This is a genomic window from Stenotrophomonas sp. AN71, assembly GCF_050435725.1.
Taxonomy (GTDB): Bacteria; Pseudomonadota; Gammaproteobacteria; order Xanthomonadales; family Xanthomonadaceae; genus Stenotrophomonas.
The window spans coordinates 1-56928 of sequence record NZ_JBNDKU010000004.1 but is presented as its reverse complement, the minus strand read 5'-3'; the positions used below and the strand labels follow the sequence as shown (position 1 = coordinate 56928).

Below are 56928 nucleotides of genomic sequence, written 5' to 3'. Positions count from 1 at the left end.
CACAGGGCTTCGGCAACGTCTGGCAGGCGGTGATCGGCGATTTCGCGCAACGCCATCCGCTACGCGATGTGCGCATCTCGATCAACGATGCCGGCGCCACTCCCGCGGTGGTCAGCCTGCGCCTGGACCAGGCGGTGGAAACCCTGCGTGCCGGAGATGCACGATGAGCCGCGTGCAGCGCAACAGCTACTACGAAGCCGATGCGCGCGAGCGCATTGCCGGCCTGGTTGATGCAGGCTCCTTCCATGAATTCGTTGGGCCCGCGCGGCGGATGATGAGCCCGCACCTGGCCCAGCTGGACCAGCCGGCGGCGTTCGACGATGGCATTGTCGTCGGCGAAGCCACGCTGCGCGGCAGGCCGGTGCTGCTGGCCGCGCAGCAAGGGCACTTCATGGGCGGCGGCGTGGGCGAGGTACACGGCGCCAAGCTGACCGGCCTGCTGCGCCGTGCGCTGGCGACCCGCACCGACGGCGTGCTGCTGCTGCTCGACACCGGTGGCGTGCGCCTGCACGAGGCCAATGCCGGCCTGATCGCGATTTCCGAGATCATGCGCGCCACGCTGGATGCGCGCGCGGCCGGCGTACCCGTGCTGGCCCTGATCGGTAGCGGTAATGGCGCCTTTGGCGGCATGGGCATCGTCGCCCGCTGCTGCACCAGCGTGATCATGTCCGAGGAGGGCCGGCTGTCACTGTCGGGACCGGAAGTGATCGAAACCGTACGCGGCGTGGAAGAGTTCGATTCCCGCGACCGCGCGATGGTCTGGCGCGTGACTGGCGGCAAGCACCGCTACCTGATCGACCAGGCGCAGGTGTTGGTTGCAGACGCCATCGAAGCCTTCGCGCAAGCCGCGTTCGAGGCGTTGCACGCGGAAGCCACCCACATCGATACCGCGCTGGCCGCGCTGCAGGCCCAGCAGGCTGCATTGACCGCACGCGTGCAGGCCTGGGGCGACTGCCACGACAGCCTCGACATCTGGGCACGCCAGGGCATCGCCGATCCCGAACGGCTGCCGCTGCTGGACACCGACGATTTCCTCACCGTCACCGCCGATCGGAGCATGCCATGACGCGGCCGTTGAATGACCTGCTCGACGCCCTGTTTCCACGCGGCCATACCGTTGCGGTGAACGATTCGGTGCTGACCGGCAGCGCGAGCACCGATGCAGGCGAAGTGACCGTGATCGGTACCACCGACAAGCTGGAAGTGGGCGTGGACCATGCGCTGGTGCTGGCCGACGCGGTGCTGGCCAGCACCGCCACGCATCCACAGCGGCCGATCGTGATGCTGGTCGATACCGCCGGCCAGCGACTGGCACGCCGCGACGAACTGCTCGGCATCAACGGCTGCTTCGCCCACCTGGCGCAGACACTGGATCTGGCGCGCCGCCGCGGCGCTGTGCTGGTCACACTGGTCTACGGTGAATCGGTCAGTGGCGGTTTCCTGTCGTTCGGGCTGATGGCCGACCACATCCATGCCCTGCCTGATGCACAGGTGCGGGTCATGGACCTGCGCGCGATGGCGCGGGTGATCAAGCAGCCGCTGGAGAAACTGCAGGCGCTCAGCCAGACCTCGCCGGTGTTCGCGCCGGGGGTGGAGAACTACGTGGCGATGGGTGCGGTGGAGTCGCTGTGGGAGGGCGACCTCGCCCAGCATCTGCTGCAGGCCCTGCGTACGCCTGCCGAGGGCGACGCGCGCGCGGCGCTGGGTGCACAGCGTGGCGGACGGACGCTGGCTGCGGATGTTTCAGACGCAGTGGCCCGCGGCGATGCCTGACCGCCCTGCCCGCCATACGCTGGCCTGGCTGTCGGCCACTGCCGCCTGGCGTGCCGATCTGCCCGCGCAGGAACCGCGCTTGGCGGCGTGGTTCGCGCAGGGCCTGCCGGCGATGGTGGCGCGGCGTGCCGTGGATGATCCCGACCCACGCCTGCGCCTGGGCGTGCCGCTGCCGCCGAGCGAGGGCAGGCTGCGCGTGGCCCTGCGCGTGGCTGCACACGAAGTGCGCCTGCTGCAGCCACCGCCCGCGATGGATGAGGTCCTTGCCAGGGGCGTGCCCGACGACTGGCGGGGTGCTCTGCAGGCGATGCAGCGGCTTGCACCGGCACGCGTGTTCGGCGCGTTCGCCTGGCAACATCTGAGCGGATTGCCGTATGTGCATCCGCGCTCGGACATCGATCTGCTGTGGCAGATCAGCAACACCGCACAGGCCGACACGCTGGTCCAACACCTCCAGAACTGGGAAGGCACGCAGGCGCGCCGCGTCGATGGCGAGCTGTGCCTGGCCGATGGTGGCGCGGTGAACTGGCGCGAATATGCCGGAGGCAGCCGTCAGGTGCTGGTCAAGCGCACTGAAGGTGCTGCACTGGAACTGCGCGACACCCTGTTCAACGCTGTCGGAGTGGGTGCATGAAGGCCATCGCGCAGCGCGTCGCCGCACCCGTCCCTGCCGTGGACAGCGCGCGACTGGGCCGCCTGGCCATCGCCAGCCTGCACGCCGAACTGGCCTGCGCACCCAAGCCGGGGCTGGTCACCCCCTTCGACAGCGGCAGCCACCACGACATGGATGCCGGCACGTTCCTGCGCAGCCTGTTCGCACTGCGCCACTACTTCACCGCCGTCGCCCGCATCGGCGCCCTGGATGCACGGTTCGATGCGTTGCGCCAATGCGGCATCGCCGCCGAAGCGGCGATGCTGCGTGCCACCGGCGGCATCAACACCCATCGCGGCGCGATCTTCAGCCTCGGCCTGCTGGTGGCGGCGGCGGCACGCTGCCGGCAACTGCACGGACATGCGGGTTCTGCTGCACAGGTCTGCCTGGCCGTGCAGCACTGGGCGACCGACTTCGCCAGCGCGCCACTGGATGCCGGCAGCCCTGGCCAGCGCGCGCGCGCGCGACACGGTGTGCCCGGGGTACGCGAACAGGCAGCCGCCGGTTATCCCGTGCTGCGCGGACTGGCCCTGCCGACCCTGCGTCACGCGCTGGCCAGTGGGCTGCCGCGCGAGGCCGCGATGTGCCAGACCCTGATGCACCTGATCGCACAGGTGGACGATCTCAATCTGCTGCACCGTGGCGGCACCGACGGCCTGCACTGGGCACAGCAGCAGGCGCGTGGTTTCCTTGCCGGCGGCGGTGCCTTCGCACCCGACTGGCAGGCGCGGCTGCGTGATGTCGGCAAGCACTTCGTCACGCGCCGCCTGAGCCCCGGTGGCAGCGCCGATCTGCTGGCCTGCAGTATGTTCCTGCTGCAACAGGAGGCTGCATGAGCCTGGCCCTGCTCTGCCCGGGGCAAGGCGCGCAGCATGCGGCAATGTTTGATCGCGTGCGCGACGTGGCCGCAGCGTGCACGGTGCTGGACGCTGCGGGCGCGCTGCTGGGCCTCGATGTGTTCGCCGCCGCAGCTGCCGACGACCGCTTCGACAACGCGCAGGCGCAGCCGCTGCTGTGCGCGGCCAGCCTCGCACAGTGGCAGTGCCTGCGCGATGCATTACCCGCCCCCACGGTGATTGCCGGCTACAGCATCGGCGAGCTGGCCGCACAGGCCATCGCCGGCAGCGTCGATCCGATCACCTGCCTGGCGCTGGCCGCACAGCGTGCACAGCTGATGGATGCCGCCAGTCCCGCCCATTGCGGACTGCAGGCCGTACTCGGGCTGGATCGCCCTGCTCTGCAAGCGCTGTGCGATTCGAACGGCGCCTTCATCGCCATCGCCAATGGCCACGACCATTTCATTGTCGGTGGTCCGCAGTCGTCACTGGATGTACTGGCGGCGAAGGCCCGGGCATACGGCGCGGACATCCGCCCGTTGCCCGTGCATGTGCCCGCGCATACGCCGCTGCTGGCCGGCGCGGTGCTGCCTTTTGCCACCGTCCTCGAAGCGACACCACTTCAGGCGCCGCGACTGCCCGTGCTGGCCGGCATCGACGCACGTCCGGTGCGTGATCGCGCGGCGGTTGTACATACGTTGTCGGCACAGCTGGCACAGACCATCGAATGGTCGCAGGTGATGCGCCAGGCCTTCGAGCGCGGCGCGCGGGTATTCCTGCAGCTGGGTCCGGGCAACGCATTGGCGCGCATGGTCGCGCCCGACTATCCGTGCTGCGAGGTGCGCGCGGTGGAGGAATTCCAGAGCCTTGAAGGCGCAGCGGCCTGGGTCCGCAATGCGCTGGAGCGGCTGCGGTAACGGGTTCGAGCAGTACGTATCACGCAACACGCAGTACGTCGCCTTACCCCGGGATGGCGGGTCACCATCCGCGCTGTACGTGAGTCACGTGTCTGGGAGGGCGCATGAGTCCACAAATCGCAACGATCATCGGTCTGGTGATCATGTTCATCGTCGCCACGGCACTGCCGATCAACATGGGGGCAGTCGCCTTCGCGCTGGCCTTCATCGTCGGTGGGCTGTGGGTCGACATGGGAGGAAAGGACGTCCTCGCTGGCTTTCCGGGGGATCTGTTCCTGACCCTGGTCGGCATCACTTACCTGTTCGCCATCGCGCAGAAGAACGGCACCATCGACCTGCTGGTGCATTGGGCGGTGAAAGCGGTGCGTGGACATATCGTGGCCATTCCGTGGGTGATGTTCGTCATCACGGCGGTGCTGACCGCGTTCGGCGCGCTCGGCCCGGCCGCGGTGGCGATCATCGGCCCGGTCGCACTGCGCTTTGCCAAGCAGTACAACATCAACCCGCTGATGATGGGCCTGCTGGTCATCCATGGCGCACAGGCCGGTGGTTTTTCGCCGATCAGCGTCTACGGCAGCATCACCAATGGCGTGGTGCAGAAGGCCGGACTGGAAGTGACCGAGATGGCGGTGTTCCTCACCAGCCTCGGCTTCAACCTCATGATGGCGATCATCTGCTTCGTCGCCTTCGGTGGCATCGCGCTGATGCGTCGTGGTTCGATCAGCGTAGCCGGCACGGTCGGCACTGCCGATCTGGCAATGGCCGGCGGCCCGCAGGCATCATCGCGGCAGTTCGCGATTGAAGGCCATGGCGCACTGGTCGCGGCCGGCGGCGGCACGCTCAGCAACGACCCGGCCGCGCTGGATGCCGTAGGTCTGACCCGCGAGCGGCTGTTCACCCTGGTCGGCCTGCTCGGCCTCGGCGTAGCCGCGCTGATCTACAACCTCAACGTCGGCCTGGTATCGATCACCGTGGCAGTGGCGCTGGCGCTGCTGTCGCCACAGAGCCAGAAGGGCGCAGTGGACGGCATCAGCTGGTCGACCGTGCTGCTGATCTGCGGCGTGGTCACCTACATCGGTGTGCTGGAGCAGGCCGGCGCAGTGGACTTCATCGGCAATGGCGTGTCCGACATCGGCATCCCGTTGCTGGGTGCACTGCTGGTCTGCTACGTAGGTGGCATCGTCTCGGCCTTTGCGTCTTCGGCAGCGGTGCTGGGCGCGACGATTCCACTGGCGGTGCCGTTCCTGATGCGGGGCCACCTGAGTGCGGCCGGCGTGATCTGCGCGCTGGCGGTGTCGTCCACCATCGTCGATGTCAGCCCGTTCTCGACCAACGGCGCGCTGGTGGTGGCATCGGCGGCAAAGGAAGAACGCGAGACCCTGTTCCGCCGTTTCCTGGTCTACAGCGGACTGGTGGTGGCGCTGGGGCCGCTGCTGGCCTGGCTGGTGTTCGTGGTGCCGGGCTGGATGTAATCGCCATCCGGGCGTGCCGGCCAGCGGCCGGCACTACCTGGCGTTACACTTCGCGTATGGCCATCGCCCCTGCTCCACGGTCCCCGAAGAAGCGCGCCCCTCTGTACGAAGAGGTGGCAGAGCACATTCGCGAACGCATCTACGATTACCGCCTGCCGCCAGGCGAGTGGATCGACGAGCCGGTGCTGTGCGAGGAACTGCGCATCAGCCGCACGCCATTGCGCGAGGCGCTGAAGCTGCTGGCCGCCGAGGGTCTGGTGCAGATCGATGCTGGCCGTGGCGCACGGGTCACACGGCTCACCCTGGAAGACCTGAACCAGCTGTTCCCGGTGATGGCGATGCTGGAAGGACGCTGCGCCCACGAGGCGGTCACCCACATCGACGACGCCGGGGTGCAGCAGCTGGAAGACCTGCACGCCGCGATGGAGACTGCTGCGGCCGAGGGCAACATCGCCGAGTACTACCGCAACAACTACCTCATCCACGAAACCGTGCAGCTCTACGCCGGCAATCCGTGGCTGATCCGCATCACCCACGATCTGCACCGCATCCTGAAGATGCACCGTGGCCGCCAGCTGCTGACCCCCGGCCGCACTGCGCAGTCGCTGGCCGAGCACCGTGAGCTGATGGAGTGTTTCCGCAGTCGCGATGCCGCCGCCGCCGGGCGCACCATGGAACGCCACCTGCTCAGCCAGGGCCAGGCGCTGGCCGCCTACGTGGCGGCGGGCGGGCTGTTGAACGTGCCGGCGCCTCTACCGACCCACGGCGGCGGCTGATCCCACCGTTGCGGTAGCGCCGGGCCATGCTCGGCGGGGTATCGGCACCCGACATTGCGCGCCCGCCGGGCATGGCCGGCGCTACCTGCGGTTGCCCGCGCCATCGGCCGTGGCCAGCGCCAGGCACGTGATCGCGCCCACCAGCGGCAGCCCCCAGACCAGCAGCAGCTGCACCACCCGGCCGCCTGCGGGCAGACCGTCGCGCCGGGCGATGACCACCGTGGCCACCAGGTTCAGGCCCAGCACCAGCAGGAGCAGCAGGACGGTCACAATCAGCATGCAGCGACTCCGGGCCCGGACGGGGGGATTATGGCCTGCCGCCCCCCCATTGGCCCTGCCTGTCATGAAGATGGGACAATGTAGGGCGCACCGGCCTGCCCTCGGGCCGCCGGCGCCCCCCGCACCACACGGAAGAAGAAGAACAAGAACATGCTGAAAGTCATTTTTGATACCGACCCGGGCGTCGACGACGCCCTGGCGCTGCTGTACCTGCACAAGCACCCGCAGATCGACCTGATCGGCGTCACCACCACCTTCGGCAATGCCTCGGTGGAGTCGACCACGCACAACGCGCTGTACCTGAAGCAGACCTGGGGCTTTGCCGCACCGGTCGCGCGCGGCGCCGCTGGCCCGCTGCAGCCGGAAGCTACTCCGGAAGCGTGGCCGGTGCACATCCACGGCCACAACGGCCTGGGCAACCACCCGGTGCCGGCCCAGCTGGATGTGGCCGCTGATACGCGTACGGCCGCGCAGCTGATCATCGACCTGGTCCGCGCCCATCCGGGCGAAGTGACCCTGGTCGCGGTCGGCCGCATGACCAACCTGGCACTGGCCCTGCAGCAGGCCCCGGACATCGCCGGCCTGGTGCGCGGCGTGGTGATCATGGGCGGTGCCTTCCACGTCAACGGCAACATCACCCCGGCGGCCGAAGCCAACATCTGGGGCGATGCAGAAGCAGCCGACGTGGTGTTCACCACGAACTGGCCAGTCACCGCGATCGGCCTGGACGTGACCACCCGCGTGGAAATGAACCGTGACGGGCTGGACACGCTCGCCGCGATCGGTGGCGCCGATGCCGAGCTGGTGCGTGCGCTGTCGCAGGACTACGTGGACTTCTACCTGCAGGCCGGGCACAAGGGCATGGTCGTGCACGACTGCTGCGCCTGCATCGCGCTGACCCGTCCTGAGCTGTTCCAGTTCGAGCGCGCCAGCGTGCGCGTGGCCACCGACGGCGTCGCCCGCGGCATGACCATTCCCAAGCCGGAAGGCATGGGTTTCGGCCCCAGCGTGTGGGATGGCCATGTGCTGCAGTCGGTCGCCATCGGCGTGGATGCGGCCGCTGTACTGGCTGACATCGAGCAGACCCTGAAGGTCTGACCGGCTACGACCCGCCCTGCCCGTCAGGGCGGGTCGACCCTGCGGGTGCGGATGTCCTGGGCCGCGTTTCCGGCAGGGTCCACAGCACCGGCAACACCAGTACCGCCACCAGCGCGATCATCGCGCCCGGCGCGGCCGCCCAGCCGCTGCGTTCCACCCACCATTGCGCCAGCCACGGTGTGGCCCCGCCGAACACCGCCGTCGCCATGGTCACGCCCAGTGCCAGTCCGCTGACCCGGCCTTCGCCAGGGAACTGCTCGGCCGTTGCCGGGGCCGCCACCGCACTTACACCGCCAGCCACACAGGCCAGCAGCACCGCGGCCAGCGCGATGCCCAGCGCCGACGCCTGCGCCATCCATGCGAACAATGACAGTGGCAGCAGCGCCGCCAGCATGGTCAGGCCCAGCAGCATCGGCCGCCGCCCGATACGGTCGGACAACGCACCGCACAGCGGGGTGATCGCAATCACCGCCACCGCCGCAATCGTCGACAACCACAGCGCATCGCCTTCATCGTGGCCCTGTGCATGCAGGAATGCCGGCACATAGGTGATGCCCACGTAGTAGGTGATCGATCCCAGTGCGGAGATCGCGAACGTCCGCGCCACCGCCAGCCGATGGTGGCGCAGCACGTGGCGTACCGGCGCGGCTGGAATGCTGCCTTCGCGGCGCTGGCGCTCGAACTCCGGCGACTCATGCATGCCCGAGCGCGCGACCAGGATCAGCAGCGCCAATGCCGCACCGACGAAGAACGGTATGCGCCAACCCCAGCTGTCCAGCTGCGGGGTAGGCAGCAGCGCGACGGTGAGCGCGGAAATGGCCACCGCCAGCAGCGCACCCACTTCGCTGGCCGCCGAGGCCAGCGAGGTCACCAGCCCGCGTCGCCGCTCCGGCGCACTTTCCAGCAGATAGGCCACCACGCCGGTGTACTCACCACCCACCGAAAACGCCATCACGCAGCGCAGTACCAGCAGCAGTACGCCAGCCGCGGTGCCTGCGGTAGCAGCGGTCGGCAGCAGCGCGGTGGCCAGCATCGCCGCCGCCATCAATGCCATCGAAGCCAGCAGCATCCAGCGCCGGCCGAGGCGATCGCCGAGATGGCCGAAACACAGCGCGCCCAGCGGGCGCATCAGGTAGGACACTGCGAATCCGGCCAGGGTCACCAGCAGCGCCTGCTCGCCACCGCCGAAAAACACCCGCGACAGCACCGTGGCAAAGTACAGATACAGGGTGAAGTCGTACCACTCCACCACCGTGGACAGGCCGGCCACCCACATCGAGCGCCGTCGCGCTGCGGTCATTGCGTGTTCGCCTTCAACAGCCTCGTTCCCGGTCGTGCAGGTCCGAGGCAGGGTGTCATGGCCGGGGTGAAACGCAGGTCAGGACCGTGCCTACATGGCGCGGAACGCGCCCAGATAGCGGCGACTGACCGGCAGCACTTCGTCGCGCCCGCGCAGATGCAGCTGGGCCGTCTCGTTGTCGCCGCGCACCAGCAGTTTCACCGCGTGCCGGTTGACCACCGCCGAACGATGCACCTGCACGAAGCTGTCCGGATCGAGTTGCTGCAGCAGATCCTTCAGTGGCAGCGCGATCACCGCCTCGCAGGGGTCGCCATCCTCCCCACGCCAGCCGACCTGCGTGTACTTGCTGTCGGCGCGCAGGAAATCCACCGCACTGCACGGAATCACTCGCAGCACATTGCCGACCTGCGCATGCAGCCAGCGCAGCGGCGTCGGCGCCGGCAGCGACAGGCGCTCGGCCAACTGCTGCAGCTGACTCTGCAGGTCCTGCAACGCAGGCGGCTGTTGCAGGCGCTGCTGCAGCCGTTGCACCGTATCGTGCAGGCGCTGTGCGTCCACCGGCTTGACCAGGTAGTCCAGCGCGCCCTGCGCGAACGCCTGTACCGCATAGGCGTCGTAGGCGGTGACGAACACCACCTGCGCCCGCCGTGCGATGCGTGCCGCAACGTCGATGCCGGACAGGCCCGGCATGTGGATGTCGAGGAAACAGACCTGCGGCTGCAGGGACTCGAACGCCTGCAGGGCTTCGCGGCCATTGCGGGCCTGTGCCACCACCTGCAGCTGCGGCCACGCCTTGGCCAGCTGCGCCGCGAGTGCCTGCCGCAGCAGCGGTTCGTCGTCGGCGATCAGTGCAGTGGCGATCATGCCGTCAGCTCCCTGGCCGGCAGCCGCAGGCGCGCAACTGCGCCACGCTGCGGGCCGGCCTGCAGCTGCAACGAGGCCGCATCGCCGTACAACAGCTGCAGGCGTTGCCGCAGTGCCTGCAGACCGGTTCCCAATCCTGCTGCCACCCCGCACAAGCCCCGGCCGTCGTCGATCACGCTGACCTCGCAGCAGGCGTCGTCGCAGCGGACCCGCACCACTACCTCGCCACCGTCTTCGCACGGGTCGATGCCATGCCGGATCGCGTTTTCCACCAGGGTCAGCACTGACAGGCCCGGACATCCCAGCGTGCGCGCCTGGTCTGCCACGTCCAGCCGGAACCGCAGGCGATCCGGCATCCGCAGATGCATCAGCTCCAGATAGGCGCTTACCAGCGCGATTTCATCCTCCATCCGCACCAGCGGCTGCTGCAGGCGCGGCACGCTGCCGCGCAGGTAGGCCACCAGATGGCGCATCACCACCGATGCCTGCGCAGAGCCGCTGTCCACCAGCGCCTGCAGGTTGGCCAGGGTGTTGAACAGGAAGTGCGGTGCCACCTGGCGTTGCAGCAGCTGCACGCGCGCTTCAAGCGCCTGTCGTTCCAATTCGCTGCGCTCCAGCGCGAACGTCAGTGCCTGCTGGCGTGCCAGCGCATCCTTGTGCCGTACCAGTGCAGCAAGTGCCACCCACGGCGCCACCAGCAGACCGACCACGTTGAGGGTCAGGAACCCTGTCCAGCGGTCGGCGTCCTGCCAGAACGGCGGTGCGCCGGCGTCCGTGCCTGCCACATAGATCGCCAGCGTTGCCAACGGAATCACTGCCGCGACCGCAACGATCTGCAGCACCCAGCGTGACAACCAGGGCGGCATCGACCGCGGCCAACGCTCCAGCACGGTGAATGCCAGCATCGCTGCCATGCCCAGCGCCAACGCGCGCGGCAGCACTGCCCACCATGGATGCCAGTCGATCACCAGCAACGCGCCAAGCACCAGCGAAACACCCGCACACCACGTGGTTCGGCGCAACAGCGAAACCGGCGGTGGGGGCAGCACATCGGGCATGGGCCGCAGCATAGCGCCTTGCCTGCCGCTCACGTCAGCCGGCCGCGAGCGGTGGCCACCACATCAGCACCGCCGCCGCGAGACTGCCGGCCAGGGTGGCCAATGCCGCGACCAGCAGGACCGCACAGGCCAGCCAGTGGCGCAGCGTCCCGGTGTGCCGCTGCGCGCGCAGGTACAGTTCCAGTACCGCCAGCGGCAGCAGTGTCTGCGCGAAGGCCAGCAGGGTCAGCGCTGGCCCGGTGAAGGTATCCGGATCGAAGCCTGCCGGCCCCTGGTTGAGCAACAGCCACAGCATCAGGCCGATGCGGAAGAACCAGACCCCGCCCACCGCAAGGAACAGGCGCAGTGCCCATGTGCGATGTTCGGCCATGCGCCGCTGCCGTGCGCTCCACCATGCCGCGGCGGCGAACCACAGGATCAACACCGCATTGAGCGACGTGCCGAGGTGCTGCGCGGTATCACCGGCGGCCCCGCCGCGTATCCACACCATCGCCAGCCCGCCCAATGCCAGCAGCACTGCAGCGCACATATAGAGCCGACCGTTCCAGCGGTGCACGGCCGGCGCCCAGCGCCGCAGCCCGGGCCACAGCTGCAGCCAGCCGCCCAGCACGATGCCCGCCGCCAGCGCCAGGTGCAGCGCGAGCACCGCATTGAAGGTGGTCGCACCGGCCACGTAGCCATGCGGCATCACCTCGTTCCAGCGCTGTGGTTGGCCGGCCAGCGTGCTCCTTGCGTAGAAGCCCACGATGTATGCGGCGAACAGCAGTTGGCCCAGCGCCGCGCAGCCCAGCCACGCAAGGGCGGCGATACGCAGCAGGCGCTGGCGGCGCGGCAGGAACATCCGGTCGCCGCGCGCTGCGCGACCCTCGGCGATGGCAACAGCAGGCAGGGACATGGCGGGGCCTCCAGGGGGAACGTGCCCCATTCTTGGCCACCGCATACGGCGACGGATCGACGATCAGGACCAGCGACGGTCGGGGCCGACCAGTGACGGCCAGGGCCGACTGCACGGCGGGACGCTAGCGGGGTCGCCCCCGTTGCTCACGGTAGGCCGCGTAGGCATCCAGAACCTTCTGCAGCCGCGCCTTCTGCTTCGTGCCCATCGGTACCCGCTGCACGCGTTTCAGCAGGGTCTTCCACATGTAGCCGGAACGGAAGAAATACGGCCGCACCTCAAGGAACGTCAGCACCACGTCCACGGTATTCGGATCGTGCTCGGCCAGGTGCCGCAGCGCGTTGGCATACCCGCCTGGAAACGCCAGCGGTTCATAGCGCTGGTGAAACTCGGCGCAGGTCGCTGCATGCCGCGCCAGCGCCTCCGGCCCGCTCCAGCGCTGGTCGGCACTGCCATGTACGGCACGCTGCAGACGATTGATCTCATCGGCATTGGTGCGGATCAGACGTTCCATCGGTGCGCGGGAGTGGGCCATGGTTCCTTCCATGTCTGTCAGGGGTCGGATCCCTCGCCTGCGGGGGAAGGATCTGACCCCACCTCGCATTACGGGGCGCGGCGCAGCGTGATCAACGTGATCTCCGACGGCACGCCGATACGCGCCGGGAAACCCGCCCACAGACCGGCACCATTGCTCACGTACAGGGTCATGCCATCGACGTCGTAGCGACCGGAGACGTAGCCACCGTTGGCGCGCTTCACCAGCTGGTCCATGCCGATGATCTGCCCGCCATGGGTATGCCCGGACAGCTGCAGCTTCACCCCGCGCGCGGCGGCCTCGCGCGCGTTGCGCGGGCGATGGTCGAGCAGGATCACCGGTGCGGACGGATCGGCACCAGCCAGCGCAGCACCGAGATCCGGCAGCGGCAAACCATAACGCGCAGCGACCGGATCGGTGACCCCGGCGATGGTCAGCGCCGCACCGCCGCGCCGAACCTGCAGATGGCTGTTCTCCAGCACCTGCATGTGCAGTGCGCGGAATGCCTGCATCCAGTCCTGGTACTGCGCGTAGTACTCGTGGTTGCCGGTGATGGCGATGACACCGTCCGGTGCGTGCAGGTCGGCCAGCGGGCGTGCATCGTCACGTCGGGCGGCGACGCTGCCGTCGATCAGGTCACCGGTGATCACGATCAGGTCCGGCTTCAGCGCATTGCTCTCGGCCACCACCCTGCGCACCCAGTCGCCGGTCAGCAGGCGGCTGGCGTGGATATCGGTCAGCTGCAGCACGCGGTAGCCATCGAACGCCGCCGGCAAGCCAGCGATTCCTACCTCGATCTGCCGCGACTGAGGCACCGCCATGCCCTGGCTGATGCCATAGCCACTGACCAGCAGGGCCAACAGGGCCGCCACCGGTCGCAGCGTCGGTGTACGCAATGCTGATACCAGATGCGGCCAGCGCAGCACGCGCGACAGCAGCAGGCCGGCGTCGAGCACCAGCAGGACCAGAGCCAGCAGCAGTACCGCGGTGGAGCCGGTGGCCAGCGTAGCGATGGCCAGCTTCGGGATCTCCGGCGAGGCCATCGTGCCCCAGAAGGTGGCAACGATGCGCAGCTGCACTGCGATCCCGACCAGCAACACCGAAAGCACGACCTTCAGCCCGGTGGGCATGCGCAGCGGCCAGAACAAGCGCCAGGCCACATACAGGCCCATCAACAAACCGATCGTACTCAGCACTGCAACCATCCGGGAGAGAAAGCGGGCCCGCCATGGTGAGGGTTGCGGACCAGGTTGTGTAGAGCCGAGCCCAAGCTCGGCTGATCTGAATGTAGAGCCGAGCCATGCTCGGCTGCTCAAGAACCAGCCGAGCAAGCTCGACGCTACGGATGCCCCAGGGGTTCCACGCGAAGGCGTGCGATGCGGCGCTTCTCCATCGCCAGCACGGTGATGCGCACGCCAGCCACCTCCACCGCATCACCGATGTCGGGCAGGCGACCCAGCTGATCGAGCACCAACCCGGAGATGGTCATGTAGTCGGCGCTGCGCGGCAGCGACACGCCGGCCAGGCGCTGCAGGTCATCCAGGGTCAACGCACCGTCGGCCTCCCAGCGGCCTTCGCCCTGCGCGATCACGCCATAGCGCTCGTCCTGGGTATCGACCAGGTCACCGGCGATCGCCGCCAGCAGATCGTTGGCGGTTACCAGACCTTCCACGCTGCCGTATTCGTCCACCGCCACCGCCAACGGCACCGGGTGCTGGCGGATCAGCTCCAGCGCCTGCAACGCGCTGGCACTGGACAGCACGTACTGCGGTTCACGCAGGTTGCCTTCCAGCTGCAACGGCTTGCCCTGCAGCAGATCGGCCAGCAGGTCGCGGCTCTGCACCACGCCACGCAGGCTGTCCAGGTCGCCATCGCCCACCAGAAGGCGGGTATGCGGCGATGCCACCAGGCGCGCCACCACATCATCCCGTCCGCGTGCGAGGTCGATCCACTGCACGTCAGCGCGTACGGTCATCACGCTCGACACCGGCCGATCGGCCAGGCCCAGCACGCTGCGGATCATCTCGTGCTCGGCCGGCTGCAGGCGCTCTTCGGCATCCACGTGCTCGTCCATGCCTTCGTCGTCGTGGCCATTGGCCGGGCGCGCACCCAGCATGCGCAGCACGGCGTCGGCCGTACGTTGGCGGAACGGCTGCCGGCGCTCGTTGCGCTCGCGGTTGAAGCGCACCCACTGGTTGAACGCTTCCACCAGGATCGAGAACGCGATGGCCGCGTACAGGTAGCCCTTCGGGATCTTGTAGCCCAGGCCCTCGGCCACCAGGCTGAAACCGATCATCAGCAGGAAGCCCAGGCACAGCACCACCACGGTGGGATGCTTGTTGACGAAGCGGGTCAGCGGCTTGCTGGCCACCAGCATCAGCGCCATCGCGATGGTCACGGCGGCATACATCACGCCAAGGTTATCGACCATGCCGACCGCGGTGATCACCGAGTCCAGCGAGAACACCGCATCGAGCACCACGATCTGCGCCACCACCATCGCGAAGCTGGCGTAGACCTTCTTGCCGTCCTCATGGTGTTCGCGGCCCTCCAGCCGCTCATGCAGTTCCATCGTGCCCTTGAACAGCAGGAACAGACCGCCACCCAGCAGGATCAGATCACGCCCGGAGAAGCTGTGGTCGAACAGCGTGACCAGTGGCTCGGTCAGTTTCATGATCCACGCCAGCGCCGCCAGCAGCACCAGCCGCATCAACAGGGCCAGGGCCAGGCCGATCACACGTGCGCGGTCGCGCTGGTGCGGCGGCAGTTTGTCGGCAAGGATCGCGATGAACACCAGGTTGTCGATGCCGAGAACGATCTCCAGCACGACCAGGGTTGCAAGGCCCATCCAGATCGAGGGGTCAGCCAACCATTCCATTTCAGGTCCGTTTCGTCAGTAGGTAAGGGAAAAGGGCATCCACTCAGTCCCCCTCGTGCAGGTGCGTGGGGTCGTGCCCGAGCAGGTCGCCGGGCGTGCACTGCAGCTCCCGGCAGATCGCATCCAGGGTGGAAAAGCGGATGGCGCGCGCCTTGCCGGTCTTCAGGATCGACAGGTTGGCCAGGGTGATGTCGATGCGCCCGGCCAGCTCGGACAGGGTCATGCCCCGTTCCTGCAGCATGCGGTCCAGGGTGATGACGATCGCCATCAATACATGCCCATCAGATCAGCCCATCCAGGTCATCGCGCATCGCCGCACCCACGGCAAACACGCGCGCCAGCACGAACAGCATCAGCACGGCAACCAGCCCGGTGATCGACATGCCACCGCCGACCTCCATCCAGGTGAAGTCCGGGCCCATCCAGGCCGCGTAGGCGCCGATCAGGATCGACAGCAGTTCCATCGCCAGCATCAGCCAGGCCATGCGTTGCAGGCGCTGTGCATTGGCGTGGGTGAACGGCCGCTCGCGCGCAGCCGACGCCAGCAGCCGCAGCAGATGGCGCAGGAACAGCAGGCACAGCACCAGCAGCGCGACGATCGCGGCCAGGCCCAGGCAGAAATGCAGGAACAGGTCGTTGCCATGCGCAGCGGCTGCATCGGCGTCGTGGACGCTGTCGAGCAGCCAGCGGCGGTCGTGGGCGACCAGCGGTACCGCCAGCAGTGCGGCCAGGATGCCCAGCCAGCACATCGCCCGGACGGCATGCACGGCGGCCTGGGCCAGGGTGAACAAGCCTCGCGCGGGTCTGGCGCGGGCGGGACGAGCGGTCAAGCGGCCTCCGGCATTGGGGTGGCCTCGCCGCCCCGGGGTGGATTTATCGATAAACGATATACCACATCCGGCGTGAAAGGCTGAATCGCGTGCCTTCGCTGCCCGGCAGTGAGGGGCACGCTACCGGCCGGGTGCGCCCTGCTCCAGCATCCCCTCACCCGGGGTCACCGAGGCCATCGCCTGCACGCCGGCCTCCAGCGCCTGCCGCGTGACCAGCCGGAAGCGCACCTGCAGCTTGCCCTGGCCAGGCGCGGCCCAGCCGTACTGGATCGCCACCTGGTCGGCCGACAGCGGTCCGCGCCCCGGCAGCGAGCGCGCCTGCAACGGCGTGGGCGCGGCCTGTACCAGACGTGCAAAGCCTTTCTGCACCACCGCCGTGTCCGCCTTCTCCGCATACACCGAGCAGGTGCCATCGTCGGCCCAACTGACCGCATAGCGGCCACTGGCCAGCGGCACCATCCAGGCCACGCCGGATTGACCTTGCAGCAGCGTCGCGGCCTCGGCGGGCGGCAACGGCGACAGTCCATTGGATTCCATCAGCGACTGCAGCCGCGCCGGCGCACCGATGTGGCGCATGCAGGCGGTATCGAACAGTTCGCTGAAAGGGTCCTGCGCGGGAGCACTCACCGTGGGTGCACGGGCGGGCTGTGCCGTCGCCAGGGCAGGCAGCAGGGCCAGGAACAGCCAGAACGCACGGCGCATCGGAACTCCATCGGACGGAAAGCAACGGGGAGGATGGCAAAGCGCATGCGCACCGCGCAACGGGCGCACGCTTGACAGACGGACAGGGCGGGAGGAGTATCAGTTAACGAATTAGTTAATCATCTCGTCATGGACCGCATCTTCGAAGCCCTTGCCTCCACCGCCCGCCGGCAGATCCTGGCCTACCTCAGTGCCGGCGAGCTGAGTGCGGGCGAGCTGGCCGAGCGCTTCGACTTCAGCAAGCCGGCGCTGTCCAGCCACCTGCGCATCCTTGAGGACGCCGGCCTGATCGAGCGCGAGAAGCGCGGCCAGTTCGTTTACTTCCGCCAGGTGCCCGACCGCCTGGCCAACACGTTGTTCTCCTGGGCCGCCGAAGTCTGCCCGGTCGGTGGCCCCCTCAAGCGCGAAGCGCGCGCCCGCCGCAAGTCCCCTGCCCGCTGAGCGTCCCTGCCGAGGAGCATGACGATGCCTGGTTCGACCCGCGACCGCCGTTCGTTCCCAGGGGTGCAGCTCCCCGCACAGGAGGGGGGCAGTCCGACCGAAGTCACCCTGATCGCGCAGCTCGGCATCGGTGCCGGGGATGCGCTGGTCACCGATGCGGGCCAGCGCCAGCGCCACCACCCGGCCTTCATCGATGCGTTGGACGAGCCTTCGGCACGGCTGGGCGGCATGCATCTGCAGCACGGCGATGCCTCCTCGCTGTACAGCTTCACTGTCGGCGCCGGCGGCCACCCGTTCCATCGCCATGCCGGGCCGCGCATGTTCACCGCCATCGCCGGCAGCGCGGGCGCCGAGCTGCGCTTTGCCAGCGCATCCGACGCGCTGCTGGCAGGCGATCCCGGTGCCTTCGCACGCGCCCTGCGCCGCGTCCGCATTCCCCCGGACTGCCTGTTCACCGTGCGCTTCGGCGGCGGCACCTGGCACCAGTTCGCATCCAACCATCCGGCCCATCCCGCGCTGTTCGCGCTGTCGTGCCACAGCAATGAGCTTGCCGGCGCGTTGAGCGAACAGGCGCGTGCACAGGTCGCGCGCAATGCCGCCGATATTCCCAGCCTGACCGAGGTGCTGCCGCAGGCGCACTGGCCCACGGCCGGGACATTGGCGGCGGCACCACTGCTGCAGTTGTCACTGCAGGCAGCTGCGCCCAGCCTGTGCGCGCAGTTGTGCACGCGAACGCGCGCGGTGTTCGGTCCGTTGCGGCGCATTGCGCTGCGACCGCTGCGCGGCTTCGTCGAACGCGCTACGCCCGCCTATCCCCTCCAGTCCCGGGTGGCGGCCAGCGACGGCCTGCTGCCCGCGGCCCTGCCGCACAGCCACTACCAGGACCTGACCTGCGTGCAGCTGGACGCCATGCAGGTTCCACATCGTTCCGCCTCGGCATTGTTGGCCGAGGTACTGGAAGGCTTCCTGCGCAACCCGCCCACCGGCGTGGGCCATCTGATGGCGCTGCGCAACCGCCTGGTCGCCCCGCTGCGCCTGCGTACGTCGACGCTGGGCTGCCCGGTGTCCTCGCTGCTGTCCAGCGACCGCAGCCGGCTGTTCGCTGGTCGCTATCCCGTGCTCGCCTCGCAGATCGATGGCGGCGACCGCTGTGCCGAAGTACTGCTCGGCGCCGATGATCGCCACCTGCGTTTCCGCAGCAGCGTCCGCGTGCAGCTGCTGGACGATGGCCGCGTCGAGATCAGCCTGGGATCACGCGTGCAGACCCTCAATGCATTCGGTCGCCTCTACATGGCGCTGATCGACAGCACGCACCGGCATTACGTGGCCCCTGCCCTGCTGCGGCGCGCGGTAGAGCATGCACTGGCACCTGAGTTGGCTGATCTCGATGCGTGGGCTGCGCCCCCGGTGCACCGATGACGCCGGCCAACGGCCGGCACTACCCCGCACTGTAGCGGTACACCAGATCGTCCGCGTCGCTGCGCACGGCCCCCACATCCAGCACGCCGCCCAGGCGCTGCGCCACGGCCTGCGAACCAAGGTTGTCCGGTGCCATGTAGCTGACCAGGGTCGGCAGCTGTACCACTACAAACGCCCAGTCGCGTAGTGCGCCGGCCGCTTCGGTGGCGAACCCCAGTCCCTCGTGGCCGTCGTACAGCAGCCAGCCCAGTTCCTTTTCCGGGAACAACGGGCCGTGGTTGATGCCGACCTGGCCAATGCAGGCACCACTATCGGCACGCTCGATCATGAGTGCGCCGTGGCCGAACAGATGCCAGCTGGCCAGGTCGTGGCAGAACTGCCCCCACGCCGCCACTTCGGCGAACGGGCCGCCCATCCCACTCGCGCGCGGCGACGCCAGGAACGCGGCATAGACCGGGAAGTCATCCAGCCGTTGCGGGCGCAGCCGCAACCGCGCGGTGTGCAGGGTGGGAATCTCAAGCATGGGGTATGCGCCTCAGTACACCGCCAGATGGCCGCAGCCGCGGCGCTGCGGTTGTCCTTCCAGGGTCACCTGCACGCTGGCCCGGGTATCCACGCCTTCGACATTACGGCACGACTCGCGCTTGATCTCGACGATGGCCGGCTGCCCACCCAGCTCACCGCTTAGCACGGTCAGCGAACTCGGCGCATCGGCCGGCTGGCCGAGGTAACGCAACACGCCCTTCCGGGTGCGGCCATCGACGCTGAGGCTGGCATCGTGGTTGCCCTTGCCGGTGGAGGTGATCTCGATGCGCCAGCCCGCGCCACCGCCGGTGAAGGCCGGCACCGGACTCAGGTCGGCGGCGAGGGTGGGATGACGCGGCTCATCGGCCGCAGGCTTCGCGGGGGTGGTACATCCGGCCAGCACGCCGGCCAGCAACGTGGCAGCGACAACGGGGCGCATGATCATGATGGGCTCCTGCAGCGGTCGGGGTCGCCAGTCTAGGTCCGGCTACGTGCGCCGGTGATGAACAACCACGTCAGCGCGCGCCACGGCCGCCGCCGGCGACCCGCACGCGGTCGCGCCCCTGTGCCTTGGCCTGGTACATGGCGGCATCGGCGGCGCGCAGCAGGGTACGCCATCCCAGGGCATCGGTACCGCCCTCGGCCACGCCGAAGCTGGCCGTCACCCGCAGCACGGTGCCACCCGCCACCGAGATGTCCAGCTGCTGCAGCGCCACGCGCAGTGACTCGGCGACCTGGCGGCCGCCCGCCAGGTCGCCGTCGGCCAGCAGCACCAGGAATTCCTCGCCACCGTAGCGGGCGATGCTGTCGCTGCGGCGCAGATGGCGCTGCAGCAGCTGCGCCACCTGCACCAGCACCCCGTCGCCGGCGTCGTGGCCGTGGCCATCGTTGATGGCCTTGAAGCGATCTACGTCCAGCAGGATGACCACGGCGCTGGTGCCGCCTTCGGCATGCCGCTGCTGCACCCGCTCCTCCAGCGCGCGCCGGTTCAACAGCCCGGTCAGTTCGTCGGTACCGGCCAGCTGGCGCAGTTCGCTGGTCAGCGCCGAGCGTTCGCGCGACTTCTCGCGCAGCACTTCAATCGCATCGAACAGGCGCTGCATCTCGGCCAGCGGATGGGTGACGTGCTGCTCCGGCCCGGGCGCATCCGAGGCGATCTGGATCACCTGCTTCTGCGCCTGCAGCAGAGGCCGCAGGATCTGCAACTGGGCGATGCGCAGAGCCACGCCCAGCACCAGCAGCGTACCCAGCACGGTGGCCACCAGCACCACCAGGCGGGTCGCCTCGCGGTTGCGGGTGCGCTCGAAACGGGCGATGGACACACTCAGGTAACCATCGCGCAGCGCTTCCAGCGACTGCAGGGTCGGCACATAGCGCGCGGTGAACTCGGCAGCGGTCCACGGCGGCGGAAGGCCGCGTCGGCCATCCTCGATCAACTGCTCGATCATCGGCAGCGACTCGCCGAAGAACTGCCGGCGCGCCATGTCCCAATGCCAGGACAGCGTCGGATCACTGCGGAATACCGATTCATGGCTGCCCGCCAGCCGCCATAGCTCCAGCAGCCGGCCTTCGGTCTGCAATGCAGCCCGCACCTGTTCCTCGCGCCAGGCGCCCGGCACCGCCACCGGCGCCATGACATTGGAGGCCAGGCGGCCGCCATGCTCGCGCAGGTCGATCAGCACCTGGCCCTGCATCGCGGGAATGGCGGCCTCGCGGTCGGCGCTGACCAGCACGTTGATCTGCGCCGAAGTCAGCACATGCAGGCGGTCGACCACGGCGAACATGCTGCTGATCGCACGTTCCACTTCTTCCACCCGGCGCGCGTCCTGCGGTTGCGCCGCCACCCGATCCACCGCCGCGCGCGCCGACTGCAGGCGCCGTTGCGCATCGGCCAGCAGGCCCTGTTCGTCGATCACACCCGGCGTGGCCTTGAACACCGTATCCAACTGCAACGCAGCGCTGTCGACCCGTGCGCGCGCGACTGCCAGCAGTGCGGCCAACCGCGCCTGTTCGGCGACGTCGGCCGGATTGGCACCCAGCAGGCTGTTGGCCGGCCCGCGCTCGGCCGATACCAGGTTGGCCAGATCGAAGGTCTGCCGCAGCTGGCGCAGGCTGACCAGGTTGTCCTCGGCGGCGGTGAAACGCAGTGTGCCCTGCACCAGCGCGATGGCCATCAAGGGCAGCGTACAGACCACGAACAGCCCGGCCAGGATCCAGACCCAGGTCCGCAGTCCAATGGGCGACACCTTGCGGGCCATGCAATTTTCCCCTGAAGTACGGATCACTGTAGCGGCCGGGCATGGAAGCGCCAAGCCGCTGTCCGGCGGGCCGTGGAGTGGGTATACCGCGCCCCCCGCGAACGTGCCGGCAAGGCCGGACCGGCGCCCGTTTCAGGCCGATTGCGTCACTCTACGCCGCGTCAAATCCAGCGCTGGTCGACCAGCTCGCGCTTCACGTAGGCGTAGAACACCGGTGCGGCGACCAGACCCGGCAGGCCGAAGGCCGCTTCCATCACCAGCATGGCCAGCAGCAGTTCCCAGGCGCGCGCCTGGATCTCGCCACCAACGATGCGCGCATTGAGGAAGTACTCCAGCTTGTGGATCACGATCAGGTACAGCAACGCGGCCACCGCCACGTAGAACGAGACCGACAACGCCACGATGGTGATGATGGTGTTGGAAATGATGTTGCCCACCACCGGCAGCAACCCGGCGAGGAAGGTGATCAGCACCAGCGTCTTGGACAGCGGCAGGTGCACGCCGAACAACGGCAGCACGCCCAGCAGGAAGATGGCAGTGAACACGGTGTTGAGCAGCGAGATCTTCACCTGCGCGAACACCACCTGGCGGAACGCGGTGGCCAGGCGGCTGGTGCGCCCGATCAACTCCTGCGCCAGCGGCCCCATCTTCGGCAACGGCAGTTCGTCGTACAGCGCGATCATCGCGCCCAGTACCATGCCGATCAACACGCGTACGCCCACCTGCACCACCGAGGTACCGGCCACGCCCAGCTGACGCTGGTGCTCGGCCGCCCAGTCGTTCAGCGCGCTGCGCAGTGCCGGCATGTCCTCGGGGATGTAGGGCTGCAGCAGCGCCGGTACCTGGTGGCGCGAACTGTTGAGAATGTCCATCAGGTGCGCGAGCAGCGCATCCGGGCCGCCGGTCTCGTTGCGGAAGAACGAGGCCACGCCGATCCCGGCCAGCACCAGTGCGCTGATGATGAACGCCGACAGCACGATCACCGCGATCGCCCGCGCCCGTCCCGGCGGCAGCCGGCCTTCCACGGTGGACGCCAGCACATGGGTCAGCTGGAATACCAGCAGGCCCGACAGCAGGGTCACCACCAGGCCCAGTTTCAGCGCCAGCCACATGCCCAGCAGCATCATCAACCAGGCCGCGATCCTCGGAATGGGGGGCTTGGGCTGGGCAACGAGGGCGTCTTGCATGGGGGCACGTCCGGGCGGGGTGGCCCATGGTAGAGGATTGGCGCGACGATTCCGTGTGCAGGATGAACCGCTATTACGCCATCATTCGGTGGCGCCCCAGATGGCCCCCCTTCCGCCTCACTCACCGTAGCTGGCCGTATTCTTGCCCTGCCGCTTGGCGTGGTAGAGCGCGCGGTCGGCCAGTGCCAGCCAGTCTTCAACACTGCCGCCGCGCGGTGTCGCCGCGATGCCGATGCTTACGCTGAACTCGACGCCGGGCGTAACCTCGCGGGCCGCTTCGAGCAGGTGCAGGCGTACCCGCTCGGCCACGTGCATCGCATCCACCGGCGCGCAGTCACGCAGCAGCACCACGAACTCGTCCCCACCCAGCCGGGCCGGGGTGTCACCAGGGCGCGCGAAGGTACGCAGGGTGGCGGCGATCTGCCGCAGCACTTCGTCGCCGGCGCGATGCCCGTGCGAATCGTTGATGTGCTTGAAGTCGTCCACGTCGAGCATCAGCAGGCAAGCGAAGCCACCCTGCCCCTGCGCTTTGTCCAGCGCCTGCTGCGCACGCAGGATCAGGAAACCGCGGTTGGCCAGCTCGACCAGTGGGTCCATCCGGCTCAGCCGCTGCAACTGGCGGTTCTGCGACTTCACCCGGCGCGCCAGCTGCCAGCTGAGAATGCTCAGCCCGATGCCATAGACGAACAGGAACGGCACGCTCAACACGATCGTGCGCTGTGACGACACCGGCTGATAGGGGAAACCGAGCGCCCACCAGGTCAACGCAAACCCCACCACCAGCGCCAGCGTGGCACGTATGGCCAGGCGCACGCCGCCAGCCGCGATCTTGTCGGCCACCAGCAGTGCGGCAAACAGTGCGCTGGGCGCCGCGCTCAGCGCCATGAAGGCGATCCAGCCACCGCCGAAGAAGGAATCGGCCACCATGCAGCGGAACTGGACAACCGCCGGCTGGCGCGAGCGCTGGGTCAGCACCAGCGCGAGCGCCGGCCAGGCCACCGCATTGAGCAGCAGCAGGGTCCACGCCAATGCGCCGTCCTGCCGTTCAAGGATGATCGAGGCGATGGGAACCGCGCCCAGCCCGTTGCCCACGAAGCGCATCCAGCCGATGCGCCGGGCCGCGCCAACGCCTTCGACCGCCCCTTCCGCCGAATCGGTGAAGAACGGCATTACCGACCCCCTTGCGCGATCGCACTTTCCACTACGGCCCTTGCCGGGCTACCTGCGGGGAGTCTGACAGCTTTGCGTCAATTCGGGATCAAAGATGCAGCATCCACGCAGCAATACTCACTGCGCCGAAACCGCACCGGACGCCCGTGCCAGCGCCGCGGCTTCATGGCTGCCCTTGCGCTCGCTGTAGCGGTCCACCAGGTAGTCCGACCGTCCCCGCGTCAGCAGGGTGAACTTCACCAGCTCCTCCATCACGTCCACCACCCGGTCATAGAACGGGGAGGGCTTCATCCTTCCCTCCTCATCGAACTCCTGCCAGGCCTTGGCGACCGAAGACTGGTTGGGAATGGTCAGCATGCGCATCCAACGCCCGAGCACGCGCAGCGTATTGACCGTGTTGAACGACTGCGAGCCGCCACACACCTGCATGACCGCCAGCGTCTTGCCCTGGGTGGGACGCACGCTGCCGTCTTCCAGCGGCAGCCAGTCGATCTGGTTCTTGAACACGCCGGTGACGGTGCCGTGGCGTTCCGGACTGACCCACACGTGGCCTTCCGCCCACAGCGACCACTCACGCAGGCGCTGCACCTCCGGGTGGCTGCTGTCGGTGCTGTCCAGCATCGGCAAGCCGTGCGGATCGAACACCCGTGTCTCGCAGCCCAGGTGGCGCAGCAGGCGCTCGGCCTCCAGTGCCAGTTTGCGGCTGAACGACTGCGGCCGCAGCGATCCATGGAGCAGCAGGATCCGCGGCGGGCCGAGCGCCTGGGCCGCCAGCTGGGTGTGGTCGGGCTGGGGAAGCGAGGCTTCGACCAGATGGGGCAATGAGGGACTTGTGGCGGGATTATTCATTCGACTATTCTAGAAATATGGAAACGAATAATGCAATCGCCGCGCTGACTGCCCTTGGTCATGCCACGCGCCTGGCCGCCTTCCGCCTGCTGGTCGAAGCCGGCCCTGCCGGGCGCATGGCCGGAGACATTGCGGCAGCCCTGCAGGTACCGCCGGCCACGCTGAGCTTCCACCTGAAGGAGCTGCTGCAGGCCGGCCTGGTCGAAAGCGAAAGCCAGGGCCGCCATGTCTGCTACCGCGCGAACTTCAGCGCCATGACCGGCCTGATCGACTACCTCACCCACAACTGCTGCGCCGGCTCCCCCGCCCCGGGGTGCAGCCCCGCTTCCCCCGACTGCGCCTGCTGACTGGAGATCCACCGTCGTGACCGTCCAACGCGTCTTGTTTCTGTGCACGGGCAACTCCGCCCGCAGCGTTCTTGCCGAAGCCACATTGCGTGCATGGGCAGGCCAACGCTTCGAGGTGTTCAGTGCCGGCAGCCAGCCCACCGGCCAGGTCAATCCATTTGCGATCGCCCAGCTGCAGGCCGACGGCATCGCCACTGCGGGGCTGCGCAGCAAATCCTGGGATGAGTTCGCCGATGCCGCACCGATGGACCTGGTGATCACCGTCTGCGACGCCGCTGCGGCTGAAACCTGCCCGGTGGTGTTCGGCAACTTCCTCCGCGCGCATTGGGGCCTGCCCGACCCCGCCGCAGTCGAAGGCAGCGCCGCCGACAAGGCGCAGGCGTTTGCCGAGGCGCATGCCATCGTCAAGGCGCGACTGCTGGCGCTGCTGGCGCTGCCTGCCGCGACCTGGAACGACCGTGAAGCGCTGAAGCAGGCGTTGGACCGGATCGGTTTCGTGCGACCGGACGATCAGCGCGCGTGAGAACTCCCGCGCCACTGGGACTGTTCGAACGCCACCTGACACTGTGGGTCGCGCTGTGCATCGTGGCGGGCACCACGCTGGGCCACTTCCTGCCCACTGTGTTTGCCGTGCTGGCCCGCGCCGAGGTGGCCAAGGTGAATCTGCCGGTGGCCGTGCTGATCTGGTTGATGATCATCCCGATGCTGCTGAAGGTCGACTTCGGTGCCATGCGCCAGGTCGGCCAGCACTGGAAAGGCATCGGCGTGACACTGTTCATCAACTGGGCGGTCAAACCGTTCTCGATGGCGTTGCTGGGCTGGGTGTTCCTGCGCCATGCCTTCGCCGATTGGCTTCCAACCGATCAGGCCGACAGCTACATCGCCGGACTGATCCTGCTGGCGGCAGCACCGTGCACGGCGATGGTGTTCGTGTGGAGCAACCTGTGCCGTGGCGACGCCAACTTCACGCTGAGCCAGGTGGCGTTGAACGACGCGATCATGGTGGTGGCGTATGCGCCGGTGGTGGCGTTGCTGCTGGGCCTGTCGGCCATCGCCGTGCCGTGGAGTACGCTGATCCTGTCGGTGGGCCTGTACATCCTGGTACCTGTGGCGGCCGCCGCGCTGATCCGGCGTTGGATCCTGATGCGCCGGGGTGACGCTGGCCTGCAGGCGGTACTGCGCACGCTCAACCCCCTCTCCCTGTCCGCGCTGCTGCTGACACTGGTACTGCTGTTCGGGTTCCAGGGGCAGCAGATCGTCCGGCAGCCGCTGTTGATCGCGCTGATCGCCGTGCCGATCCTGATCCAGGTCTACTTCAACGCAGGGCTTGCCTACCTGTTGAACCGGCGCCTCGGCGTAGCGCACAGCGTGGCCGGGCCGTCCGCCCTCATCGGCGCCAGCAACTTCTTCGAGCTGGCCGTGGCTACCGCCGTCGGCCTGTTCGGCGTGCACTCCGGCGCGGCGCTGACCACGGTGGTCGGCGTGCTGATCGAGGTACCGGTGATGCTGTCGGTGGTCCGCATCGTCAATGCGTCGCAGGGGTGGTACCAGCGCAGGCCGTAGTTGCCCCTGGGCCTGCACGGCACCAACGAATGACTTCCTGCAGTGGACCGCCCTCTCCCAACTCCACCGGGACAAGAGGTCAGAACCGATATCCCATACGCGTGCCATATGGCTTGCGCTGGCACTGGAAGGCCGTGTCAGGTCAACGGCCACCCTTCCGGGCCCTTCGCCGAAACTCCGCGGCTGCAACAGGCCGCACCCTTGAGTGCTTCTACCGCGCAAGAAAGGTCCTGCAGTCCGGTCTTTATCTCACTCAGATCACCCTCAAGAACGCTGGGCTCCTTCAGGAAGATCAGAGTCCATCCAAAGGAAAGGACTGCCACTCCACCAATAAGGGCACCGCCCAATGCGGAGAGAAGCGGCACCACTACTTCCGTAAGAACGCTCATCATGCCTCCAGGCTGAACATCACAATGATCAGAACGATGTCTGGTGCATCTGTCCATCATCAGGATCAATCGTGCCTGCTGCCGGGCGATCAACCAGCAGTGCGCCCAGATGTGCGAGCAACACATGAAGATCGCGAAGCTCCTGTTCTCTCACCAAACTGCGGGAACTACTGAGCTGATGCCAGCTCAGTACCGCCGCCATCGCCAACAGTAGAGACTCACGATCCAGGTAGAGAGCCAGCCGCAGCTGCGTACCCAGTGAGGGGAATTGTTGAACCAATCGCGCCAGGTGCAGGTTCATCAGCGCTTCTGCGCGAACCTTCGAATCCTCAGGCGTTGAGGCATCCATGGGGGCCACCACGAGAATCGGCACCTGCGTGATGCAACTGCGCATCCGCCTTACCCGGGCACGGCCACGACGACGTTGATTCAGGAAACGGATTCGCATGCGACACTCCCAAGAATGGAAATCGTCCAGCGCATACCAGCAGCCCCACGCCGCGCCGGCGTTCGATCGAACCCCTTGCATACATCGAAGCCCAGACGAGCCCGCAACGCGGACCACGTGCCCGCCTTCGCGGTCCTGCCGGTCCACCTTGCGCGTACCCATGCGGCACTCCATGGATGTCAGCAGTGACCGATCCTTCGACATTGCGGAACCTGCCCCATTGGATTGGCACTGCGCTCGCGGAACTCCCGGTGCTCACCCACCCGCCGGATCAATGCAATCGCCAATGGCTGGTGCGGCCCCAGGATATCGGTGACCTGCTCCACTTCGTATAAGAGATTGTTCTGCACGTTCCCATTCGCCTCCCTGCGGTCGTTGAATGAAATACATCACACTCGCTGAAACCCTTAGTCGGAAACCGTCATTGAAGAAGAGATGGCAAGACGGCACCGGCGCTGGGGTCGCGGGGATTTCGATGCCGTCTTGCCGGGGAGACGCGGGTCGTCCTGCGCTCCTTGCATGCAGGAGCTTGAACCTCAGTCACAGCCTAGGCCGTGGCGATTGAGAAAGTGTTGCGCCCCAATGCGGAATTGTTGCAGGCAGTTGCACACCGATGCGTCGGCTCGATCTGATTTTCAGGGACTGCCCGAAGGGCCCTTCAGTCACCCCCGCAGGGATCGTCGGGCATGAACAGATAACCCTGGCCCCACACGGTACGCAGGTAGCTCTGTGTCCGCGAGCTGTCCTCAAGCTTCCTGCGCAGCCGCGAAACCAGTACGTCGATGCAGCGGTCACCGGCCTCGGTCCCAGCCCCTTTCAGGCGATCGAGCAGCTGGCCCCGGCTCAATGGCCGACGCGGATGCGACAGGAAAATCCTGAGCATCTGGAACTCGGTGCTGGTCAACGACACGGGTTTGCCATCACGCGACAGTTCCATGCGCGACAGGTTGACCTGGAACGGGCCGAAACAACGATTCTCCCTCACTCCGCCAAGGTGTCTGCCATGAATCATCTGCCGCCGACGCAACAGCGCATTGATACGCGCCACCAGCTCCCGCGGCTGCAACGCTCTGCCCAGGCAATCGTCGGCCCCCATCTCCAAGCCGATGATGCGGTCGGTGGCATCGTCGCTGGTGTTCAACATGAGAATGGGCAAGGTCAGCCCGCCCACGCGCAGCCGCCGACACAGTGACAGGCCCCCCTCGCCGGGCAGATCCTGATCCAGCAGCAGGATGTCGTGGGGGGTGCGGGTCAACAGCCGTTCCAGCTGCAACACGTTGGCGATGGCCTGGACGTTCAGCCCACGCTCGCCGAGATAGCGCCGCAACGTAGCCCGCATGCCAGGGTTGTTGTCGACCAGCAGTACGCTGGGCAGTGCCGCTGCGGACATGGACATTCCTTCTACGCGCAGGCCCTCACTTCGGGAAGCGAAGCCTATGGCCACCGACCGACCCTGGAGCGGGCGCGATCGATCAATTGCGACGTGGAGGCTACTGTTGCGCGCAAATGTATTGCAGCTATGTCGGCTCTGATACCGGATTGATACATTGCCCAACCATGCCGGCGGTCAACCGCCCTTGCTCGGCTCCATCCCGGGCAGCGTGACCCGTGCTTCCAGCCCTCCGCCTTCGCGAGCCAACAACTGCAGGCGGCCACCATGCAGTTGCAGCAGCCGCTCCACGATGGCCAGGCCAAGCCCCAGCCCGCCAACGCCAGCGCCAGCGCTATCGACACCACGCACGAAGGCCTGCCTCACACGGGTCCGCTCAGTGATCGCGAGGCCTGCTCCACGATCGGCCACGGCAAGGTGCACGTCACCGTCCTCCACCCAGGTACGCACCTGCAGTCCCTTGCCCGCGTACTTCAACGCGTTGTCCATGAGGTTCTGGACGACACGCTGCATCGCCACGGGTCGCAGCACCAGGTGCGGCAACGGCTCTAGCTGCAGTGCGAATGGATGGCCTTCGGCCTCGAACTCGGCGGCGGTCTGCTCCACCAGCACGTTGAGGTCGCACTCGATCGGCAGTTCACCATTGCCAGCGTGACCGAAATCGAGGAACTGACCGATGATCGCATCGACCTGGCCGATACAGCGTGCGGCCATCGCCTCGCTCTCGCCGCCTTCCAGAGCCAATGCCAGACGCAGCCGAGCCAGCGGGGTGCGGATGTCGTGGGAGATGCCGGCGAGCATCATCGCGCGGGTGGCTTCGGCCTGGCACAAGCTGTCGACCATGACATTGAACTGCGCGGCCAGCGTCGCCAGCTCGCTGGTCGCGTACTCCGGCAGCCGCGTGTGCCCTCCCCCTTCGCTGATCGAGCGCGTCGCTGCGGCAATGTCGCGCAGCGGGCGATTGATGCGGCGCTGGATGAGCAGAGAGACGACAGTGGCCAGCGCACTCAGGCCCAGCACCAGCAGGATGGAAACCAGCCTCGGATCCTGGCCTTCGGACGACGACTTGAACGATGACATGAACCAGGTTTCCTTCCCTGCCACGTTCAACTGCACCCAATACACCGGCCCTCTGCCCGATGCTGGCAGAGTCCATTGGAAGTCGATGTCCGGCTTGAGGCTGCGCTGGATGGTGGAGCCGGCCAGTTCCGCATAGGGCCGAGGGCCAATGGGCTGGTCGCTCGCCGGCGGCGGATTGCCTTCGATGGCGACCAGGCCATGGCGCGCAAGGAAGGCAATCGCCTCACCACGACGGGCCGGATCGATCAGCGATAGGCTGCCGTCGATTACCCTCAGCTGATTGGCGACCACACTCACGGTATGCATCACGCTCACCCGCAACAACAGCAGGTGCACGCCCAGCACGCAAGCATGGATGACGATCGCCAGGCTCACCAGCAGCAACAGGTTCTGCCACATCAGCGAACGGGGTCGAGGACAGCGCCAGCGGCGTGATACATGATTGTTCATGGTGCTTTTCCGGAATCGGCAGATGCCCGCATACGGGCGACATGGATACGAGGATCAACGACGAGCAGCCGCCCTGGCGCAATTCAACAGTCAACCCAACAGCGTCCCCGCCGGCGCCCCGCGCCTGCGCGTCGCTGGACGGATGCAAATGCCAAACACTAGGGCAGCCCTGGCAGCCGGCTCGTGTTGACGTCCACAACTGGCAGCGCGACCCGCGCCTCCAGCCCTCCGCCTTCGCGAGCCAACAGCTGCAGACGACCGCCGTGCAGCTGCAACAATCGTTCGACGATGGCCAGGCCAAGCCCGAGCCCGCCAACGTCCTTTGCATCCCCACCACGCACGAAGGCCTGCAGCACGCGGCTACGCTCACCGACAGCGAGGCCGGCACCGCGGTCGGCAACGGCAAGGTGCATGTCGTCCCCCTGCAGCCAGGTGCGTACCTGCAGGCCCGTGCCCGCGTACTTCAGCGCGTTGTCCATCAGGTTCTGGATGACACGCTGCATCGCCACCGGCCGGAATATCTGGCGCGGCAGTGGCTGCAGCTGCAGCTCGAACGGATGACCCTCGGCCTCGAACTCCGCGGCGGTCTGCTGCACCAGCACGTTGAGATCGCATTCCACCGGCGACTCGCCATTGCCCGCATGACCAAAATCCAGGAACTGGCCGATGATCGCATCGACCTGGCCGATGCAGCGTGCAGCCATTGCCTCGGTCTCGCCGCCCTCCAGAGCCAAGGTCATGCGCAGGCGCGCCAGCGGCGTTCGAATGTCGTGGGAGATACCGGCGAGCATCAACGCGCGGGTAGCTTCTGCCTGATGCAGGCTGTCGACCATCTCATTGAACTGGGCGGCCAGCGTCGCCAATTCGCTGGTCTCGTAAACCGGCAGGTGCGCCTGCCCTCCTCCCTCGCTGATCCTGCGTGTCGCCGCAGCGACATCGCGCAGCGGGCGATTGATGCGGCGCTGGATGAACAACGCCACGATGGTCGCCAGCCCACTCAAGCCCAGCGTCAGCAGCAACGAGACAGCCAGCGGGTTGTAGCCGCGCTCATCAGCCTTGTCGGTGCGGGACATCAGCCACGTGTCGCGCCCCGCCACATTCAAACGTACCCAGAAGGTGGCCCCGCCTTTTGGGTCAACAAACGCCCAATGCAGTTTGATATCCGGCGCGAGCGCGGCCTGGACTCTCCTGCCAGCCATGAGCGCATAAGGCGATTCGTTGGGAGGTAGATCGCTGCCCGGCGGCGGCTCACCTTCGATGGCCTGAAGTCCGTGGCCTCGAAGTACCGTCAATGCCTCGTCCCGCCGTGAGGGTTCGACCAAGGCAAAGGCCGAGTTCATTATCCTGATCTGATGGGCCATCGTTTCGGCGGCCCCCAGCACGTTGGATCGCAGGACCAAGAGGTGTACCGCCAGCACGCAGGCATGGATCACGATGGCCAGGCCCACCAGCAGCAGCAGGTTCTGCCACATCAGCGATCGGGGCCGGGGGAAGCGCCAGCGAGGCGGCGCGACCTCACTCATGCTGACCGTCCGGAATGAACAGATAGCCCACGCCCCACACGGTGCGCAGGTACAGAGGCGAACGCGAGTCGTCCTCCAACTTGCGGCGCAGGCGCGACACCTGCACGTCGATGCTGCGATCGGTGGTCTCGGTGCCGGCTCCCTTCAGACGATCCAGCAGGTGATCGCGACTCAGTGGCCGGCGTGGGTGCGCAAGGAAAATGCGCAGCAGCTGGAACTCGGTGCTGGTCAGCGGCACGATTTCTCCGTCCCGCGACAGCTCCATCCGCGACAGGCTGACCCGGAAGGGCCCGAAGCGCAGGTTCTCTTCCACGGCCCAGGTGGTCTCGGTGTGGATCATCTGCTGCCGCCGCAACAGCGCGTTGATGCGCGCCACCAGCTCGCGCGGCTCGAACGGCTTGCCCAGGTAGTCGTCAGCGCCCATCTCCAGGCCGACGATACGGTCGGTGGCATCGCCGCGCGCGGTCAGCATCAGGATCGGCACCGTCTGCCCGCCGACGCGCAACCGCCGACAGACCGACAGACCGTCCTCGCCCGGCAGGCTGAGGTCCAGCAGCAGCAAATCGTAGGGCGTGCGGCTGAGCAGGCGGTCCAGCTGCGAGGGGTCGGCGATCGCCTGCATGGTGAAACCCCGCTCCCCAAGATAGCGCCGCAGCATGCTGCGCATGTCGGGGTCATCCTCGACCAGCAGTATCCGGGGCAGCACGGCGGCGGACATGGGCCTTCCCTTCGACGCGACGAAACTCACTTTTAGATATTCCTGACCGGACGGTCTGTCAAGATACGGCGGACCTCGCTCGTCCGCCCCGTGCTCAGGCCAGCCGGCAGGGTTCAGAACGACAGGGCGGGTGGCACAGCGGCCACGCCCAAATGGCTCCACAGGTCGCGTCCAGCTGTCGCGGATGCCACGCGCAGGCGCCAGTGGAGTCTCGGGAGGGCCTGCCTTGGATGCAGTCGCATGCGCGCCGGCAACAGATCAGAGCGACTCGGACGAAGGAGTGAAAACAACACTGAGCGTACCTTCGTAATGGCCTGCCCGCTTGTCCAGCTGGTTGAAGGGCACAGCGGTAAGCGTCAGCGGCACTGATGTACAGACCACGGGCGTGATGACCTGCGGAATGCGTACTGCACGAATGTTCGCGTCACCGATGTTGGTCATGGTGAACGTCTCGCCATTGACCAGCGGGCGCACGCCGGGCTTGCCGCCGCCCAGCGCAGGACCGGACATTTCCACGGTGTAGTCGATCCGGTCGCTGGGATTGTTCTGATCCACCGGCGGCGCCGACGGGTTTGCCTTGCGCACCACCGAGAACTCTCCGGGCAAGCGCGCGCCACGCGGCAGCGCATCCTTGAAGGTGAGCTGGAAACTCGAGCTGTTGGAATTGTAACCGTCGTACAGGCACAGATCGATCGTGGCCAGCCCGGTGACGCGGCTACCCGCCGCCGGCAACGGCTGCGCACGCAGATTCAGGTCCACGCGCGCTTTGCCGGTAGGAAACTGCGGCAGGAAGGCCTGGATGTTTCCCTTGTCGGTGACAGTCAGATCGATATCCGCAATCCACTTTGCCGTCGGCGGACTTGACGCCCAGGGCTTTCCGTTGAGCACCAGTTGCGCACTCCATTCACCGCCGGTCGGAATCCTCTTCAACTGGGCGGAAGGAATGACCACGTTGATCGACGTGCCGTTGATGTATGGCCTGGACGGCGCATCGCAATAGGTCGCACCCGCGCCATTGAGCGACCACGTGGTCGAGGTAACGAATCCGTCGCATGCGCCAACCCCCGTTTCCGAGAACATCCGGGTAATGAATCCCGTCGCGATCAAGTCAACCGAGATCCGGCTGCGTCTCTCGGTGAACTTCAGGGAGATCGGTGTACTCCCGTACCGGCCCGAGCCATCCGTGGCCGTTGGGCATGCACCCGAGGTGGAGTCCGTTGCACTCAAACACAGGAAATGGACCTGGGTGTATCCCCCTTGGGCATTGGGGTAGTAGCCGGGCTTGACCGCCGCAATTTCGCGCTGGTAGACATTCAGGTTGCCTACGGCGCTGGCACGGTCGAAGGTCATTTTCACTTCTGTGTTCTTGTCCGAGAGATTGGTGGGCGGACTTGCAGCCCGTACCGCCGGCGCGACGCCGACCGCAAGGCACACCAACACGGCGGCCGCTTTCCTGATTGATTTCAACATGGCATTCAGATCGACACTTGTATATGGAGGAAGGAAGCCGAAGCCGCTCGCATCATTTCAAGGGACCGTGCATCCCACTCACGCCCGCGGTCTGGCCCGGCACATCCAGCAGGCGTACAACCCGCGGCAGGCTGCGGATCTGCGCAGGCAATGCGGAGGCCGTCACTGACGAGCAGTGCAACTGGCCTACCAACTGCACCACATCGCGCCGTGAGGTCACCTGCAGCGCACAGGCAAATACCCGACCTTCATGCAGCAGGTACAACGTATCCAGCTTCACTGGAGCGTCCAGGACGAAACCACCCTGCTCATCGAGGTTGGGCACCAGTGCATTGAGAACCACGGCCCCCCCCAGGGCGTTGCCCTGCGTATCCAGCGCGCGCCCGACATAGGTAAATGTGGCCTGCGACTGCACCTGCTTCAGCACCAGCTTGCCCGGTGACAGGAAATAGTTGGCAGCACCACCACCGGCGGCCACGCTGACACTGGCCGAGGCATGGTTGGACACCGCGTCGCTGACCTCGGCAAAACTGCGTCGGTACCCTTCCATCGGCACCAGCGCACTCTGGCCGAAGCCGAGCTTGAACGGCTGCACCGCATCGGCGCTCACCTGCGCGGCCAACTCTTCGAGGGCGTCATCGTTGTCTGCCACCTTCACCGCGATCGCACCGGCAGGCGTGCCACCGCCACTGTCCGCGCCCCAGTAGAAGCCGGAAGCTCCAATCGCAAAGGCTGATGCATAGTTGCCGGCGAGATTCGTGTTCTGGCCGTCGCCACCCCGGCGGTACGCACTGTACAGCGTTGCATCCAGATCGCCATAGCGGCTGTCCACGCGGCCGCTGACGCTCCCGGAGTAACCGTCGTCGCGATAGCCGCTGAAACCCGCGCCGAGTTCGCGGTAGCTGCCGTTCTGCCAGATGCGCCGGTAGGACGCCGAGTAGCTCATCTCGGTCTCGTTGTCGCGTGAGGTGCGCACGTCGGCCTGGGCGGACGTGAAGCTGGAGCGCCCATCCGGGGTCGGCGGCTGCGATGCATGGGAAATGGTGATGCCTGCATACACACCGGTGTCGCGCAGGCTGAGGTTGCCCTCGTTCTGGTTGCGGTAGGCGCCAAGCCGGGCACCGATGTTCGCGCCCCGCACGGTGAAACTGCGGCTGAGCCCGAGCTGCAGCGCGCGGGTCACCGAAGGGCGCAACCGGCTGCTGCCAGGCAGCATCGGAACCGGCGGAGCGAAAGGATTCAGTACCGGTTGCTCGAACAGCGGCCGGCTGCGGGCGCTGTTGTAGTTATAGCCGGCCAGCACCGACCACTTGCCCAGCATGAAGGAGACGGAGGCATTGATCGAGTCGTAGCAACCAACGTCGCCGGGGAACGCATTGGCTTCCCCGCAGACTTGCCCGCGCATGCTGTAGCGGTACAGGTTCCAGGAGATGCCGTTGTTGAAGCTGATCAGCTGCGAGTCACCGCGCGACCCGTCGTTGCTCGCCAGGTAGGACAGCGTGGCCGACAGCACACCGGCGGTGAAGGCATGCTGCCACTCCAGCTTGGTTTCGCCGTACAGCTTGCCCCCAAGCGCTGCAGCCCCCGCCGTCAGGTAGACATTCGCGCCCACGCCCCGGCGCGCACCGGCCTGCACCGCACTGCGGCGGTTCCAGTCATCGCCCGGGCCCCGGCTCCAGTCATCCATCACCACCTGGCCGCCCTGTACGAACCACTGCAGTTCGCCATTGCCAAGCACGCTGCCGGTCTTGGAGAAGGGCGTCGTCTCCTCACGGGCCAGCACGCCGTTCTCGTAGATCCGCAAGGTCAGTGGGTAACTTCCGTTCGGAAAGCTCTCGCTGTGGACGGTCTGCACCCCGGCTGAGAAGTACTGACTGCCCAGCAGCTCGTTGCCGCGCAGGACATCCACGCGCGCATCGCGGCTCAGCAGCAGCGTTACCGGCGTGGCGTTGCCGCTGTCGTCCAGGCGGTAGTAGGCCTGTGTACTGCCGAAGCGCACGCCGTCGAAGCGTGGCAGCGGCAGCATCGAGAAGCCGAAGTTGCCGCCCAGCGGGCTGGACAGATCACGTTGATCCATGCGTCCGGCCTGTGCGTAGTGCATCTGCCCGAGATCCTGTCGGTAGTACAAATTGTCGAAACGAAAGGCGCTCTGGCTTTCCTCGCGATTCGCGGCACGCGCGTACGACCATTGCGCTGCGGCAAATCCACTGCGACCGATGCCCAATGCACCCGTGCCCTGCACGGCAACATTGCGGTACTCATCGCCCAACGAGAAGTTGATGTACTGCCGATGCACCAGCGCGTTCACGGCCTCGCGGTTTACCTGCTCGAAGCGCTGCGTCGGCACATCCAGCCGGGCCACCCAGTCACGGGCCAGGAACAGCTGCACCGCGCCGCGGCTTTCGTCATAGATGATGGCCGCCCGGTCGGTATCCACGTGGCCGCAGCCTTCCGCCACGATTCCGCCGCAGGCCAGGTTGCCATTGCGCGGCAGCTTTACCGCAAGCGCCTCCACCATCGCGTCCTTCAGGACCGGCAGGTCGGCCGCCGGCGCCGCCTCCAGAATTGCAGCGGCCAGCACATCCGGCTCTTCAAAGCGCACACTGTCCAGGCTCACCGTTGCGGCGTGCGCACCCAGACTGCGGCCGTACAACACCACTTCCACCTGCTCCAACTGCCCTTCCAGAAGCGCCTCGAAGCCCGGCGGCACCATCGGGGCACCACCGGCCAATGGCGCGGCCAGTGCGGCGCCTGGCAGACCCAGCACTGAGATCAGTGCCAATGTCAGCCGGTTGGGTCGAAGCAGGGAGTTCACTGGAATGTCGCCTCATCTTGAATGGGGCGCGGGCTGTCGCCCGCGCCCCGTTTACAGCAGTGCGGCCCAGCCGCTCCATCGATCCCGCTATCAGGTGCCCTGGGTCACCACCAGGCTGACCACGCCCGAGTAGCTGCTGGCATCCAGCGCGCCCGGGGTGGTCTGGCGGATCGTCAGCGGCATCGCCTGCGAGCTGGCAGCGCCGGCGGCGACGTTGGCCGGGAAGATGTCCTTCGCGGCCAGAGTGGTATCGGTGGTGGTCAGGTCCTTCAGGTTGTAGGACACGCTCAGCGGCACCGACTTGGCGGCCGTGTTGGTGGTCGGTGCCAGCACCGGGCTGTTCACCAGACGCAGCAGCACGGCCTTCTTGACGTCATTGGTGAAGATCTTGGTCATGATGGTGACCGGCTGCAGGCCACCCAGCGGGGTCGTCGGGGTGGCGCTTGCTGCCGCACCCGGGATGTAGTTCATGCGGACGACCTGCGGCAGCGCGCTGCCGTCGGCCTGCAGCATTTCGATGTTCGGATCGACGTCGGCAACGACGGTGATGTCCTTCTGGGCGGCGAAAGCCGAGGTCGAGGCCAGCAGCGCGGCGGTCAGGCCGGCAATCTTGAGCAGCTTCATGTGTTGATTCCTTGGATTGGATTGGATTACCGGCAGTGACCGGTGTGGATGCGCGGGTTGCCCCGCTCAAGCGATCAGCGCACCGCAGCCAGATCCTTGCTCTGGATATCGGGAGTGCTGTCCACCTGATACTTGACGCGCAGAAGCGACCCGGAGGGCGTCCCTGGCACTTCCAGGTCCATGCCTGGGTAGATGTTCTTTTCCAGCGTCTGCCACTGGCAGCTGGCATCGTCGCTGCCGGTGCAACGGCCAACCTTCAACAGGCCGAGGCGGATGTTGCCGGCGTTGTGCAGCCGCGATGGGCCACTGCGTTCAAGCGCCACCTGCGGGTCGGCTGGCACCATGCGCACCAGCACGCCCCAGATCAGATTCACGCTGAGTTTGGTCTTGGCGGCGCTCTGCGTGCCCTCAGCCTCTGCCTCACCACTGGGCAGTGGCACCTGCTCGAAGTACACCCGATAGACCTCTTCGCTCTTCGGCGCGGCCATGCCAACGATACGCACGGCGCGGCTGCCGCCCGCAGGCAGGGCGAACTTCGGCGGTGATACCACCAGGCCGATGCCCTCCCAGTTGTTGACCTCTTCTTCATGCTCCTGTGCCGTTCCCGGCTGCAGCACACGCTTCACCGAAACCTTGACGAACTGGGTCTCTTCCGACTTGGAGTACACCTGGATGGTCGAGGCGGCCTCGCCCTGCGCGCCGATATCGACCGACATCGGATAGACCGACATGTTGGCACTGGCCGAGCCCGCAGCGAGCAGCGTCGCACACACCAACAGTCCCCTGAACACTGCTCCCGCACACGCCATGACTGCCCCCGATCTCTCGTATTCGATGCAACTTGGGGACAAACCGTAGCCAGCAGAAATGCGACGCGCATCAAGGTTTGTGTTGCAAGTTGTTGCAGGTGTGACAGGCCGGGCCCTTCACCCGCATGAAGAGCGCACATTCGGATCCGGGCAGAACCGCATGGTTACAGGGAATCCGGCAGGTCCTTTCCGACAAACATTCGATTGAAATTTGTTGCAGCACGGCAAACTTTTTCTTCGTGACGACGATCACGATTCGCTCGTCGAGTGCGTCACGGGCACACCGCTGCGCGGATTGCTGCTGGCGTCACACCCACCGTAACCACCTGAAACATTTGGCCCGGCCCGCGCAATGTCTGGGCAACACCTTCGAATCAGAGTGACGCCGCAGCAATGGCGACGACAATGTGGATAGCGGATGGGACGCGAACGGATTCTGCTGATGGATGGTCCTTACGGTGGCCAGGACGTGCTGGCCTCCCGACAGCAGATTCGCGATGGCCTCTACATCACCCGTGAAGCCATATACATCGCGATCGGATGTACCGGCCAGAGTGCTTGGCCCCTGTACCGGATGTTGCCGACCTGCATCGCGTTGAACCTGCGCGAAGGCGCAGATACGCGCACCAGCTCCAGCAAGGGGGCGCGCCATGCTCACGGAGAAGAACCATGCCCAAGACCCTCGCACACCACTATATGCACGCTGTCGTCCATCGATACCTGATGGCCGTCAATTCAGCCGATCTGGAGACCGTTGTCAGCCTGTTCTCTGGTCAGGCCTTTCTGGAAGACCCGGTGGAGTCGCCGCCGATCGGCGGTCAAGAAGCGATCCGAAGCTTCTACGCGTCGCCACCCCCGATGAAGCTGCGCCTGCATCTGCAGAGGCCTATCCGTGCGGTGGCCGACGAAGCGGTTTTCGCCATTTCCGGTAGTTACGAACGCTCGGGCATGCACACCCAGATCTATCCCATCAAACACTTTGTGTTCGATCAGCCATGCCTGCGCTTGTTTCCGATCGCTCCCATGCGATGACCGGCGTGGGCTCTCATCCGCTGTGGTTTCAGTGACGCCCCGGATAGCGGCGTTCTCGGCCTTGCACTTTCTGTTTAAAAGTGAATAAAAATGTACGGAACCAACATAAACTATCTGTGCATGGGATACGCAGCCCGCGATCTGGTATCCGCATGCGCGATGGTGATGATCAACAACTACGGTGCATTGCGCGCGGTGTGGGGCGAGTCCGCGACCTCTGCTGCGGACCGCGCCATCGAGCACGTTGTTTCCAGCCTCGGTGGCGAGTTCCGCGGCCTGGGCGACGGCCACTTCCTGGTATGGTCCGGTGCGCAGGTCGAGGGCCAACGCTCGCGCTGGCTGGAGCAGCTTGAATTCCAGCTGGGGCTGCAGACCTGCCGGCACGGTGACACCGCGTTCGTGCTCTGCGTTTCCATGGGGACGGTGCTGGGCACGTTGGAAACCGCACTGCAGAAGGGCCGTGCCGCGCCGATGCTGCATGACCTGTCCAGATCACTGCAGCCACCGATTGCCGGTGCCCACGCGATCGCCTCTTTCCAGAACGGCATGGCAGCAGCGATGCACTTCGTACACATGCTGCGCGAAGGCAATCTTGTGCTGCAACAGGAGCCCGTGGTCAACCGAGCCGATCGCGCTCGTGGCCTGTTCAACGAGTGTCTCCTGCGCTGGGAGGTCGCCGGGCAACTGGTCAGTGCAGGCTCGGCGATCGGAATGTTCGAGAAGATAGGGTTTGTGAAGGTGGTCGACCGCCTGGTGATTGCAGAAGCGATCAGCCATCTTACGCGCGACCTCGATGCTCGCTTGTCGTGCAATGTTTCGGCGCTCAGCCTAGTACCCGATCTGGGCTGGCTATCGATCTTCGACCGTCTGCGCTCGATGCCCGGCGTCGCAAGCCGGCTCACCCTGGAAGTCACCGAGACTGCGCAGGTGCAGAATCCGGAGTACGCGCTCGAACTGCTGCGAGGCTTGTCCTCACTCGGCTGCCGTATCGCCATCGACGACTTTGGTGACGGCTTCGTACGCATGGCGTTCTGCCGCGTCCTTCAGCCGTCGGTGATCAAGCTGTCCGCAACATCGCTGCGCGTCGCTGCCTCAGGTCCAACCGGGCAGGAGCTGTATGGGCATCTGGCGGGCCTGGCACGCGGAATGGCTCCGCACGTGGTCGCCGAAGGCGTTGAGTCCGAAGATGACATCGCGCTGGTTACACGCGCCGGATTGACGTGGATACAGGGCAATCTGCTGCACGCCCGCCGTGACGAACGTGCCGCCGCGACCCTGCGTATTGACGCACGCGTCCCGGGCGAGTTCGTTGACAGTCCTGTCACACCTGGAGTCGCGCAGTACGCGTAGAGCGACACAGACAGGATGGGGAGACTACATCGGCGATGGTTGGAAAGCGCCCATCCCGGAACTCCGAATCCAGATCCCGACAGCTCCCTTCCCAACGCATCAGCACGATGAGATCGGCAAGCTGGTTGCGGATGGTCTTGACGGCACCCCGGCATTTCGCAGCTGGGAGGCAGCGAACCATGCCAGGAACGTGCAGAAAAAAGGAGGAGCCCCACGCATGGGACTCCTCCTCTGTTTATATCTACTCTTTTTACTAAGTGTGTCTTAGAACGGAATATCGTCGTCAGCGAAGTCATCCATCGGCGGCGCCGACTGCTGCGGCTGCGGACGCTGGTTGCCACCCTGGTTGCCGTAGCCACCACCCTGGTTGCCGCCCTGGTTGCCATAGCCACCCTGACCGCCCTGACCGCCACGCTGGCCGCCACCGCCACCGTACTCCTGGCGCGGAGCCTGCTGACGCTGCGGGCGATCGCCGCCGTAGTTGCCGCCACCACCGCCGCCGCCGCCACCTTCACCGCGGCCGCCCAGCATCTGCATTTCATCGGCGATGATATCGGTGGAGTACTTCTCCACGCCGTCCTGGCCGGTGTACTTGTCGTAACGCAGGCTGCCTTCGACGTAGACCGAGCTGCCCTTGCGCAGGTACTCGCCGGCGATCTCGCCGAGCTTGCCGAAGAACACCACGCGGTGCCATTCGGTGCGTTCCTGCTGGTTGCCATCCTTGTCCTTGCGGACGCTGGTGGTGGCCAGGCTGATGCGGGTGATCGCCATGCCGCCCTGGGTGTACTTCACGTCCGGGTCGTTGCCAAGATTGCCGACCAGGATGACTTTGTTGATGCCGCGCGCCATAGGTACCTTCGTCCGTTGTCCAGGGGCAGACCGCCAGTGATAGCACAGCCCCGGGCGGGGTGCAGTACGCTTGGCCGCCCCTGTTGAAATTTGGGGGAATGCAAGAACGAGGCATCTTACCATTGCCGCCGCCATCCGCCCGGTCAGGAGACCCCTGCCGCGTCGAGGGATTGGACCGATTTCCTTGTCCGGCAATGACTTATCCGCGCCAAGGCAGACGCGCGGAGGGGCATTCCCGTCGGCCCATGGCATCATGCCCGGGCACCTTCCACTCTGCGCCCCGTCTGCCCGCCCATGACCATCAAAGGCAAAGCCACCTCCCTGGACATCGCCCACCTGGCCGGGGTCTCCCAGCCCACGGTGTCGCGGGCCCTGCGCGGCAGCCCGATGGTCAACGCCGAGACCCGCGAGCGCATCCTGCGCATCGCCCGCGAGCTGAACTACAAGGTCGACAAGAATGCCTCCAGCCTGCGCCTGCGCAATGCCGGCACCCTGGCCCTGCTGTTCTTCGAAGACCCCACCAACGACGACTCGCTGATCAACCCCTTCTTCCATTCGATGCTGGGCTCGATCACCCGCGCCTGTGCCTTGCACGGGCAGGACCTGCTGGTCTCGTTCCAGCAGCTGTCCACCGACTGGCAGGCTGACTACGAGGACAGCAACAAGGCCGACGGCATCATCCTGCTCGGCTACGGCGACTACCACGAATCGCGCGACCGCCTGCAGCGGCTGGTCGAACAGGGCACGCACTTCGTGCGCTGGGGTGCCGCCCTGCCCGGCCAGCCCGGCGTATCGATCGGCAGCGACAACTTCCAGGGCGGGCATGACATCACCACCCACCTGCTGCAGCAGGGCTGCCGCCGCATCGCCTTCCTTGGCCATGCGTCCAGCCACTACCCCGAATTCCAGGAACGCTACCGCGGCCACGTCGCAGCCCTGCAGGAACACGGTCTGGCTGCCGAACCGGCACTGCAGCACGATGCGATCACCACCGAGGCGTCGGGTCAGGAGGCCTGCCAGGCGCTGCTGGCGCGCGGCGAGCCGATCGATGCGATCTGCGCGGCCAGCGACCTGATCGCCATCGGCGCGATCCGCGCCCTGCGCGACGCCGGCCTGCGGGTGCCGCAGGACGTGGCGGTGACCGGCTTCGACGACATCCCGCTGGCGGCCTCGGTGTCCCCCGCGCTGACCACCGTGCAGCAGGACACCAAGCAGGCCGGCCAGCTGCTGGTGGAGCGCCTGCTGGCACTGATCGGCCGGCAGCCGGTGGACAGCCAGAGCATCCCGGTGAAGCTGGTGGTGCGCGAATCGTCGCTGCGCGGGTAGGCGCCGCCACACTGTTGCTGCCCACAACGGGCGACGGCAGGGTTCTCCCCCCATGACCAACGGCGGATGCGGACAGGCGCCGAAGCGCGGATAACGCGCAGTGATCACCCACGGAAAGGTGTACGTCGCATGCTGAAGATCGATTCGCTGTCCAAGACGTACGCCAACGGCGTGCATGCCCTCAACAACGTCACCCTGGACATCCCGCGCGGCATGTTCGGCCTGCTCGGGCCCAACGGCGCGGGGAAATCCTCGTTGATGCGCACGCTGTCCACCCTGCAGGAAGCCGACAGCGGCTCGGCCACCCTCAGCATCCCCGGCGAAGCACCGATCGACGTGCTGCGCGACAAGGATGCGGTGCGCCGCCGCTTGGGCTACCTGCCGCAGGACTTCGGCGTGTACCCGAAAGTCAGCGCGCTGGACCTGCTGGAACATTTCGCAGTGCTCAAGGGCCTGACCCGCCGCGCCCAGCGCCGCGAGGTGGTCGATGGCCTGCTGCAGCAGGTGAACCTGTGGGACGCGCGCAAGCGCAAGCTCGGCACCTTCTCCGGTGGCATGCGCCAGCGCTTCGGCATCGCCCAGGCACTGCTGGGCGACCCGAAGCTGGTGATCGTCGATGAACCCACCGCTGGCCTCGATCCGGAGGAGCGCAACCGCTTCCTCAACCTGCTGGCCGCCATCGGCGAGAACGTGGCGGTGATCCTGTCCACCCACATCGTCGAGGACGTGACCGACCTGTGCCCGACGATGGCGATCATGAACAAGGGTCAGGTGCTGCTGACCGGTCGCCCCACCGAGGCCATCGACGCGCTGCAGCAGCAGGTCTGGCGCAAGCAGGTGGAGCCCTCGGAACTGGCCGACCACGAGGCGCGCTACGTGGTGCTGTCGACCCGCCTGGTCGGTGGCCGCCCGGTGATCCATGTGCACAGCGCCAACGACCCCGGTGATGGCTTCACTGCCGTGGCTCCCGATCTCGAGGACGTGTACTTCCAGCGCCTGCGCCTGCAGGCCCGTGCCCGCGCAGCAGCCTGAGCGGAGCACACCATGATCCTCAACTTCTTCCGCTTCGAGCTGCGCGAGCAGCTGCGTTCCCCGCTGCTGTGGCTGCTAGCCGGGCTGTTTGCCGTGCTCGCCTTCGCCGCCGCCTCCAGCGACGCCGTGCAGATCGGTGGTGGCAGCGGCAACGTGCACAGCAATGCGCCGACGGTGATCGCTCAGATGCTGGGCATCTTCACCCTGCTCGGCATGCTGGTCACCGCGCTGTTCGTCAGCAACGCACTGCTGCGTGACTTCGAACTGGGCACTGCCGAACTGATCTTTGCCAGCCCGGTGAAGCGCCGCGACTACCTGGCCGGACGCATCGCCGCCGCGCTGGTGGCCGGCCTGCTGGTCTACGTGTTGATCGCGTTCGGCCTGTGGCTGGCCCCGTTCATGCCCTGGGTCGATCCCGAACGCATGGGCCCGATCAGCTGGCAGGGCTACGCCTGGACGTTCGCGGTCATCGTCATTCCGAACCTGTTGTTCACCACCGCGCTGCTGTCGCTGCTGGCGGCGCTGACCCGCTCGATCCTGTGGGTCTACATCGGGCTGGTGGCCTACCTGGTGCTGTACGGTGCCAGCGCGGCCCTGCTGCGCGACATCGACAACACCTGGATCGCGACGCTGAGCGAGCCGCTGGGCATGCGTGCGCTTGGCCGCACCATCCGCTACTGGTCCACCGCCGAACGCAACAGCGGGATTCCCGCACTGACCGGATACCTGCTGGCCAATCGTGCGCTGTGGCTGGGCATGGCAGCGGTGCTGTTTGCCGCCACTTTCGCCCTGTTTCGTACCGAACGCAGTGGCAGCGGCCGCCGTCGTTGGGGACGCACATTCGCGTCGCCCACCGTCGAGGCCGCGGCGGTTCGCCCGGCGCGCACCGCGCTGCCGCGCGTGGCGCCGGCATTCACCGCGACCACGGCGTGGCAGCAGTTCCTGCGCCAGGTCCGCTTCGATACGCGTGGCGTGCTGCGCAGCGTGCCGTTCATCGTGCTGCTGGTACTGGGCCTGGCCAACTTCCTGCCCAGCGCGCTGTTCCGGCAGACGCTGTACGGCACCTCGATCTGGCCGGTCACCTCGCAGATGATCATGGGCCTGCAGGGCGCCTTCAGCTGGTTGCTTGTCATCATCGTGCTGTTCTTCGCCGGTGAACTGGTCTGGAAGGAACGCAGCGCGCGTATCAATGAAGTGACCGACGCCATGCCGGTGCCGAACTGGGTCCCGCTGCTGGCCAAGTTCATCGCACTGCTGGCGGTGATCGCCTGCTTCCAGGCCGCCGGCGCACTGGCCGCGATGGGCGTGCAGCTGGCCAAGGGCTACACGCATCTGGAGCCGCTGCTGTACCTGCGCAGCCTGGCGCTGGATTCGGTGGTGTACGTGCTGATGGGCGGCATGGCACTGGTGCTGCAGGTGCTGACCAACAACAAATTCGTCGGCTACGCGCTGCTGATCGTGGTGATGATCGGCCAGGGCGTGCTGGGCCTGCTGGACTACACGCAGAATCTGTACAACTTCGGCAGCTGGCCGATCGCTCCGTACTCGGACATGAACGGCTATGGCCACTTCCTCCGCGGCCAGCTGGCGTTCCAGGGTTACTGGGCGCTGTTCCTGCTGGCATTGATGTGCCTGGCGTCCGCCTTCTGGGTGCGCGGCGTCAGCCAGGGCCTGCGCCAGCGACTGGCCCTGGCCGGCCGTCGCCTGCGCGGCCCCACCGGCGCGTTCGCCGCACTGGCGACGTTGGCCTTCATCGGCGTGGGCGGCTGGCTGTACTGGAGTACCAACATCCGCAACGAGTTCATCTCGCCCGACCAGCAGCTGGACCTGCAGGCCCGCTACGAACGCGAGCTGTCCCGCTACCGCAACCTGCCGCAACCGCGCATTGTGGCGGTCGACAACCGCGTGGACCTGTTCCCGGAAACGCAATCGATGGTGATCGACGCGAACTGGACGATCCGCAACCTGCACCCCCAGCCCATCCAGGAACTGCATGTATCGATGGGCGACGACAAGCAGCTGGTGGCGGCCGATCTCGGCGGACAGCGGTTGGCGTTCCACGACAAGGATCTTGGCTACCGCATCTACCGGCTGGACACGCCGCTGCAACCGGGTGAAACCCGCAGCGTCCATTTCCGGGTGGTGCAGAAGCCCAATGGCATCACCGCGGGCCAGGCCCCGAGCAACATCGTGGACAACGGCACGTTCTTCAACAGTCGCGTGCTGCCTTCGTTCGGCTACAACGAGGGCGCCGAGATCCGCGACCGCAACGAGCGCCGCAAGCTCAACCTGGGCGAGCCACGGCGCATGCCGAAACTCGAAGACGAGGCAGCACGTGCCAATACCTACATCGCCCAGGATGCCGACTGGCTCGATTTCCGCAGTACTGTCTGCACCGCTCCGGATCAGGTGGCGCTGGCCCCGGGCTACCTGCAGCACGCGACCACGGTGAACGGCCGGCGCTGCTTCAGCTATGCCATGGACCGGCCGATGCTGAACTTCTACGCCTACCTGTCAGCACGCTGGGAGGTACGCAAAGCCAAGTACAAGGACATCCCGATCGAGGTCTACTTCGATCCAGCGCACGGCTACAACGTGGACCGGATGATCGAAGCGGTGCAGAAATCGCTGGCCTATTACGAAGCGAACTTCACACCGTACCAGCATCGCCAGGTGCGCATCATCGAGTTCCCCGGCTATGCGCGCTTCGCGCAGTCGTTCGCCAACACCATTCCCTACTCCGAGGCCATCGGCTTCATCGCCGACCTGCGTGATCCGGACAAGGTGGACTACGTGTTCTACGTGACCGCACACGAGATCGCACACCAGTGGTGGGCGCACCAGGTGATCGGCGCCAACGTGCAGGGCGCCACGGTGCTGTCCGAATCGCTGTCGCAGTACTCGGCACTGATGGTGATGGAGCAGGAATACGGCCGCCAGCACATGCGGCAGTTCCTCAAGCGCGAGTTGGATGGCTACCTGTCCGGCCGCGGTGGCGAGGCCATCGAGGAGCAGCCGCTGGAGCGGGTGGAGAACCAGCAGTACATCCACTACCAGAAGGGTTCGCTGGTCTTCTACCGGTTGCGCGAAGAGATCGGCGAGCAGGCACTGAACCGCGCGTTGAAGCGCTTCCTGCAGGACAAGGGTTACCAGCAACCGCCCTACACCACCTCGCGCGAACTGCTGGCCTACATCCGCGCTGAGACCCCGGCTGATCGCCAGCAGCTGGTCACCGACCTGTTCGAGAAGATCAGTTTCTACGACAACCGCGTGATGGCCGCCAGCGCCCGCAAGCGCGATGACGGCCGCTACGACGTGACCCTGGATCTGCACGCCGCCAAGCAGTACGCCGACGGCAAGGGCCAGGAAACCGATGGCACGATGGATGACTGGATCGAGATCGGCGTGTTCGCCAACGGGCCGTCGGGCAAGGAGCGCGACCAGAAGGTGCTGTACCTGCAGCGCCACCACATCACCAGCGCCGAACCTAAAATCACGGTGACAGTGGACGGGAAGCCGGATGAAGCCGGCTTCGATCCGTACAACAAACTGATCGACCGGGTGAGCAGTGACAACCGGCGCAAGGTGACGATGTGATGTGAGCGGGGGTGCCGGCCTTCGGGTCGGCACCGTTTGCGGAAGCATCCACGCATGGCGTGGATCTACGGGGATGCGTCCACGCATGGCTTGTATCTGCCCGGACGATGCGATGGCGGAAGTAGATCCACGCCATGCGTGGATGCAGTACCGCCCGGTTGATACCCTCGGCTACGCTGCGGGGCTCTGCGAACCGGCCTTCGGCCCCAGCAATGCCAGCAGCACATAGACCACGATCGAAGCGACTGTTCCCAGCGCCGCCGGCAACCCGAACGCCCAGGCCGAACGCCCCTGCAGTTTTGCCCAAGCGCCCAGATGCCAGGCCGCCCCCAGGTTGATCAGCCAGGCGATGACGAACACCGGCCACTGCACGAAACCGACCGCGCGCAGCAATGGCATGGCGATGAGTGCCGCCACGATGGCCGCGATCAGGAAGACCAGGGCGAGGCGGGAATGGCGTACCGACGTGGAGGTCATGCGCCCAGCTCCCGTACCATCACCAGCACTCGATAGCCGCGGCTGTCGGCTTCCTGCAGGGGCCTCCAGCCCAAACGCGCGTAAAGGCCCCCATCCAGGGCTTCGGTCTGCAGATACAGATGCGAGACGCCCATCCGTACCGCCCGCCCCGCAGCCTGTTCGACCAATCCGCTGGCCAGCCCGCGGCCACGATGACTGTCGGCCACGAACACGCTGCCCAGCCAGTGCTCGTATTGCGGGAACGCCTGCATCTCCCGGCGCTTGAGTTGAACCGCGCCTGCCACCTGGCCGCCATCGAGTGCTGCAATCAAGTGCGGGAAGCCCTCCGCATCCTGCGGCTGGTTCAGCCGCTGCAGTTCCTGCTCCAGCGACACGCCGGCATCCCGGCCCCATTGCGCGTTGTACCACTGTGCCAGCTGCAGCCTCTCCGGCGCGTCTGTGGGTAGCACCCTGAATTCCATGGCGAAGCCTCGATCCCTATGTCGTGCAAGGGGATCACGTACGGCCGCCAATTGGAAGCAAACGAGCGGCGACTTGGTGCTACAGAACGCTCAGCCCTGCGCGAAGTCCTTCAGGATTTCGCCCACACCGCTGGGCGAGATCTCAAAGCCAAGCGTGGTGCCCGGGTTGATCACCACACCGTAGCCGCCCGGCACGCGGCGCAGCACATCCAGCATCAGCCAACGGATCTGGTGCGGCGCCTGCTGGCTGTAGATGCCCACCCGCGACGGGTCGGTGAACACGGCCACGTGCAGGGTGCCCTGCTTGTCGAACAGCAGCGGGTCGAAGCCGCTGCCGTCGGGGGTGACCAGGCTGCCGGTCAGCAGCACCACTTCGGAAGCGACGAAGGCCTCCATGAAGGCGCGGATCGGCACTGCACCATCCATTGCCGCCTTCAGCAGGGTTTCAATCGGGGTCTGCGGGGCGAGGTCGGTCATGGCGATACGGCGAGGCGTGAGGGGGTGTCCATTGTAGAGTCGAGCTTGCTCGACTGCTCGAAGAGCGTGCCAACCAAGGTTGGCACCTACCAGAGCGGTAGCGCCAACCCAGGTTGGCACCCACCAGAGCGGTAGCGCCGACCCCACCCGGCCATCACCGCCGCAGACGCTGGTCCCGTGCCCGCTGGTCGGCCATCGCCCTGTCCAGCTCGGCCTGCAGTGCCGGCTGCTGTACGGCGTCGTCCAGAACGTAGACCTTCACCCCGTGCGCGGGCACTTCGGCCTTCAGGGAGGCATCCACCTGCAACGAACCGCCGTCCAGTGCATCGCGCCAGCGGCCCGCCTGCACGTAACGCGCCACGGTGAAGGTCTTCGCTCTGTCGCCCTTGTTCAGTAGCACCAGTGCGGTCTGTGCCTGGTCCCCGTGCTGCAGCACGCGCAGGAACACCGCCTCGTCGCCCTGCAGGCGCTCGTTCACCTGCAGACCGCGCTGCAGGGCCGGGGTGGCCTCGCGCAGCCTGGCGATGCGCTGCAGCGGCGCGAAGATCGGGCTCCGTGGCGCGTCGTCCACGCGCTGCTGTCCAAAGTACGCGCGGTTGCCGGCATGCTCGGCACGGCCACGCATGAAGCCGGTTTCCGAACCGTAATAGAGCACCGGAATGCCACGTGCGGTGAACAGCCAGTTGTGTGCATCGATGAAGCCAGTGTCGCTGGCCTGCAGGCGCGGCATGTCGTGGTTGTCGTAGAAGCTCATCAGCTCGTACGGGTTGGCGTACGGGCCACCGCTCAGGTGCAGCGGCTCGGCCAGGGTCTCAAAGCCCTGGCCGGCCGTGCCGAAGGTCTGTTCCAGCGCGCCGCGCAACGGGAAGTCGAGCACGCTCACGTTGGCGTTGGCCGGCCAGGTGTGTTCGGCGATGCGCGCGGCATCGTAGTCGAACGCCTCGCCGAACATGAACATGCCCGGGTGCTCGGCACGGATGCGTTTGACGAAGGCATGCCACCACGGATGCGGCAGCCAGCCGATGGTATCGATGCGAAGCGCATCCACGCCCTGCCCGGTCCACTGCAGGTAAGCGCCCACCAGGTAATCCATCACCGCCGGATTGTCCTGGTTGAAGTCCGACAGCTCGGCCAGGTTGCCGTCGAAGATCGAGCCGTCCTTGCTGTCGACCGGCCCGATGGTGTTGTAGAACGCGTGCAGCGGATTGTGCTTCGGGTCCAGCTTCTGCGGTGGCAGGTTCTGGTGGTTGGCAATCAGTTTCCCCTCCTTGTCGAAGATCTGGCCGAACTGTGGCTGCCGCACCGGCATGGTCCAGGCCGGCGAACCATGGTTGCCGACGATGTCCAGCACCACCTTCAGGCCGGCACCGTGCAGGCCCTTGGTCAACCCGGCAAAGTCCAGGTCCTTGCTTGGCAGGTGTTCGTCAAGTTTGTAGAAGTTGATGCCCCAGTAGCCGTGGTAGCCGGTCTTGCCACGGTCGGTCAGGGTGCTGGTGCAGCTGATCGGCTTGCTGCCGGTGAACGCTTCATCCGGGTTGTCGACAATGGGCGTGATCCACACCGCACCGAAACCGAGGTTGCGGATGTAGTCGGCGTTGTCGAGCACGCCGCGGAAGTCACCGCCGAGATAGCCGATGTTGCCATCCACCTTGTCCGGGCACGGTACCGGAATGTCGAAGGTGCGATGCTTGCCGCCCTGGTCGCGGTGATCGTTGGATGGATCGCCGTTGACGAAGCGGTCGGTGACCACGAAGTACACCGCATCGCTGGCGAACGGTTCGGTGGTGCCGATGTAGTCCGGGCGCGGCGCGGCTGCCGCGTGGCCGGCCAGCACTACCAGGGAAACAGCAACAGACAGGGGACCACGCATCACACCACCTCCGGACGGGACGGGACCCGCAGCACGCACAGGCCGGCGACGAACAGGCTGCAGCCGCCCAGCACCAGCACATGCATCGGCTGGCCGCCCAGCCACGCACGCAGGGCAAAGCCCAGCGCACTGGCCGCGACCAGCTGCGGGATCACGATGAAGAAATTGAAGATGCCCATGTACACGCCCATCTTCGATGCCGGCACGCTGTCGGACAGCAGCGCATAGGGCAGCGACAGAATGGACGCCCAGGCGAAGCCGATGCCTACCATCGACAGCAGCAGCCAGTGCGGATCGCGGATGAACATCAACGAGACCAGGCCGGCGCCGCCCAGCCACAGGTTGACCAGATGGCTCCAGCGCAGGCCGATCGCACGCACCATCGGTGGAATCAGCACCGCGGCCAGCGCAGCGAAGCCGTTGTAGGCACCGAACAGTACGCCCACCCAGTTGGCACCCTCGTTGTAGGCCGCCGTCTTCGGGTCGGCCGAACCGAAGTGCGCCCCTGCCACCGCGGCGGTGGTGTAGATCCACATCGCAAACAACGCAAACCATGAGAAGAACTGCACCCACGCCAGCCGGCGCATGGTCACCGGCATCGCGCGCAGGTCGCCGACGATGGCGGCCAGCATATGCGTGGCCGGCAACGCGCGCGCAGCCGCCAGCAGCAGGCCGTAGCCGGCACACAGGCCCGCCAGCACGTACAGCATCTTGTCGCCCTGCCGCCACGCGATCAGCAGCGCCAGCAGCACTCCCAGTCCCAGCCATGCCACCACCTGCATCCACGGTGCCGGGCCGCTGATCACGGCCCCGGCATGGTGCGCCGGTGGCTCGGCGTCATCGAAACCGGCCAGCTCCAGCGGCGAATATTCGCGGGTACTGACCACCGTCCAGGTGATTGCCGCCAGCAGCACTACCGCACCGAAGTAGAACGCATAGCGCACGGTGTCCGGCACTTCACCGGCGGCCGCGGTGTTGGCTACACCGAAGTGGGCCAGGATGAAGGGCAGGAAGCTGGCGACGATGGCGCCCACGCCGATGAAGAAGCTCTGCATGGCATAGCCGGTCGGGCGCTGGCGCGGTGCCAGCTGGTCGCCGACGAAGGCGCGGAACGGCTCCATCGACACGTTGATCGAAGCGTCCAGCACCCACAGCGTGCCGGCCGCGATCCACAGCGTCGGCGAGTTCGGCATCACCAGCAGGGCCAGCGTGGTCAGCACCGCACCGATCATGAAGTACGGACGACGGCGACCCCAGCGCGTCCAGGTGCGGTCGGACAGGTAACCGATCACCGGCTGCACCAGCAGACCGGTCAGCGGCGCGGCGATCCACAGACCCGGCACCGCTTCGATGTCCGCGCCCAGTGTCTCGAAGATGCGGCTGGCGTTGGCGTTCTGCAGGGCGAATCCGAACTGGATGCCGAGGAAGCCGAAACACATGTTCCAGATCTGCCAGAACGACAGCTGCGGTTTGGCCGTGCGATTCATCGTGCGCCCTCTGCCACCGCCACGGGTGCCACAGCCAGCGCCTGCACCTGGGCCTGGTTGAGCACGCCCTCACGCCCGCCCTTGCCCCCGGTGTAGTGCGCGAAGTGCTGCAGCGCGCTCATGTTGAAGCCCTCTTCAAGCGTGACCGTGCACCGGCCCTTGGGCACCGCGAACGTCGCCGCCGTGGAGTCCTGCACGGCCACGCTGTGCGGCATCGCAACCGTGTGCCGTTGTAGTGGCTGGCCCGCGCACTGCAGTGCCAGCTGCTTCACCGCAGCGGTGACGCCGGTATTGATCGGCCCGTTCGGATTGCGGTACTGCAGGCGCAGGCGCACCTGCCCGGCAGTGGCCGAGGTGAACTGCCAGCGCTGCGCACCCTTCAGCAGCTGCTGCGGGCCGACGCAGACCATCGGGCTGTGCAGTGATTCCAGCGCACCCTCGCGGCGGGTCAGGCTGAGGCAATGCTGCAGGCCGTCATCGCCGATGCGTGCCAGGCCATTGCTGGCGGTGAGCGCCCGGCCGTCCTGCCACAGCACTTGGCCGGCAGCGACCACGACATTCCAGCCCCTGCCCTTGCGTTGCACCTGCGGTGCGGCCGGCGTGGCCGGTGCGCGCGCATTGGCGTCGGCCGTCGTCGTTTCGCTGCGTGGCGCCGTTGTGGCGGGGACCAGCTGCACGGTGGTGGTGGCACCACGCGTCTTCACCTTGCCCGCCACCAGCAACCCATCACCCAGCTGCTTCGGGCGTTCCAGCACGTAGCGTCGGCCCGCGACGTCCAGGCGGATGCTGCGCTGGCTACCGAACAGTTCGGGCACCAGCACCGCAGGCAACTTGGGCTGCACACGGCCATCGTCCTGCACGCCGAACACACCCTCGATCACCATCGACAGATAGCCGGCCACCGACCACAACTGCCGTTCGGAGTTGACCACCGGGCCGCTGAGCGCGCCTTCATCGACATGCACGGCCTGGCTGACCAGCTCGTAGTTCTCCATGTTGGAACCGGCCAGCGCGGCACCCCGCATCAGCGAACGGATTTCGGCAGCGATGCGTGGCGCATCATCCAGCTGCCGCGCCGCGCGCAGCGAGTAGGCACTGACGAACGGCCAGATCGCGCGGTTGTGGTAGATCGGTTGCTGCGCCTCCTGCGGCCAGACCACCGGGCTGCCGGCCGGCCCCATCGGATAGGCGGCCAGTGCGCGGCGTGCACGCTCGGGCGGCAGCACCTCGGCGAGGATGCCCAGCGACAGGCCGAGCAGATCGACCTTGGCATACGGCACGGGGTGCGCAGCTTCGCCGATGTAGCTCATGTACTGGCCGAGGTCCTCGCGCCAGAAGCGCGCGTCGATCTGCTGCGCCAGCGCATCGGCCCACGCCTTGTACTGGGCCGCGCGGGCATCGCCATGCTGGCCGGCCAAACGCTCGGCCAGCCGCAGCGCCTGGTAGTGCAGCACGTTGGTGGACAGCGCATACGAATCAGCGATGAAACGCACGTCCTCGCGGGTCCACTCCGGGTAGGTCTGCTCGCGCCAGTCCAGGAACGAGGTCTCACCGCGGTACAGGCCCATCTGCGTGTCGAACACCATTGCACGGTCCTGTGCCAGCGTGCCCTGCAACGCCTGCCAGACCTGCTCGGCGAACGCACGATCATCCAGCAGGTGGCGCGCGGCCAGGAACCACACAACACGGTCGCTGCTGATCGGCCAGCTGCCGCCGGAACCGGTGTCCTGCGCGACGAACAGGCCCGGCGTATGGCCATCGCGGGCCGCCGACAGCTTGAACTGCAACGACTGCCGGGTGCGCCGCGGGTCCAGCCGCGCCAACGCCAGATCGGCGGCGAAGCTGACATCGCGGGTCCACACATAGGGCCAGCGCGCGCCGGTCTGGAAGCACTCGCACGGAACCGGCCGGCCTTCATCGAAGGCGGGATCACGGATCGCGTCCACGCGGTCCTGGTCCATCTCCTGCTGGGCCAGCGCGAACAACGCATCGCACATCACGCTGCCGGTCTGGCTGCGCATAGGCATCGGCGCGATGCGCACCTCGCCGCGCCTTTCCGGTGCGTGCGCATGCAGCACGAAGCTGCCCTTGGCAGCGGCTTCGGCACGCGCATGGCGACCGTCGAATTGCAGGTCGGCCGCCTGCGCGGTCGATCCCAGCGCTGCCCCAAGGGCAGCGGTCAGGCAAATGATCTTCAGCATCGAAGCGGCGGACCGGCTTGCGCCCGTCGGCCTCCCTCCCTCTCTGCACGCGTTGTAGGTCCGCACCGTCGTTGCCGGCGGGCGGGCGCGGCCCCTCCCTCAAGGTGCCTTGGCCCCATGGTAGACGCGGGGCCGTCGGCTGCGCCCCGCTGCATACGTATTCATGGCGCTGCGCGGTAGCGCACCTGCTGCGCTGGCTTATGGTCCGGGTCTGCCAACGGCGCCTTGGGAGGGGAAATGCCGATGTCATCCACCGTTGTACGCAGCGTGCTCGCGTACATGTTCGGCCTGGCGTTGCTGGGAATGGCGGCGCTGTCGCAGGCCGCGCCGCAGGTTGTCAGTGTCGAATCGCCAGGCAAGGTGCTCACGGTCAGCCTGGTGCTGGAAGGGGGCACCGCGCGCTACCGCGTCGAGCGCTTCGGCGAGGCGGTGGTGGAGGATTCAAAACTCGGCTTCGCGCTGCGCGACGGCCGTCTGGATCGCGATTTCGCATTGATTGGCCAGCAGCGGCGCAGTGTCGATGACAGCTGGGAACAGCCCTGGGGCGAGCGTCGGGTCACCCGCAACCACTTCAACGAGCTGACCGTGCAACTGGCCGAGACCACCGGCAGCCGGCGCCGGCTGGACGTGGTGTTCCGGGTCTACGACGACGGTCTTGGCTTCCGCTATGTGTTCCCGGAACAGCCGAGCCTGCGCGAGGCGATCATCGATGACGAGCTGACCGAGTTCGCCATCGCGCAGGACTCCACCGCCTGGTGGATTCCCGCAGGCGAGCCGATCCACTACGAGTATCTGTACCAGCGCACGCCACTGCGCGAAGTACCGCTGGTGCATACGCCGATGACCCTGCGCAGCCGCGATGGCCTGCACGTGGCCATCCACGAGGCCGCACTGGTGGACTACGCCGGCATGTGGCTGCGCCGCACCGACGGCCAGCGCCTGCGCGCGCAGCTTTCGCCCTCGGCCGAAGGCTGGAAGGTACGCCGCGCCCTGCCCTTCGCCACGCCGTGGCGCACGCTGCAGATCGCCGACCGGGCCGGTGGGCTGGTCGAATCGGACCTGATCCTCAACCTCAACGAGCCCAATGCACTGGGCGACGTGAGCTGGGTGAAGCCGGCCAAGTACCTCGGCGTGTGGTGGTCGATGCATCTGGACAACGAAAGCTGGGCGACCGGACCGAAGCATGCGGCCACCACCGCCAAGACCCGCAAGGTGATCGACTTCGCCGCTGCACACGGTTTCCGTGGCGTGCTGGTGGAAGGCTGGAATCCGGGCTGGGACGGCAACTGGGTCGGCAACGGCTACGACTTCGACTTCACCCGTGCCACGCCCGATTTCGATATCGAGGCGCTGTCTGCCTATGGCCTGAAAAAAGGTGTGCACCTGATCGGTCACCACGAAACCGGCTGTGCCATCGAACACTACGAGGAACAGCTGGGCGCCGCGCTGGACCTGTACGCGCGGCTGGGTGTGGACCAGTTCAAGACCGGATACGTCTGTGACGACGGCCAGGTCGACCGACGCAACCCTGCCGGCGGTCTGCTGTGGCGCGAGTGGCACGACGGGCAGTTCATGGCCCGCCACCACCTGAAGGTGGTGCAGGAGGCCGCACGTCGGCACCTGTCGGTCAATCCGCACGAACCGATCAAGGACACCGGCCTGCGCCGCACCTACCCCAACTGGATCTCGCGCGAAGGTGCCCGTGGCATGGAGTACAACGCCTGGGGCCAGCCACCGAATCCTCCCGAGCACGAGGTCAACCTGGTGTTCACCCGCATGCTGGCCGGGCCGATGGACTACACGCCGGGCATCGTCAGCCTGAAGGGCCGCCACGGCCAGGCCATTCCCAGCACCCTGGCGCGCCAGCTGGCGCTGTACGTGGTGCTGTACAGCCCGATCCAGATGGCTGCCGACCTTCCCGAGCACTACCTGCAACACCGCGAAGCGTTCCGCTTCATCGAGGATGTGGCGGTGGACTGGGAACAGAGCCGCGTGCTCGATGGCGAAGTGGGCGACTACGTGACCATCGTGCGCCGCGACCGCAACAGCCGCGACTGGTTCCTTGGCAGCATCACCGACGAGCACGGTCGCGTGCTGCCGGTGTCGCTGAGCTTCCTGGAGCCTGGCGTGCGCTATCGCGCCGAGATCTACCGCGATGGCGATGGCGCGGATTTCCGCAGCAACCCGTTCGCGTTCGCCCGCGAAACACGCGAAGTGACCAGCGCCGATGCCCTGACGCTGGTGCTGGCGCCGGGCGGCGGACAAGCCATCCGCTTCACGCCGCTTTGAACGCCCCGGTAGTGGCGGGCGCGGGGGGGGGGCCCCCCCCGCGGGGGGGGGGGGGCCCCCCCCCCCCCCCGCCCCGGGTGGGGGAAGGGGGAGAAAACCCCCCCGCGCCCCAGAAGAAAGAATATAGGTGGGTTGAGCGC

At 66.6% G+C, this 56928-nt stretch carries 52 protein-coding genes and 1 pseudogene (1 of these 53 only partly in view); 20 read left to right on the top strand and 33 right to left on the bottom strand.

The genetic code is table 11. From position 1 onward, the window contains the following. The 8 genes from mdcC to ABH900_RS08160 form a co-directional block, all read left to right on the top strand. A protein-coding gene (gene mdcC / locus ABH900_RS08195; RefSeq protein WP_429622397.1) for a malonate decarboxylase acyl carrier protein crosses the window boundary here: on the top strand, nt 1-167 show its 3' portion. 154 nt of this gene lie to the left of the window's left edge; 167 of the gene's 321 nt are visible here — the last part of the coding sequence; its start codon lies off the left edge, out of view; it ends in the stop codon at nt 165-167. Beyond that, nucleotides 164-1066: a biotin-independent malonate decarboxylase subunit beta gene (locus ABH900_RS08190; protein WP_429622396.1), complete on the top strand. Its 903-nt coding sequence runs from the start codon at nt 164-166 to the stop codon at nt 1064-1066. The genes mdcC and ABH900_RS08190 overlap by 4 nt, the downstream gene beginning before the upstream one ends. Further along, nucleotides 1063-1773, top strand: a complete 711-nt coding sequence (gene mdcE, locus ABH900_RS08185) for a biotin-independent malonate decarboxylase subunit gamma (protein WP_429622395.1) — start codon at nt 1063-1065, stop codon at nt 1771-1773. The genes ABH900_RS08190 and mdcE overlap by 4 nt, the downstream gene beginning before the upstream one ends. Continuing rightward, nucleotides 1766-2407, top strand: a complete 642-nt coding sequence (gene mdcG / locus ABH900_RS08180) for a malonate decarboxylase holo-[acyl-carrier-protein] synthase (protein ID WP_429622394.1) — start codon at nt 1766-1768, stop codon at nt 2405-2407. The genes mdcE and mdcG overlap by 8 nt, the downstream gene beginning before the upstream one ends. Beyond that, nucleotides 2404-3261: a triphosphoribosyl-dephospho-CoA synthase MdcB gene (gene mdcB / locus ABH900_RS08175; protein WP_429622393.1), complete on the top strand. Its 858-nt coding sequence runs from the start codon at nt 2404-2406 to the stop codon at nt 3259-3261. The genes mdcG and mdcB overlap by 4 nt, the downstream gene beginning before the upstream one ends. Then, entirely contained in the window at nt 3258-4178 is a 921-nt protein-coding gene (mdcH, locus tag ABH900_RS08170) for a malonate decarboxylase subunit epsilon (protein ID WP_429622392.1), read from the top strand. The genes mdcB and mdcH overlap by 4 nt, the downstream gene beginning before the upstream one ends. A 104-nt stretch (nt 4179-4282) precedes the next feature. Beyond that, complete coding sequence (locus ABH900_RS08165; RefSeq protein WP_429622391.1) at nt 4283-5650, top strand: SLC13 family permease; 1368 nt, start codon at nt 4283-4285, stop codon at nt 5648-5650. A 56-nt stretch (nt 5651-5706) separates the two neighbouring features. After that, the gene (locus ABH900_RS08160; RefSeq protein WP_429622390.1) at nt 5707-6426 is read left to right on the top strand and encodes a GntR family transcriptional regulator; all 720 of its coding nucleotides are present in this window, start codon (nt 5707-5709) and stop codon (nt 6424-6426) included. An 87-nt stretch (nt 6427-6513) separates the two neighbouring features. Here the strand turns inward: ABH900_RS08160 and ABH900_RS08155 are convergent. Then, nucleotides 6514-6705, bottom strand: a pseudogene (locus tag ABH900_RS08155) (hypothetical protein); the annotation flags it as partial. Nucleotides 6706-6855: 150 nt separating this feature from the next. Here ABH900_RS08155 and ABH900_RS08150 point away from each other — a divergent pair. Further along, nucleotides 6856-7803 carry a nucleoside hydrolase gene (locus ABH900_RS08150; protein ID WP_429622389.1) on the top strand — a complete coding sequence of 316 codons (948 nt, stop codon included), beginning with the start codon at nt 6856-6858 and terminating at the stop codon, nt 7801-7803. A 4-nt stretch (nt 7804-7807) separates the two neighbouring features. On the opposite strand, the gene ABH900_RS08145 is transcribed toward ABH900_RS08150, so the two are convergent. From ABH900_RS08145 to ABH900_RS08100, 10 genes are all read right to left on the bottom strand, one after another. Then, a complete protein-coding gene (locus ABH900_RS08145; RefSeq protein ID WP_429622388.1) occupies nt 7808-9103 on the bottom strand; it encodes an MFS transporter in 1296 nt (431 codons plus the stop codon). Nucleotides 9104-9193: 90 nt separating this feature from the next. Beyond that, nucleotides 9194-9967 carry a LytR/AlgR family response regulator transcription factor gene (locus tag ABH900_RS08140; RefSeq protein ID WP_429622387.1) on the bottom strand — a complete coding sequence of 258 codons (774 nt, stop codon included), beginning with the start codon at nt 9965-9967 and terminating at the stop codon, nt 9194-9196. Next, a complete protein-coding gene (locus ABH900_RS08135; RefSeq protein ID WP_429622386.1) occupies nt 9964-10989 on the bottom strand; it encodes a sensor histidine kinase in 1026 nt (341 codons plus the stop codon). The genes ABH900_RS08140 and ABH900_RS08135 overlap by 4 nt, the downstream gene beginning before the upstream one ends. A gap of 70 nt (nt 10990-11059) precedes the next feature. Next, complete coding sequence (locus ABH900_RS08130; protein ID WP_429622385.1) at nt 11060-11920, bottom strand: DUF2306 domain-containing protein; 861 nt, start codon at nt 11918-11920, stop codon at nt 11060-11062. Between the two features lie 124 nt (nt 11921-12044). Continuing rightward, entirely contained in the window at nt 12045-12455 is a 411-nt protein-coding gene (locus tag ABH900_RS08125; RefSeq protein ID WP_429622384.1) for a hypothetical protein, read from the bottom strand. Nucleotides 12456-12523: 68 nt separating this feature from the next. Further along, on the bottom strand, nt 12524-13660 hold the full coding sequence (locus ABH900_RS08120; RefSeq protein WP_429622383.1) for a metallophosphoesterase: 1137 nt from the start codon (nt 13658-13660) through the stop codon (nt 12524-12526). Nucleotides 13661-13794: 134 nt separating this feature from the next. Beyond that, nucleotides 13795-15333 carry a TerC family protein gene (locus ABH900_RS08115; protein ID WP_429622382.1) on the bottom strand — a complete coding sequence of 513 codons (1539 nt, stop codon included), beginning with the start codon at nt 15331-15333 and terminating at the stop codon, nt 13795-13797. Nucleotides 15334-15376: 43 nt separating this feature from the next. Then, nucleotides 15377-15601, bottom strand: a complete 225-nt coding sequence (locus ABH900_RS08110; protein ID WP_429622381.1) for a helix-turn-helix domain-containing protein — start codon at nt 15599-15601, stop codon at nt 15377-15379. A 13-nt stretch (nt 15602-15614) separates the two neighbouring features. Further along, complete coding sequence (locus ABH900_RS08105) at nt 15615-16082, bottom strand: DUF2975 domain-containing protein (RefSeq protein WP_429622655.1); 468 nt, start codon at nt 16080-16082, stop codon at nt 15615-15617. Between the two features lie 201 nt (nt 16083-16283). Next, complete coding sequence (locus tag ABH900_RS08100) at nt 16284-16865, bottom strand: NMCC_0638 family (lipo)protein (protein ID WP_429622380.1); 582 nt, start codon at nt 16863-16865, stop codon at nt 16284-16286. Between the two features lie 129 nt (nt 16866-16994). Here ABH900_RS08100 and ABH900_RS08095 point away from each other — a divergent pair, with 129 nt between their 5' ends. Beyond that, a complete protein-coding gene (locus ABH900_RS08095) occupies nt 16995-17306 on the top strand; it encodes a metalloregulator ArsR/SmtB family transcription factor (protein ID WP_107230161.1) in 312 nt (103 codons plus the stop codon). A 24-nt stretch (nt 17307-17330) separates the two neighbouring features. Continuing rightward, a complete protein-coding gene (locus ABH900_RS08090) occupies nt 17331-18725 on the top strand; it encodes a DUF2867 domain-containing protein (protein WP_429622379.1) in 1395 nt (464 codons plus the stop codon). Nucleotides 18726-18744: 19 nt separating this feature from the next. Here the strand turns inward: ABH900_RS08090 and ABH900_RS08085 are convergent, their stop codons facing one another. From ABH900_RS08085 to arsH, 6 genes are all read right to left on the bottom strand, one after another. Beyond that, nucleotides 18745-19248: a GNAT family N-acetyltransferase gene (locus tag ABH900_RS08085; RefSeq protein WP_429622378.1), complete on the bottom strand. Its 504-nt coding sequence runs from the start codon at nt 19246-19248 to the stop codon at nt 18745-18747. Between the two features lie 12 nt (nt 19249-19260). Continuing rightward, nucleotides 19261-19695 (bottom strand): hypothetical protein, encoded by a 435-nt coding sequence (locus tag ABH900_RS08080; protein WP_429622377.1) that lies wholly within the window; start codon nt 19693-19695, stop codon nt 19261-19263. A 70-nt stretch (nt 19696-19765) separates the two neighbouring features. Then, entirely contained in the window at nt 19766-21508 is a 1743-nt protein-coding gene (locus ABH900_RS08075; protein WP_429622375.1) for a diguanylate cyclase, read from the bottom strand. Nucleotides 21509-21669: 161 nt separating this feature from the next. Then, a complete protein-coding gene (locus ABH900_RS08070) occupies nt 21670-22695 on the bottom strand; it encodes an AI-2E family transporter (RefSeq protein WP_429622374.1) in 1026 nt (341 codons plus the stop codon). A gap of 117 nt (nt 22696-22812) precedes the next feature. After that, on the bottom strand, nt 22813-23865 hold the full coding sequence (locus ABH900_RS08065; RefSeq protein WP_429622373.1) for a diguanylate cyclase: 1053 nt from the start codon (nt 23863-23865) through the stop codon (nt 22813-22815). Nucleotides 23866-23982: 117 nt separating this feature from the next. Beyond that, nucleotides 23983-24714, bottom strand: a complete 732-nt coding sequence (gene arsH / locus ABH900_RS08060; protein WP_429622372.1) for an arsenical resistance protein ArsH — start codon at nt 24712-24714, stop codon at nt 23983-23985. A 17-nt stretch (nt 24715-24731) separates the two neighbouring features. Here arsH and ABH900_RS08055 point away from each other — a divergent pair, with 17 nt between their 5' ends. The 3 genes from ABH900_RS08055 to arsB are packed head-to-tail and all read left to right on the top strand — an operon-like array spanning nt 24732 to nt 26624. After that, nucleotides 24732-25061: an ArsR/SmtB family transcription factor gene (locus ABH900_RS08055; RefSeq protein ID WP_429622371.1), complete on the top strand. Its 330-nt coding sequence runs from the start codon at nt 24732-24734 to the stop codon at nt 25059-25061. A 16-nt stretch (nt 25062-25077) separates the two neighbouring features. After that, on the top strand, nt 25078-25584 hold the full coding sequence (locus ABH900_RS08050) for an arsenate reductase ArsC (protein ID WP_429622370.1): 507 nt from the start codon (nt 25078-25080) through the stop codon (nt 25582-25584). 14 nt (nt 25585-25598) lie between these two features. After that, entirely contained in the window at nt 25599-26624 is a 1026-nt protein-coding gene (gene arsB / locus ABH900_RS08045; RefSeq protein WP_429622654.1) for an ACR3 family arsenite efflux transporter, read from the top strand. Between the two features lie 417 nt (nt 26625-27041). Here the strand turns inward: arsB and ABH900_RS08040 are convergent, their stop codons facing one another. The 9 genes from ABH900_RS08040 to ABH900_RS08000 all read right to left on the bottom strand — a co-directional run bounded on the left by ABH900_RS08040 (nt 27042) and on the right by ABH900_RS08000 (nt 38304). Next, on the bottom strand, nt 27042-27623 hold the full coding sequence (locus tag ABH900_RS08040; RefSeq protein WP_429622369.1) for a hypothetical protein: 582 nt from the start codon (nt 27621-27623) through the stop codon (nt 27042-27044). 496 nt (nt 27624-28119) lie between these two features. Then, entirely contained in the window at nt 28120-28851 is a 732-nt protein-coding gene (locus ABH900_RS08035; RefSeq protein WP_429622368.1) for a winged helix-turn-helix domain-containing protein, read from the bottom strand. Nucleotides 28852-29028: 177 nt separating this feature from the next. After that, entirely contained in the window at nt 29029-30381 is a 1353-nt protein-coding gene (locus ABH900_RS08030; protein WP_429622367.1) for an ATP-binding protein, read from the bottom strand. Nucleotides 30382-30539: 158 nt separating this feature from the next. Beyond that, on the bottom strand, nt 30540-31904 hold the full coding sequence (locus ABH900_RS08025) for an ATP-binding protein (protein WP_429622366.1): 1365 nt from the start codon (nt 31902-31904) through the stop codon (nt 30540-30542). After that, complete coding sequence (locus ABH900_RS08020; protein ID WP_429622365.1) at nt 31897-32622, bottom strand: response regulator; 726 nt, start codon at nt 32620-32622, stop codon at nt 31897-31899. Before ABH900_RS08020 ends, ABH900_RS08025 begins: the two co-directional genes overlap by 8 nt. Before the next feature lie 258 nt (nt 32623-32880). Further along, on the bottom strand, nt 32881-34092 hold the full coding sequence (locus ABH900_RS08015) for a CfaE/CblD family pilus tip adhesin (RefSeq protein ID WP_429622364.1): 1212 nt from the start codon (nt 34090-34092) through the stop codon (nt 32881-32883). Between the two features lie 52 nt (nt 34093-34144). Continuing rightward, entirely contained in the window at nt 34145-36907 is a 2763-nt protein-coding gene (locus tag ABH900_RS08010; protein WP_429622363.1) for a TcfC E-set like domain-containing protein, read from the bottom strand. 90 nt (nt 36908-36997) lie between these two features. After that, nucleotides 36998-37531 (bottom strand): CS1 type fimbrial major subunit, encoded by a 534-nt coding sequence (locus tag ABH900_RS08005; RefSeq protein WP_429622362.1) that lies wholly within the window; start codon nt 37529-37531, stop codon nt 36998-37000. 74 nt (nt 37532-37605) lie between these two features. Beyond that, nucleotides 37606-38304: a fimbria/pilus periplasmic chaperone gene (locus ABH900_RS08000; protein ID WP_429622361.1), complete on the bottom strand. Its 699-nt coding sequence runs from the start codon at nt 38302-38304 to the stop codon at nt 37606-37608. 705 nt (nt 38305-39009) lie between these two features. On the opposite strand from ABH900_RS08000, the gene ABH900_RS07995 reads away from it, so the two are divergent. Further along, nucleotides 39010-39372, top strand: a complete 363-nt coding sequence (locus tag ABH900_RS07995; RefSeq protein WP_429622360.1) for a nuclear transport factor 2 family protein — start codon at nt 39010-39012, stop codon at nt 39370-39372. Nucleotides 39373-39462: 90 nt separating this feature from the next. Continuing rightward, nucleotides 39463-40722 (top strand): EAL domain-containing protein, encoded by a 1260-nt coding sequence (locus ABH900_RS07990; protein ID WP_429622359.1) that lies wholly within the window; start codon nt 39463-39465, stop codon nt 40720-40722. Nucleotides 40723-40986: 264 nt separating this feature from the next. Here the strand turns inward: ABH900_RS07990 and ABH900_RS07985 are convergent, their stop codons facing one another. After that, on the bottom strand, nt 40987-41571 hold the full coding sequence (locus tag ABH900_RS07985; protein WP_429622358.1) for a single-stranded DNA-binding protein: 585 nt from the start codon (nt 41569-41571) through the stop codon (nt 40987-40989). 294 nt (nt 41572-41865) lie between these two features. On the opposite strand from ABH900_RS07985, the gene ABH900_RS07980 reads away from it, so the two are divergent. The 3 genes from ABH900_RS07980 to ABH900_RS07970 all read left to right on the top strand — a co-directional run bounded on the left by ABH900_RS07980 (nt 41866) and on the right by ABH900_RS07970 (nt 47526). Beyond that, nucleotides 41866-42897, top strand: coding sequence for a LacI family DNA-binding transcriptional regulator (locus ABH900_RS07980; RefSeq protein ID WP_429622357.1), 1032 nt, complete (start codon nt 41866-41868; stop codon nt 42895-42897). Nucleotides 42898-43026: 129 nt separating this feature from the next. After that, nucleotides 43027-43929 carry an ABC transporter ATP-binding protein gene (locus ABH900_RS07975; protein ID WP_429622355.1) on the top strand — a complete coding sequence of 301 codons (903 nt, stop codon included), beginning with the start codon at nt 43027-43029 and terminating at the stop codon, nt 43927-43929. Nucleotides 43930-43941: 12 nt separating this feature from the next. Then, nucleotides 43942-47526, top strand: coding sequence for an ABC transporter permease/M1 family aminopeptidase (locus ABH900_RS07970; RefSeq protein WP_429622354.1), 3585 nt, complete (start codon nt 43942-43944; stop codon nt 47524-47526). 171 nt (nt 47527-47697) lie between these two features. Here ABH900_RS07970 and ABH900_RS07965 read toward each other — a convergent pair whose 3' ends face one another. From ABH900_RS07965 to ABH900_RS07940, 6 genes are all read right to left on the bottom strand, one after another. Further along, nucleotides 47698-48003, bottom strand: coding sequence for a hypothetical protein (locus ABH900_RS07965; RefSeq protein WP_429622353.1), 306 nt, complete (start codon nt 48001-48003; stop codon nt 47698-47700). After that, nucleotides 48000-48464: a GNAT family N-acetyltransferase gene (locus tag ABH900_RS07960; RefSeq protein ID WP_429622352.1), complete on the bottom strand. Its 465-nt coding sequence runs from the start codon at nt 48462-48464 to the stop codon at nt 48000-48002. The genes ABH900_RS07965 and ABH900_RS07960 overlap by 4 nt, the downstream gene beginning before the upstream one ends. Before the next feature lie 90 nt (nt 48465-48554). Continuing rightward, nucleotides 48555-48941 (bottom strand): SseB family protein, encoded by a 387-nt coding sequence (locus tag ABH900_RS07955; RefSeq protein WP_053508355.1) that lies wholly within the window; start codon nt 48939-48941, stop codon nt 48555-48557. 154 nt (nt 48942-49095) lie between these two features. Beyond that, nucleotides 49096-50811, bottom strand: a complete 1716-nt coding sequence (locus tag ABH900_RS07950) for an alpha-amylase family glycosyl hydrolase (RefSeq protein WP_429622351.1) — start codon at nt 50809-50811, stop codon at nt 49096-49098. Then, on the bottom strand, nt 50811-52298 hold the full coding sequence (locus tag ABH900_RS07945; RefSeq protein WP_429622350.1) for an MFS transporter: 1488 nt from the start codon (nt 52296-52298) through the stop codon (nt 50811-50813). Before ABH900_RS07945 ends, ABH900_RS07950 begins: the two co-directional genes overlap by 1 nt. Continuing rightward, nucleotides 52295-54499 carry a Six-hairpin glycosidase-like protein gene (locus ABH900_RS07940; RefSeq protein WP_429622349.1) on the bottom strand — a complete coding sequence of 735 codons (2205 nt, stop codon included), beginning with the start codon at nt 54497-54499 and terminating at the stop codon, nt 52295-52297. Before ABH900_RS07940 ends, ABH900_RS07945 begins: the two co-directional genes overlap by 4 nt. A 237-nt stretch (nt 54500-54736) precedes the next feature. Here ABH900_RS07940 and ABH900_RS07935 point away from each other — a divergent pair, with 237 nt between their 5' ends. After that, the gene (locus tag ABH900_RS07935; protein WP_429622348.1) at nt 54737-56788 is read left to right on the top strand and encodes a glycoside hydrolase family 97 protein; all 2052 of its coding nucleotides are present in this window, start codon (nt 54737-54739) and stop codon (nt 56786-56788) included. Nucleotides 56789-56928: the final 140 nt, after the last annotated feature.

Bases quoted from the DNA above. Each gene is read 5' to 3' on its own strand.
- ABH900_RS08065 (WP_429622373.1), bottom strand. From the start codon at position 23,865: ATGCCGTTCTTCACCGATTCGGCGGAAGGGGCGGTCGAAGGCGTTGGC.
- ABH900_RS08040 (WP_429622369.1), bottom strand. From the start codon at position 27,623: ATGGGTACGCGCAAGGTGGACCGGCAGGACCGCGAAGGCGGGCACGTG.
- ABH900_RS08120 (WP_429622383.1), bottom strand. From the start codon at position 13,660: ATGGTTGCAGTGCTGAGTACGATCGGTTTGTTGATGGGCCTGTATGTG.
- ABH900_RS07970 (WP_429622354.1), top strand. From the start codon at position 43,942: ATGATCCTCAACTTCTTCCGCTTCGAGCTGCGCGAGCAGCTGCGTTCC.
- ABH900_RS07985 (WP_429622358.1), bottom strand. From the start codon at position 41,571: ATGGCGCGCGGCATCAACAAAGTCATCCTGGTCGGCAATCTTGGCAAC.
- ABH900_RS08075 (WP_429622375.1), bottom strand. From the start codon at position 21,508: ATGGCCCGCAAGGTGTCGCCCATTGGACTGCGGACCTGGGTCTGGATC.
- ABH900_RS08080 (WP_429622377.1), bottom strand. From the start codon at position 19,695: ATGATCATGCGCCCCGTTGTCGCTGCCACGTTGCTGGCCGGCGTGCTG.
- ABH900_RS08015 (WP_429622364.1), bottom strand. From the start codon at position 34,092: ATGTTGAAATCAATCAGGAAAGCGGCCGCCGTGTTGGTGTGCCTTGCG.
- ABH900_RS07995 (WP_429622360.1), top strand. From the start codon at position 39,010: ATGCCCAAGACCCTCGCACACCACTATATGCACGCTGTCGTCCATCGA.
- ABH900_RS08115 (WP_429622382.1), bottom strand. From the start codon at position 15,333: ATGGAATGGTTGGCTGACCCCTCGATCTGGATGGGCCTTGCAACCCTG.
- ABH900_RS07980 (WP_429622357.1), top strand. From the start codon at position 41,866: ATGACCATCAAAGGCAAAGCCACCTCCCTGGACATCGCCCACCTGGCC.
- mdcB (WP_429622393.1), top strand. From the start codon at position 2,404: ATGAAGGCCATCGCGCAGCGCGTCGCCGCACCCGTCCCTGCCGTGGAC.
- ABH900_RS07950 (WP_429622351.1), bottom strand. From the start codon at position 50,811: ATGCGTGGTCCCCTGTCTGTTGCTGTTTCCCTGGTAGTGCTGGCCGGC.
- ABH900_RS08025 (WP_429622366.1), bottom strand. From the start codon at position 31,904: ATGAGTGAGGTCGCGCCGCCTCGCTGGCGCTTCCCCCGGCCCCGATCG.
- ABH900_RS08085 (WP_429622378.1), bottom strand. From the start codon at position 19,248: ATGCTTGAGATTCCCACCCTGCACACCGCGCGGTTGCGGCTGCGCCCG.
- ABH900_RS08145 (WP_429622388.1), bottom strand. From the start codon at position 9,103: ATGACCGCAGCGCGACGGCGCTCGATGTGGGTGGCCGGCCTGTCCACG.
- ABH900_RS08105 (WP_429622655.1), bottom strand. From the start codon at position 16,082: ATGTGCTGGCTGGGCATCCTGGCCGCACTGCTGGCGGTACCGCTGGTC.
- ABH900_RS08160 (WP_429622390.1), top strand. From the start codon at position 5,707: ATGGCCATCGCCCCTGCTCCACGGTCCCCGAAGAAGCGCGCCCCTCTG.
- ABH900_RS08095 (WP_107230161.1), top strand. From the start codon at position 16,995: ATGGACCGCATCTTCGAAGCCCTTGCCTCCACCGCCCGCCGGCAGATC.
- ABH900_RS08110 (WP_429622381.1), bottom strand. From the start codon at position 15,601: ATGGCGATCGTCATCACCCTGGACCGCATGCTGCAGGAACGGGGCATG.
- ABH900_RS08150 (WP_429622389.1), top strand. From the start codon at position 6,856: ATGCTGAAAGTCATTTTTGATACCGACCCGGGCGTCGACGACGCCCTG.
- ABH900_RS08055 (WP_429622371.1), top strand. From the start codon at position 24,732: ATGGAAACGAATAATGCAATCGCCGCGCTGACTGCCCTTGGTCATGCC.
- ABH900_RS08070 (WP_429622374.1), bottom strand. From the start codon at position 22,695: ATGCAAGACGCCCTCGTTGCCCAGCCCAAGCCCCCCATTCCGAGGATC.
- ABH900_RS07965 (WP_429622353.1), bottom strand. From the start codon at position 48,003: ATGACCTCCACGTCGGTACGCCATTCCCGCCTCGCCCTGGTCTTCCTG.
- ABH900_RS08190 (WP_429622396.1), top strand. From the start codon at position 164: ATGAGCCGCGTGCAGCGCAACAGCTACTACGAAGCCGATGCGCGCGAG.
- ABH900_RS08100 (WP_429622380.1), bottom strand. From the start codon at position 16,865: ATGCGCCGTGCGTTCTGGCTGTTCCTGGCCCTGCTGCCTGCCCTGGCG.
- ABH900_RS08140 (WP_429622387.1), bottom strand. From the start codon at position 9,967: ATGATCGCCACTGCACTGATCGCCGACGACGAACCGCTGCTGCGGCAG.
- ABH900_RS07940 (WP_429622349.1), bottom strand. From the start codon at position 54,499: ATGCTGAAGATCATTTGCCTGACCGCTGCCCTTGGGGCAGCGCTGGGA.
- ABH900_RS08030 (WP_429622367.1), bottom strand. From the start codon at position 30,381: ATGAACAATCATGTATCACGCCGCTGGCGCTGTCCTCGACCCCGTTCG.
- ABH900_RS08020 (WP_429622365.1), bottom strand. From the start codon at position 32,622: ATGTCCGCCGCCGTGCTGCCCCGGATACTGCTGGTCGAGGATGACCCC.
- ABH900_RS07935 (WP_429622348.1), top strand. From the start codon at position 54,737: ATGCCGATGTCATCCACCGTTGTACGCAGCGTGCTCGCGTACATGTTC.
- ABH900_RS08130 (WP_429622385.1), bottom strand. From the start codon at position 11,920: ATGTCCCTGCCTGCTGTTGCCATCGCCGAGGGTCGCGCAGCGCGCGGC.
- arsH (WP_429622372.1), bottom strand. From the start codon at position 24,714: ATGAATAATCCCGCCACAAGTCCCTCATTGCCCCATCTGGTCGAAGCC.
- ABH900_RS08125 (WP_429622384.1), bottom strand. From the start codon at position 12,455: ATGGCCCACTCCCGCGCACCGATGGAACGTCTGATCCGCACCAATGCC.
- mdcH (WP_429622392.1), top strand. From the start codon at position 3,258: ATGAGCCTGGCCCTGCTCTGCCCGGGGCAAGGCGCGCAGCATGCGGCA.
- ABH900_RS07960 (WP_429622352.1), bottom strand. From the start codon at position 48,464: ATGGAATTCAGGGTGCTACCCACAGACGCGCCGGAGAGGCTGCAGCTG.
- ABH900_RS08005 (WP_429622362.1), bottom strand. From the start codon at position 37,531: ATGAAGCTGCTCAAGATTGCCGGCCTGACCGCCGCGCTGCTGGCCTCG.
- ABH900_RS08035 (WP_429622368.1), bottom strand. From the start codon at position 28,851: ATGTCCGCAGCGGCACTGCCCAGCGTACTGCTGGTCGACAACAACCCT.
- ABH900_RS07990 (WP_429622359.1), top strand. From the start codon at position 39,463: ATGTACGGAACCAACATAAACTATCTGTGCATGGGATACGCAGCCCGC.
- mdcE (WP_429622395.1), top strand. From the start codon at position 1,063: ATGACGCGGCCGTTGAATGACCTGCTCGACGCCCTGTTTCCACGCGGC.
- ABH900_RS08090 (WP_429622379.1), top strand. From the start codon at position 17,331: ATGCCTGGTTCGACCCGCGACCGCCGTTCGTTCCCAGGGGTGCAGCTC.
- ABH900_RS08165 (WP_429622391.1), top strand. From the start codon at position 4,283: ATGAGTCCACAAATCGCAACGATCATCGGTCTGGTGATCATGTTCATC.
- ABH900_RS07955 (WP_053508355.1), bottom strand. From the start codon at position 48,941: ATGACCGACCTCGCCCCGCAGACCCCGATTGAAACCCTGCTGAAGGCG.
- mdcG (WP_429622394.1), top strand. From the start codon at position 1,766: ATGCCTGACCGCCCTGCCCGCCATACGCTGGCCTGGCTGTCGGCCACT.
- ABH900_RS07945 (WP_429622350.1), bottom strand. From the start codon at position 52,298: ATGAATCGCACGGCCAAACCGCAGCTGTCGTTCTGGCAGATCTGGAAC.
- ABH900_RS07975 (WP_429622355.1), top strand. From the start codon at position 43,027: ATGCTGAAGATCGATTCGCTGTCCAAGACGTACGCCAACGGCGTGCAT.